This is a genomic window from Arthrobacter sp. 10T425, assembly GCF_056393985.1.
The window spans coordinates 170,069-227,739 of the sequence record NZ_JBFTGZ010000009.1; the positions used below are offsets into that span (position 1 = coordinate 170,069).

The following is a 57,671-nucleotide window of genomic DNA, read 5'->3' on the forward strand; positions in this document are numbered from 1 at the left end:
CCGCATTCACGTAGGTGTCGGCGGTCGGTGTCAGCGTGAGCGTGACCGGCTGCGGGAGCGGGACCACCGTTGCGGATGCTTCGTTGGACGGGCCGCTGATGTTGCCGGCCTCGTCGGCGGCGAGAACCTGATAGTAGGACGTTCCGGCCGGACGGCCCGCGTCAGTCCAGCTGAGCGTGCTCCCGTTCACCGTGGCGACGAGGCTGGCTGCTGACGGGGTGAACCCGCTGGTATCGGAACGGTGGACCTGGTATTCCGTAACCCCGACGTTGTCGGTGGTTGCGTTCCAGGAAACGGCCACATCACTGGCAGTTACCGCGGCCGCAACTCCTGTCACGGCCGCGGGAGCTTGTGTGTCGGGGACCGGCTGTCCGATTCCCTTGCCGATGTTGAAGTGATCGGTGACCTGAGCCGCCGAAAGCACCGTCGGGTACACGGCGAACTCGTCGATGGAGCCGGCGAAGTAGTTGCTCGAGGGCCGCAACGGCCAGCTGTTCAGCTGGTCTCCGCCAATCTTCCACGAACCCCAGTAGCCCTGCGCTGCAGTCTGGTTCGGCAGCGCGCCGATCTGGGTTCCATCCACGTAAAGCCGCATGCCGTCGCTGCCCTGCGTCGCCACGGCGTGGTGCCAGGCGTTGTCGTTGTAGGGCAGAACCGAGCTAACCGTCCTTGTGCCGTTGACGTAGACACCGTAGATCAGCGTGCCCGCGTTCGTCATGTAGAGGTTCCGGTCGTAACTGCTGCTGAGTCCGGGATTGGTACCGTGCCGGTTGGGCTGGCCACTGCCGAAGCCGAAGATCTTCCCGCCCCGGGTCGTGTTCGTCTTGAACCACACCTCCGCGCTGTAGACGGTGGGCGCATTGCCCCGATTCTGGCCGTAGGCGAATGCGCTCGTGCCGTTGAACGTCGTCGAGCGGCTGGTGTCATTGGCAATGGCTCCGGTGTCGCCGGCAAATGCCGGTCCGCCATAGCTCAGTTCCAGGTTGTTGCCCGCAGAGCTGTCGGCGCCGACCGTCGGACCGTTGCCGTCAAGCCGCCAGTACGTACTGGCACCTGCCCCAAGGACAGCGGCCGGGTAGGCTGCGGTGGTCCTCGCTGTTGTGACGGCCACCGAGGCTGAGAGCGGACCGGTGTTGGTGCCGTCAGTCGCCCGGACGCGGTAGCTGTACTGCGTTCCGGGTACGGCTGTCTTGTCCGTGAAGGACACCTGGCCTGTCGACCACCACAGCGAGCTGGCATTAACAGTTCCCAGCGGGGTCGAAGAGCCGTTCCGGTAGACGGTGTAGCTCAGCTGCGAGTCGTCGTTGTCGAGGCTGGCCCGCCACCGGATCTGGTTTTCGCCGGCCTTGAGGCTTTCCGCGCTGACGTTGCTGGGCGAGGAAGGTGCCACAGTTCCCGGGCCGGGGCCGAATCTGGTCAGGCCCTGCTGGGCGGTGCCGTTGGTGGTGGTGAATTCGCCGGCGACCCAGAGCATGTCGCCCGAACCCCGATTCGTGTGGACGATGGCCCTGGGGCCAATGCCTTCACCAATCCCGTCGTTGGTATCAGGGCTCCACCCCAATTGGGGTGCCGGGGCGTTGACGCTCTGTGCCGTCAGGTGCTGCCGGACGCCGTCTGCCATTTCATTCATGGTCGAGCAGTCGTGCTCGTGGCTGGCGGCGTAGAGGACACCGCCGTAGACATCCACCGCCTGGGTGGCTCCGAGGCAGGTGTCCCTCCACACCTGGTCGTAGGTGTCAAGGCTGAATCGTGCCCGTCCGTCGAAGACGCCGCCTCCGGTGCCCTCGTTGCCGATGTAGAAGTTCTGCCCGTCGTCAACGATGGATTTTGTAAATGACGTGCGCGAGATGAACGTTGCGCCGTATGCCCTCACGTTCGCGCCGGTGTTCGTATCGACGACGGCGATCGACTGGGATGCCGCGCCGTTCACAGTTGCGAAATCGCCACCGAGGACGGCCACGTTGCGGCCGGCGGGGATGTCCAGCGCGCGGGCTGACGCGTTGACGGCCGGCGCCCATGGAAGGAGCGCGCCGTTTGAGTCCATGGCCGCGTAACGGCTGCGGGCCTCGGTCCCGACCGTTTGGAAGTCGCCACCGAAATAGACGGCGGTGTCGGTTGCGGCGATTGTCCGGACTGTGGCCGAGACGATTGCCGGCCGGAAGGTCGTGTCTACCGTGCAGCCAGGAAGCTTGACGGCAGCGATGCGGGTGGTGTTGACGCCGTTGATGGCCCCAAACAGACCGCCCACATAGAGCCGGCTGCCGTCCGGAGTTACCGCCAGGGCACGAACGGTTGTACCTGTGCCGCCCGTCACGGACAAGGCGCAGGAAGTGGGGTTGCCGGTGAACGCGTCGAAGGCCGCGAAGTTCACCGCATTTCTTGACTGGGCGCTGCCGGCGGCGGTGCCAGGAGGCCGGATCTGGGTGAACGTTCCGCCGGCGTAGACAACTCCGTTTGACTGGGCCATGGTCCAGGCAACGCCGTTTGTCTGCCAAGTCGGGAGGGCGTTGGCGGAAAACGCAACTCCCGGAGATAGAGCGAGCGCGGAGCTGCTGGTGGCAATTAACGGCGCCACCGCTAGCGCTATGCCCGCTAGAACAGCTGGGATTTTTTGACGCATGGAGTCCCCCCCGGTTACGTAATCATGAACTTCAGGGCTGAAGCTACCAAGATCAAATCAGCAAAGACCAAGGGCGGGAACGGTTACTCCTACTAGCTTTTCCACCCCTCCTACTTGTCTTACTAGTCCCGCTACCTGCTTTAGCCGCCCGCCCACGCGTTTCTCCCCAAAGTGCTTTCCGTTAGGCAATAACACCCTCAGCATGGAATTGGGGGGACCAGCCCAGCGCCTCGACGGCCGGCCGGTGCCTATGACCTATTCGGCATTCGTGAAGAATCGAGTTCGTTGTGACTGTTCGTATCGGCTATGCATCCGGTGTCTACGATCTTTTCCATGTCGGGCACCTCAACCTGCTCAAACATGCACGGTTGCACTGCGACTATCTGGTCGCGGGAGTGGCTTCCACTGAAGCGACACTGCTCGTGAAGAACAGAGAGCCTGTCGTGCCTCTTCATGAACGGCTTGAGATCGTCCGGAATATCCGGCTTGTCGACGAGGTGGTGGTCGACAACTACCCGGACAAAGTAGACGCCTGGCATGCCGTTGGCTTCCACGTAATTTTCAAAGGCGATGATTGGCGCGGAACAGAAAAGGGAAACCGCCTCGAAGCCGGCATGCTGGCGCTCGGCGTCGAGGTGGTGTATTTTCCCTACACCGTTCACACCTCCAGCACCCTGCTGCGGCGCGCCCTGAACCTGCTTGATAACGGCCTTGAAGACAACGAGTCATTGAAGGCGTGAAATGCAGGCAAATCGAAGTGCGGGGAAATCAGGAACCGGCACTGGGAATATTCCGGACAATCGCAGAGCGCTCTCCCGGCGCCAGGCCATCTTCCTTGGAGCATCGGGATTATTTCTGGCCGGATGCACGCCCGCTCGTCCGCCTGTTCAAGCTCCATCAATTCACACAGTAGCCACGCTATTCGAAAATGATCGTTTTATTGTGGCTCACCGCGGCTCAGGAGATAACTGGCCGGAACACACTATGCACGCCTATGAGCAGTCGGTAAATTCCGGTGTTCCGGCGCTCGAAGTTTCGGTGAACGCCACCAAGGACGGCGTGCTGGTGTGCCATCACGACCAAAGTGCGCTCAGGGTGACCGGGCAAAACCGCAAGGTCGCGGAACTTACCTATGCCGAGCTCAGCGGCCTCCGGGTCGATGCCCGCGCTTGGCTTGGCCCGTCGACGGCCCTTGAGCCCATTCCGAAGCTACGGGACGTCCTTGACCGGTTCGCGGCTTCGCATGTCATTTTCATCGAAGACAAACAAGGCACGAACACGAGAACGCTTCTTGACCTGATGGACAGCTACCCGAATTCCACCGAGCATTTCATCTGGAAGCAACCGGCCCCCGCCCTCCAGGTTGCGGCAGCCGCCAAGCGCGGCTACAAAACGTGGGGGTACTTCATGCCGGATGCCATTCCTCGTTTGGACGAGCTCGCCGCCGGATTCGATTATCTTGGCGTTTACCACACCGCCGATGACGCGACGGTCCGCAAGGTCGTGGCCTACGGCAAGCCCGTCATTTGCTGGGAAATCCATACGCGTTCCGCTGCCAACCGCGTGACCAGCCTGGGCGTTCAAGGCCTGATGTGCTCAAACATCCCCTATGTGACATCGGCGACCGCGGAATCTCAAGACACGTTCTCGACCGGTTCCCGGGCCGCCGGCGACCTTCCTTGGACTGTTGACCAAGGCTGGGGAGCCCAACCGGTGATCGACGCGGCATCGGCATCAGTAGTACTGGATAAAAGCGAGAACTTCAGCTATCGGCTGGGTTCAATGGGTCCTGTCACGAAAGAGATCCACAGCATTACGTTCGAAATGTGCTGGCCCCAGGAACTTCCGTCGAACCTTCAGCACGCCGGAATCGCGTTCGGGCAACAGGATGACACCCCCTACCGGGTGTTGGTGCCAAGCAGCGTCGGGGGATATCACCTGATCATTCGGCCAGCCGGAGAGCTGGTCCTGTACCGGCGCGACCCAGGCAATCCCGCCGGCACACGGCTACAGACGATCGCGACGTCACCCGTGAAGCCCGGGGAATGGATGCACTTCAAGATCGACGTTACGCCGTCTTCCATCCGGTTCTCGAGGGTAGACGGCGCCGGCTGGTCAGGAGAGACGATGGACCGGGAGTATCGCGGGGGCTACATCAGTCTCTGCAAGGATTACCCTGCCCCGGTCCCCGTGCAGTTCAGGGGTGTCACGGTCATTTAGACCGGATGCCGGTCAGGGCCGGCCACCCGCCGTGTTTCTGCCGCGCTCACCGGGCGTCAGCAGCCCGCCGGAGCTCGACTTCCGCCGGATCGGGCCGATGCAACGACGATTCTGTCCGGGAACGGGAACGGGATCTCGACACAACGGTGGCGGTCCCCCCGACGACAACCGCGGCCGCGACTGCCAGCGCAAACGCCCAGGCGGCGCCAACGGTGCCGCCCGCATACGCCAGGGCAAGGGGCAGCACAAGCGTCAGAAGGGCCAGAACTGCCCGCATGAGCGTCGACAGCCTGTTCGCCTGGACGGACCTGTAGTAGGCCAGCAAGACGGTGTAGGGAACCATCGCGACGTATTGCACCAAGTAAGGAAGTCGCAGCCCGGACGCAGCCTCCCAGGATGCGCCGAGCACGAGGGCCCCTATGGAGCCCGGCAGCAGCATGACGGCCGCGCCCCACAGCCCGGCCATGGCTGCCACGACCACAGCCGTTTCGATCAGCCGCATTCGAAAGACCGCAGTGCCCTTGGAGCGCACGAGCTCGGGAATGACAGCCATCTTGATAGCGGAAAAGGCGGTGTTGAGGGGCGAGAACAGCAATTGCGCCGCCCGCAGCGCACCCACGCCAGCAGCACCCAGAGGCAGCGCCAAGAGATACAGCACGACGAAGTTGGACGCATTGAGCGCTGAAAACTCCCCGAGATAGCGAAGCCCGGGGTTACGGTTGACGCCCAGCCAGCGCCTGCCGTCGCGCAGCGAAGGCAGCACCCGCCCCAGCAGGAGTCCCAGGACCAATGCTGCCGCTGCGCCGCCGCCCCAGCACAGAACGACGGCCCACACGGCTCCGGTGGTGGCCGCGACAGCCACCATGGACGTGATCGACAAAACGGCCCACACAGCGTCGATGAGCAGCGCCCGCCATGGACGGTGCTCGCAGATAAACAAATACCGGAGCGTGTCTTGGAGGAGCACGAAGGGCAGGCTCGCGGCGATGACAAACCAGATGAGGCGGGCCGATTGGTCAGCCACGACGGCGCCGGCCAGCAGTAACGGAACGGTGGCGGCTGCGACCAGTACGCTGGCACCCAAAACGCCTCTTCTCACCGGGGCTTTCAGGGAGCCCGCGGCGGAGTATTTGACCAGCATTGTCTCTCCGATAAGCGCACGCTGGGCGCCCAGGAACAGGAGCAACCCCGCATAGCCCAAGGAGAACTGACCGAACTGGCCGGGGGTCGCGACATTGGCCGTAATGGCTACCGCGACGAAGTTCGAGATGCTGGATACGGCCTGATCGCCGAAGGCGACATACCTGCTCAGGCGGGCCATCTAGTCCATCCTTGCCAGGGCACGGGAAAACTTCGCCACATAGGCGGCGCAGAAGACGCAATGGAAGATCGCCAATGCCGCGTAGCTGGGCAGGAATATGTTGATCCACGGCACTGTCATCAGGGCCAGGCACGTCACGCCGTAGTCGACAGGCAACGTGAGGATTGATCGCTTTATCGACGTTGAGGCATCGTGGCCGGGAGGTGACGGGCGCTGCCCCGCCTGGCGGGTCAGCTGATCGAACAGTGCGCCAGCGAAGAAGATTGTGGAGTTGGCGAAAAGGAACACGCCGCACAGCGCGGCCAGCTGCAGCGCCGGAATGGAAGTTGTGCGCAGGAGGAAGCAGAAAACGGCTCCGTGCAGGACGACGATCCGCCCGCTGTCCAGCACGTGGTCGAGCCACTCACCCAATTTTGAGCTCCGTCCCTGGAGCCTTGCCAGCTGCCCGTCTGCGGAGTCGAGGACAAACCCGGCGGCGAGCACTACTCCCACCAGGGCGGAACCTGCCCCGGTTCCTGCCCAGAGGGCCAGCCACAGCAACGCCCCGTAGGTAAGGACCGCCCCCGCGAAAGTCACCTGGTTTGGCCCGAACCGGGTGTTCCTGAGCGCGGCTGCGACCACCCGGCCGGCCGGTCGGTTGACGTACAGGCAGTACAGGGGCACCCCTTTCTTGCCCTTCTGCGCCAGGCTGAGCTCCCTGAAGGACTGGGCAAAACCGGGTCCTGCGGCATGTGGACGCTCGAGCTTGTCCGTACTCATTTCGTGTCACCTGGCTTTCGTTTGGCGCTCACGCTCAGAACAGCAATGGCCAGGGCGAGGATCAGCAGCCTCCCCATCGACTGCAGCAAAGAGCCGCGGAGCAGGATAAACATGTACCCGGAGAAGATGGCGACGCCCAGATAGCCCACCGATCCGGCGGACAAGGCACCCGCGCCGAAACCGACGTCGAGCCTTCTGCTCAGCAGTCCCAGCAGGGCGAATGTGACCGCCACCCCGAGGACCCCGAAATTGATCCAGGCCTCTGCCCACAGCGGGGACGACAGGTTGACGTTGGCACTGCTCATCCACTGGCCGACCTCAACACCGCTGTCGAGCGGTTTCGTCGGCCAGACGACTCGCGGCACCCAAAACAGCACGGCGCCAAGGAACTGGTACCCCCAGGTCAGTCCCTCATCCCGGGTGAACCCAAGGGTATTCGCGAGCATGCTGAACTGGTCATAGTCCTTGGTCGAGATCATCCGCCACACCGAGTCCGTCTGGAGCATGACGTCGGTCCCCGCTGCCCGGCGGGTGATGTCGCTTAGCGGAAAAAGGAAGATCGCCGCCACCACCCCGCCGACGATCGCCAAGTTGAAGAGGGCTTTGCGTGACCCGATGAGCGGCATGACCAGGCCGAAAAGCACGGCCAGCGTCCAGTAACGAGAGTTGGAGATCGGGTTGTTCACGACGACATTGAGCACCACCAGGCCGACTATTAATACGGAGTCAAGCAGGTTGAGGGAACTTCGGAGGACCCGGAATATGTGGATGTAGAAAATGAGCGCCACCAGGCAGGTTACGGAGCCGAAGGCGGAGATGATCGCCCGGGCGGCTTGTCCGCTGTCGGGGCTCACCTGGTCAAGGGCCTGGCTCGCCTCCTGCCGGCTGGCAAAGAACACGCTGATTCCGCCGACCTGAGCCACGTATATCAGCCCGCCCAGGATCGCGGCTGTCGCAAAGATCCTCAGGGTTTCCATGCTCCGCAGCCTGCGCACGGGCGCCGGGCCGCCCAAGTTCTTGAAGAGTCTGAGGTGATAGGCCAGGTCGAAGCTGACGCAGCCAAGAAGAGTGATGGCGGTTGCCGCGTACAAGGTCGAGTCGTCGACCTGGACGGCAAGGATGGTTGACGCGCCGGTCGACAATTGGGCCAGTGGAACCACGCCCAGGCAGACATAGACGAACATCCAGAAGACACCGGCTACCGGTCGCACCTGGTCTTTCCAGAGAATGGCACTCATGCGGAAAGCCGCATAGAGGAGCACCGAATATCGGATGAGGAAGTCAGTATCGCTGTAGGTGGCTTCCGACGTCGACCGCAGGATGAGCGGTATGGCGACGGCAAAACACAAGAAAGTCAGGATCGCCAGCGCCGCGCCGATTCCTGACTTCCTCTCGCCCGGCAGGCTGACCGGGCTCCGGAGGTCACTGCCGGCCAGCATCTATCGCCTCCGCATACAATCCCAGGAGACTTTCCGCGAGGGATTCGGCAGACCAGAGACCCAGGTGCAGCTCACGGGCCTGCGCACTCAGCCGGAGCCGCAGATCCTGGCTGGCCGCCACTGTGGCCATGGCTGCGTGGAAGGCCCCGGCCGTGGGCGCGGCGACAACCGCCGCGCCCGCTTTCTGCAAGGGCGCGGCCAGTCCACATTCCGAGGTCAGGATGATGGGCGTACCCACAGCCGCCGCCTCGATGATCACCATCGGGTAAGGCTCGTGGCGGGCGGGCAAAACGACGGCGGTCGCATGGGACAGCGCCTCCAGCACCTGGGGTTCCGTCAACTCCCCCGGAAGATCGAACCGGTCGCGGAAGCCTGAAGCCTCGATCAAACGGTGCACGCTCTCCAGTTCGCCTTGGTCAGGTCCGGCAACCACGAACCGGGCTTCCGATCCCTCCCGCAGGAGGGCAATGGCTGCCTCGACGAACACCGTGGGCTGCTTCCGCGCCGCCAGCCGCGAAACAAACAGAAAGGTGGGGGTCTGCGGGTCTTCCCACACGGTGCCGGGGTCGGCTGTAGCGTTCACCACCCTGCGCATCTTCGTCCTCGGCACGCCGAGGGACTCAAGGTTCTTTTCTTCGGCCTCCGTCAGGGTCAGCCATATTTGCGGCGTCCGCATCGCCCGACGGAAGATCAGCGCATCGAACACCCGCAACCCGCGCGAACGCGGCGCTGCCAGCATGCCGTGGGCCTGCGCGATGACGGGAATGGCAGCACCGCGGAGCACCAGGGCGCTGAAGGTCGTGATGAAGTCGCGGCAGAGGTGCAGCTGGACGACGTCGACCTGGCGGCTCCGGTCCCAAACATGCCTGACGAGGCCAACCCCAATCAGGCCCCTGAGACGCGCGCCCCGGAAAGGGCGCCGGACGCGGAAAATTCTTTCATGCGGTTCCGGGCGAGTGGCCGGCCGGCCGCCGAGCCAGCCCCCGACGAGTTCAACAGCGGCACCGCGGCGCACCAGCGCTGCAGTCTGCATGCGCGCGACCGCCCAGACGCCGCCCGCGACGGCCCCCGGGCCGGCCAGGCCGCCGATCTGCAGCACGCTCAGGGGCGGCCTCGACGATGCGCGATTTTCAGACATGCTCAGCCAGCCGGCTGCCGTTTTGCTGTAGTTCGCGGGTCTTCAGGCCGATCTGCCAGTAGTACGTGGCCAGGGCGACGGCGTAGTCCATGCCGGCCCGTCCGTCCAGGAAGCCGCCCCGGACGATGTAGCTGTAGACCCAGAAGGCAACTGGTTTGAACGGGACGACATCAAAGCGCTGGCCTTGCATGCTTTTCGACGAGCGCACCGAGCGCCGCATGGCCGGGTCGGCATGGATGTACGCCTCCCAGTCGGAGTACTTGTTGTGCCTGTCGAACCAGGTGCGGACCGGATCCAGATCGTGGTGTGCCAGCAGGCCCGCTGTGCGTCCCACCTCACCTGTCGCCTCTGGCTGGTAGTGCACTTCCAGCTCTGTCATCACCGGGAGATTCACCAAACCAGTGTCCTCATAGCGGTTGAAGCCCCGCTTCAACAGCGAACGCTTGACCACCCGGTGGCCGTGTTTGAGGACCTTGCCAGCGAAGTGATAGGAGATGGGGATGTCGAAAGCCACACGGCGTTCCAGCGGATCCGAGACGATCACGGCGATTTCCTCGATCAGTTCCCGGCTCGGAAATTCGTCGGCGTCAAGGAACAGGATCCACGGGTGGCGCGTCGGCGCATGTTCAAGCTGCCACTGCTTCTTCTGCGGATAGGCCCCGTTCCAGGTGAAGTTGATAACGGTCGCACCGCCGGCGGCGGCAAGTTCCGCGGTCCGGTCGGCGCTGTTTGAATCGACCACGATGACCTCGTCAAAGTCGCTCAGTGCCGCCAGGCACCTCTCGATGCTCGCCTCTTCATTTTTCGTCTGAATCAGGACCGAAGCTGGTATCTTCTGCATTCACTTCCCCCTCGAGAGTGGATTGCCGATAGTCTTTGCGAATGGATTTTCTGAAGAGCACAAACAGGACCAGATCATCCTTCCGGTTCCGTCACGTGAAGGAACTTGGATTTGGCCTGCTGGCCGTCGTGGCGGTCATGATTGCTGTGCTGGCATTCACCGCGCGGGGCAACGGGGCCGCTCCCTCGCCGGCTCCAGCTGCCAGCACGCCGGAATCGAGCCGTGCCGCGGTCCCAAACGTTGACATCATCGGCGACTCCTACGTTGTTGGCTCCGACCAGGGTGGCTACGGAGCAGCAAACTGGGCAAAGATCGTCGGGTCCCGCTTTTACTCGGAATCCCATCCGGTCGACATGAACGTCATCGGCCATCCCGGCGCCGGGTACATCGTCAGGGGAACCGAGAAAGTCACGTTCGCCGAAGCCGCCACCACCAGCCTGCGCTCGACGGCAGATCTGGTTCTCGTCTTTGGGAGCAGGAACGACGGTAAGCAGGACCCTGCAACGATGGCTGCGGCTGCGACGGATCTCTACACAAAGATCCACGAGCGGGCGCCCCACGCGAAGCTGATCGTCGTCGGGCCGGCCTGGGTCAACGAGCGGGTGCCGGACTTCATCACCAGTGACAGCAAGGCGATCGCCGGGGCAGCGTCTGCCGGTGGCATTCAGTTCGTCGACCCGTTGAGCGAGCGCTGGTTCTTCGGCGCCGATTCCAAGCTCATCGGCGCCGACGGCGTCCACCCGACCGACGCCGGCCATCAGTACCTCGCCGACAAGATGTACGCGTTGATTTCCAAGACCCTGGCCACCATGGCTACCCCCTAGGATGCATTGTGCCATCACAGGACATCATTTCCCCGGAACCGTTCTCTGATCACTGAGGGGCCGGGCACCCGCCCGTAGACAGCATTCGGCGGAACCTCACCACGGACCACGGTGAGCGGCTCCACGACGGCTGACTGGCCAATGTGGGCTCCGCCGAGCACCATGCAACGCGAGGTGACCCATGCACCATCGTCAATGTAAACGGGGCTGGTTATCAGGCCCATGTCGCTGCGGGCCCGGTGGCTTCCCGTGGTGATGAAGCATTCCTGTGAAACCACAGCGTTGGCGCCGATGTAGACATCGTCCTGGTTGTGGAACCAGACGCCCTCACCAATCCAGCAGCCGGCCCCGATGTGCAGCTTCCACGGAAACTTGACGCGGGTGCGGGGCCGGAATGTGACGCCCGGACCGATCTCGGCGCCGAAAGCCCGCAGCACGGCGACCCGAAGCCGTGAACTTATCTGCCAGGGGTTGCTCACGAACAATAGCTCGCAGGCCCCCCACAGATAGACAATCGCCCGTGGCCGGTCCCAGGCCTCACCGGCGCCCGGCGCCTGAGCCAGATCAATGACAGGCGTCTGCCGCCCTGGTCCGGCGTCCGGCGATGATTGTGCTGGCATCAGGACACCGCCTCGGCAGTCTGCGCGGACCCTTGTGGTGCCAGACGGCGGTCCGCAACGGCTTTGGCCAGCACTTCTTCGAATCGGGTGGCGATCGGACCAATACCAAACCGCTCGACGGAAAGCTGGCGGCTTCGCTCTCCGGCGGAGACAAGCGCCCCTGGCGACTGGACCATCCCCTGGAGCCAATCGGAGGCACCCACCACACCCTGCGCGTCCGGAGTCCCGACATACCCGCCGGCCGCCCCGATGTCCACGGCCGCTGGATTGTCCCGCGGCATGAGTCCCAGGACGGGACGGCCAGCCGCCAAGGATGAGAGCACCTTGCTGGGTATCGAAAACTTTGACGCCCCGGGCTCCAGGAGGGCCAGGAGCACGTCAGCGGAGCCGAGCATTTCAGAGAGTTCGGAAGCAGGCTGGAACGGCAGCAGGGTGATCGGCAATTCCGGCTGCCGCTCCGCGATCTGGCGCACGGCTTCAATCCCTTCCCCCTCCGAGGCGACCACGAGACGCGCCGGGATGCCCTTGCCCAGGGCGGCGCGCAGGAGATCAATCAACAGCAGCGGATTGTGCTTCCGGCCGAGCGTTCCGGCATAGAGCAGACGGATCTCCCGGCCCTGCGGGAGATGGGCGCGCGCCCACCCGTTGTCCCTTGGCCCGGGCAGGATCTCACCGAGCGGCGCCCAGTTTGGAATGACAGAAACGTGGCGCACATCGAGGCCCCAGCGCCGGTACGCCCGGCGGAATTCCTCGCCGATTGCGACGACCTGGCTGGCACTGCGGACCAGGTTCTTCTCCGTGCGCGTGACCCATCGCTGCGCTGCCGGACCGACAGCCGCAGGCAGCCGTTTCCTGATCTCTTCTCCGATGGCTCTGCTGAAGAGGTCCTGATGCCACAACACCCAGGGCTGCCCCGACTTTGCCATCGTTGAGCTGAATCTGTTCAGGACGAACAACGGAACGTTGCATGCCACGACGCAATCGGGACGGGCCTGCTCGAGGTGGCTGACCCAAGCTTGGGCAAATGACTTCTCGAACCGCATCCGTCCCAACGGCGAATACTTCTCGAAGGTCCTCACGGCGGTGATTCCGCGGAAAGTCAGCGCGTCCGGGTCACCGTCCAGGCGCTCCAGCTTTCCCTTGCCACTGGGATACTGGGTCGCGTAGGCGTGTTCGACGTCGTGTCCCCGCGCGGCGAGTTCCCGGGAGAGCTCCGCCTGGAACGGGTGCCCGGCGAAGTCGTGAATATGGATGCGCACGGGGGTTCACCCCTGCGCCTTGAGCTGGTCGAAGATCCACTCGTAGGTCTTTTCCAGTCCGGTCCGGAGCGTGATGGACGGCTCCCAGCCGTACGTGGCATGGAAGAGAGTGTTGTCGCTGTTCCGCCCGCGAACTCCCTGCGGGGCGTCGAGCTTGTAGTGCCTGGTCACCACGGTGCCGGAGATCTGCTCGAGGAGATCCACCATCTGGTTGATCGAGACCAACTCAGAGGATCCCAGGTTGACGGGCTCGGTCAAATCGCCGTGCAGGACGTCTTTAGTGCCCTGGATGCAGTCGTCAATGTACATGAAGCTGCGGGTCTGTTCGCCGTCGCCCCAGATCTCAAGATTGGTGTCGCCTGTCAGTGCCGCCCGTGCGAACTTGCGCGAGAGTGCGGCCGGCGCCTTCTCCCGCCCACCGTCCCAAGTGCCGTGCGGGCCGTAGACGTTGTGATACCGGGCGATTCTGGTCTGCAGCCCGAAGTCCTCGCGGTAATGCCGGGCCATGCGCTCGGTAAAGAGCTTCTCCCATCCGTAGCCGTCCTCCGGCTGTGCGGGGTACGCGTCTTCTTCACGCAGTGCGATGACGTTAGAGGACGTTTGATGTCCGGCAGCATAAACGCAGGCTGAGCTGCTGTAGAAGAACCGCTCAACGCCTGCTTCCTGCGCTGCCATGAGCATGTGAGTGCTGGTGAGCACAGTCAGCATGCAGGCCGCCTTGTTGTTCTCAATGAAGCCCATGCCGCCCATGTCGGCGGCGAGGTTGTAGACGTACTGCACGCCCCGGTTGACCTCGCGGGCCGTCTCCAGCAGCGAGCAGTCGCCCTGGATGTTCTCCGCCTCCGGGTGCACCTGGTACCACTCTGCAAAAGGCTTGCGGTCTACTGCCCGGACTGATTGTCCGTCTTTGAGGAGTTGGGCCACCAAATGGCCTCCGATGAATCCACCAGCCCCCGAAACAAGTGTGGTCATTGCCTTGCCTTTCTCAATTTTTGTAGAACAGAAACCCTTGGTTTGTCAGTAGGCCCCGACCGGATTGATGAGCATCTTTGCTGTGCGCCAAAGGATGATCAGGTCTCCGGCCAGCGACCAGTTTTCGACGTAGTACAAATCCAGGCGGACGCTGTCGCGCCAGTTCAGCTCCGATCTCCCATTGATCTGCCACATGCCTGTCAGGCCCGGTTTGATGTAGAGCCGCCGGAGCACCTTGTGGTGGTAGTTGTCGACCTCGCGCTGCAGCGGGGGCCGTGGACCGACCAGGCTCATGTCGCCCTTAAGGACGTTCCAGAACTGCGGCAGTTCGTCGAGGGAGTGCTTGCGCATCCAGCGGCCGACCCCGGTGACCCGCGGATCGTTGTGCATCTTGAAGAGCACACCCGCGCCCTCGTTGTGTTCCAGGAGCCCGGCGAGATCGTCCTCCGCGGTTTCGACCATTGACCGAAATTTCAGCATGTTGAATTTCTCACCGCCGCGACCCACCCGTTCCTGCCTGAAGATCACGGGCCCGGGGCTGTCCCGCTTGATCATCACCCCGAGGACCAGAAACACCGGGATGAGCGCCACCAGGGCCGCGGCGGCCAACGTGATGTCGAATAGCCTCTTCAGAGCATGCTTGGCGCCGGCGTACTGCGGCAGTTCCACGTGCATGAGGGGCAGGCCCTCCACGGGACGGGAGTGGATCCGGGGACCGGCGACGTTGGTCAGTCCGGTGGTGAGGATCAGCTGGGTGGACGACTGTTCCAGCTTCCATCCGAGTCGTTGTATGTAACGGCTGCCGCCCTTCATGGGTCCGGCCACGATGACAGCATCGGCGTCCACGGAAGCCACTGCTTCCACGACGCTCCGCTCGTCTCCAATGACGTTGAGGACATGGCTGCCCTGGGTGAAGGTGCCGGCGCCGGCGGACCCGGAAAGTGCGACACCCACGACCTTGTACGCCGCACCGGACTTCTTTTCGATCTGGCTGACGACGTACCGGACGTCATTCGGCCGGCCCAACACGATCACACGCGAAAGGTAATGGCCGTGAACCCGCTGCCTGGACAGCCACTGACGCATGCTCCAGCGTGCCGCCAGCAGGCCGGTCAGCCCGGCGGGCAGGGCGAGCGCGAAGAATCCCCGGGCCACGTCGATATTCAGGACAAAGCAAACCAGAGCGATGAGGCCCAGAAGCATTGCGCTTGCGCTGACGACCCGTCTGTATTCGTCGATTCCGATTCCGACGATCCGCGTGTCCCTGCTCTTGTACAGCCCCAACGCAAGCATCCAGGCGGCCGCGATGACCACGGAAATGTAGAGGTAATCCACTCGGAACTCGCCCACTTGAACCGAACTCACTGTGCTCAACCCGAACCGGGTGATGTGGGCCGCCGCAGTCACTGCCGCAATCACCAGGGCGTCTGCGGCTATCAGCAGATGCCGATAACGGTTTGCCCAACGAATGCCCTCGCGACGGGAGCTGCTCGCAAGCCGGAGTTTCGCCGACCTGAAGTCGGGAAATGGGATGGACGGCGGGGCTAAAGCTGCCGCGCCGGCAGCAGACCTCGGTGAATCTTGCGTTCGTGGGGTGACCCGGACATGATCCGGGGATCGATACCCCGTATGGACCGGAACGCGCTGCTTGAGCTCACTCATGCTTGCCGCCAATAGCGCCGACAGGACCACTGAACCCGGCCGTCCGGCGGCCCTGATGCCATGCCAACTGCGTGGCCCGCGAGTGGCCTTGATCCGGCACGTTTGGGTGGGCAAACCCACCCGTTGGCAACAAAGGACGGGCCACCATCAACTTTTGGTCGTACATGTGAGACCTTCTAGCGACTCGGTTGGCTGTGGTCTCCTCCAGTAAATTCGATGGCTTTCTGCTGCACACGAGTGTGGCCTACCCCTCTTGAGTTGGTGGACCACTCGTCAAATTCGCCGCCACGGGCGGACTACTTGCGCCCATTACCCGGATTCGAGACAGCACTACCCATTTCGGGGTGCGGTTTCGGCTCGCTTTCTGTGCAGATGAACGAGGCGTTCCCACAGCGTTTCGGGGAAATGACGGGCGCGGGGATGCCGGGATCAGCGATCTTCAGAGCGAGGGACACCGCAGGCGCGCCATCCGGTCACAATCACGCCACCCCGGCGCGGTACCGGCCAGGCGAGCGCGGCGTGTACAACCTCGAACTCAGACTGAGGTAATGTAAACCTCGTTGATCGGGACTCACGGCTGGAATTCAGGCCGGTCCCACTGCGGCTGTAGCTCAATGGTAGAGCGCTAGCTTCCCAAGCTTGATACGCGGGTTCGATTCCCGTCAGCCGCTCCAAATGCCCCCACAGCATCCCGGGCTCCTATTAGGTTGCTACCTGTATCGTCGGAAGTCAGGAACCTCTTCGGTTCCGCTACAGGAGCAATCATGGCTGACAAATCCCCCCGTCAAGCAGCATCCAAGAAATCCGGCAAATCCATTAAGGAAAAGCGCGCTGACAAGAGGGCCGCTTCAGCGCCGGCCAGCTCCCTCGATAAAGTGACCGCCGCAAAGACGGCGAGCCCCAAAAAGAAGTGACCCGTTCACCGAATTACCTCACGCTCGGCATCCTCGCCGGCACACGCAAACCGGACGAGCGGCGCCTCCCGATCCACCCCCTGCACCTGGACCGCATCGCGCCGGAGATCCGGGACCGGTTGATCCTCGAGGAAGGCTACGGCGAGCGCTTCGGCCGGTCCGACGCCGAGCTCGCACCCCTCGTGGGGCGCATCGCGCCGCGACAGCAACTGCTGGCGGAAGCCGACGTCGTCCTCCTGCCCAAGCCGCAGCCCGAGGACCTGGCCGAACTCCGGGACGGGCAGGTCCTTTGGGGCTGGCCGCACTGCGTCCAGGACCGGGCCATCACCCAGCTGGCAATCGACAAGAAACTCACGCTGATCGCCTTCGAGGCCATGAACCACTGGGCCAGCGACGGCGGCTTCGGCCTGCATGTCTTCCACAAGAACAACGAGCTCGCCGGCTACTGTTCCGTGCTGCATGCCCTGGCGCTGACCGGTTCCACCGGAGACTACGGCCGCCGGCTGAGCGCCGTCGTGATCGGCTTCGGGGCCACCGCCCGCGGCGCCGTGACGGCGCTGAACGCCCACGGTGTCCATGACGTGCAGGTGCTGACCAACCGCGGTGTTGCCGCTGTTGGCTCTCCCATCCACTCGGTACGGATCGCGCAGTTCGACCATGACAGCGAGGCGCCGTTCCTGAGCGAGGTCATCACCGAGCGCGGGCGCGTGCCGCTGGCGCCGTTCCTGGCCGCGAGCGACATCGTGGTCAACTGCACGCTGCAGGACCCCAACGCGCCGCTGACCTACCTGCGCACCGGGGACCTGGCCGCTTTCCGGCCCGGCAGCCTGATCGTGGACGTCTCCTGCGACGAGGGCATGGGCTTCAGCTGGGCGAAAACCACCACCTTCGCCGAGCCGATGTTCAAAGTGGGCGACCACATCGACTACTACGCCGTGGACCACAGCCCGTCCTACCTCTGGAATTCCGCCAGCTGGGAAATCAGCGAGGCGCTGCTGCCGTTCCTCGAGACCGTGGTGTCCGGCCCCGAAGCCTGGGCGGGAAGCGAGACCATCCGCCGCGCGATCGAAATCCGCGACGGCGTGGTCCTGAACCCAGATGTGCTGCAGTTCCAGCAGCGGGAAGCCGAGTTCCCGCACCGCCCCTTGGAGCTCTAGGGGTTTCCGCGACGAATCAGGGCAGCCGCTGCGTGGATCCACGTAGCGGCTGTCCTTTTTCGGTGCGGAAATCGGTCGGGACGATCCGCAGCAGCCGGCGCCGGTCTTTCAGGTCCACTTTGAGCATGAGCTGCCCGCGCCGGGCGAGGACGACGGCGACGGTCGCGGCAGCCAGCACCGGGACGCCGCCGGAGACGAGGACGGCGGTGTGCGGGTCCGCGTGCTCGGCCAGCCAGCCCATCATCGGGCCGCCGATCGCCTGGCCGCCGATCAGCACCATGATGTACAGGCTCATGACCCGCCCGCGGATGGCCAGGTTGGCGCTGACCTGGACCAGCTGGTTCGCGGCGGTCAGGAACATCAGGCACCAGAATCCGGCCAGCACCATGGCCGCGCCGAACCAGGCCATGGACGGTGCCAGGGAAGCCAGGCACAGCATGAGCCCGTACATCCCGGCGCCCAGCACCACGGAGCGCAGCCGCAGGGCGCGCCGCCGGGCCGAGGTGATGGCGCCGGCCAGGGCGCCGAGGGCCACGAGTGTGTTGAGCAGCCCGTAGCCGCCGGCACCGGCGTCGTACACGTGGTCCGCGAAAGCGGCCAGCAGCACCGGCAGGCTCATCGCGAACACCGCGATGAACCCGGCCATCAGCCAGGGCCAGTAGATGGTGGGCTTGCTGAGCGCATAGTCCAGCCCTTCCCGCAGCATGCCCGGGCGCTTGGCGGCCGGGGTGCTGACATGCAGCTGGTCCTTGCGCAGGCTCAGGAGCATGGCCACCGTGAAGCAGCAGGCCACCGCATTGGCGGCAAAGGCCCAGCCGGCCCCCACGGCGGTCAGCAGGATCCCGGCGATCGCAGGACCGATCAGGCCGCCCAGCTGGAAGATCGTGGAATTCACGCTGATCGCGTTTCGCAGATAGCCGGGGCCCACGAGCTCGTTGACGAACACCTGGCGGGCCGGCTGGTCCAGCACGGTCACGAGGCCCAGAACCAGCGCGATCGCGTAGACGTGCCCCACCTCGATCCGCTGGCTGAGCGCCAGGACGGCAAGGACCGCGGCCAACGCGGCGGCCACCGACTGGCACAGCATGAGGATCTTCCGCTTCGCGAAGCGGTCCGCCATCATGCCGGCCCACGGGCCTAGGAACAGGGACGGCAGGAACTGCAGGGCCACGGTGATGCCGACGGCGGTGACGGAACCGGAGAGCTGGAGCACCAGCCAGTCCTGGGCGATCCGCTGCATCCAGAGCGCGATGACGGCGACGAAGTGCCCGATCGCGAAGATGCGGAAGTTGCGGACCTTGAGCGAAATGAAAGTGTGGCGCCAAGGCAGAGGCTGGCTGACGACGGCGAGTGGTTGGGTGATGGTGTCCGGCAGGGAAGCTGCGTTCGCCTCTAGCGGCGGAGGGGGTGCCACGGAAAAGTCCTCAAAAGAGCGGGTGAGTGGGATGGACTTAACGCTAGGCTGGCCCCAAGAGATTATGGAAGCCTATTCCACGCATAACTCGCATTACAAAACGCAATGCAGGGTATGCGGCACCCGATCCGGAGACCGCCATGTTCGAACCCGCCCAGCTCCGCTCATTCCTGGCCGTGGCCGAAACCTTGAGTTTCACCAAGGCCGCCGAGCGCCTCGGCCTGGCCCAACCCACCGTCAGCCAGCACGTCCGCAAGCTGGAGACCGCCGCCAAGCGGGTGTTGATTGCCCGGGATACCCGGGATGTACGCCTGACCGACAACGGCGATGCCATGGCCGGCTTCGCCCGCAGCATCCTCGCCGCGCACGACTCCGCCGCCCGCTATTTCTCCGGCTCCGCCATGCGCGGCCGCCTGCGCTTCGGCACGGCCGATGATCTCGCCATCACCGGGCTGCCACGCATCCTCCGGGAGTTCCGGCAGATCTATCCCCAGATCAACCTCGAGCTGACGGTCGGGCAAAGCGACCAGCTCTACAAGCGCCTGAACGCCGGGCAACTGGATCTGGTCTTTGTGAAATGGGTGGCCGGTGCCAAGGACGGAACCGTGGTCCAGCAGGACGCCTTCGCCTGGGTCGGGCTGGAGCAGACCGTGCTGGAACCGGCTGATCCTGTCCCGCTGATCGCCTACCCCTCCCCCAGCCTGAGCCGGAAGCTTGCGATCGACGCCCTGGAGGCCACCGGGCGCACCTGGCGGATCACCTGCACCACGCGCCAGATCAGCGGCGTACTGGCCGCCGTCCGGGCCGGCATCGGTGTGGCGGTAATGCCTTCCTCCCTGGTGCCGGAGGATCTGAAAATCATCACCCGCCGCTTCGATCTGCCGCCGGTGGGCGACGTCGATTTCACGCTCATCCGCAATCCGCTGGCCAATACCGAGGTGATCGATGCCCTGACGCAGGCGATCGTGGGCCGGACCCTGAAGCGACCGGCCTGACGCGCGGGCGGTCCCGCAGCCAACGCTGATCCTGCCACGGTACCTACGGGGCGGACTACCCGGACCCGAGCAGTACTTACTTGACCATTGAACGGTGCACGTACTTCATCTATCCTGACACTACTTAAGATCCACCGTTCGAGGTCAAGCAGTGGCCCACGACAACGATTCGAAAAACGAACGCTGTCCGTCGCTGGCGCCTGTGGCTGGCGTCGGAACGTTCGGGATAGGCCGCCATTGATGCCAGCCATTAATCACCCCCGATTGCCCGCCCCCGCCGCCCACGCGACAAAGTCCGCCCGTCAGGTAACCGCGCCGGCCCACCCCGCAGCGGCCATGCACCACTCGACCGCCGGAATGCAGCACTCAGCCGCGGCCCAGCACGCGGCCACCCCGGGCCAACGGGGAATCCGCCCGACTACCCTCGCAGAGTCCGATTATGTGGCCAGTCCGTACTGCGAACGCTGCGGCACGGACGAGTTCATTTACCTGGAGACCTTCGTCCCGGCCACGCACCGGAGGGACGGCTCGGTCAGCAAGCTCGGCGAGGTCACCTACTTCTGCTCGGGCTGCGACGATTTCTCCGCCCACGCGGTCCCCGCTTCCTGGGTCCCGCCGGGCTGGTACTTCGGCTAGCCCCGGCTCTGCTTAGCGCCTTCGCCGTTAAACGCCGCCGCCGTGCCGCACCTTATGGTGCCTGCACAGCGGCGGTGTTTTTTGGGTTTCAGGGTTCTAGCACGCCCGAGCCGGGGTTTTAGCAGCCCCGGGCTAGATCAGGGCGTCCGAGATGTGGTTGGGCGTGCCGAAACGGTGCGCCGTGATGCTGATGGCCTGCTCGTGCAGGAACGGCAGCAGTTCCACGCGTCCGGCTTCCGTGACGGGGTGGACATACACCGCCAGGTCCGGGCGTCCGCCCGTGGCCTCGGCCAGCGCCTTGGCGTCCCCGCCAATCAGCCGGATCCGGGCGCCGGAGAGCTTGCCCGCCGCGGCGAGGGTGCCGGCGGAAGCGAGCCATTCGGCGTCGTTCTCAACAGTCGCGGCGATGCCAAGCCCGGACAGGACGGCGCGCAGCTGGGCGGGCAGTTCGACGGCGGTGGAGACCGTCAGGACGGACCCGGCCAAAACGCCGGCGGCGACGGTCCGGACGAGGCCGGCAAGCGGCTCGCCATCCGCGAGGCGGACCGTGACGGGCAGAGCACGGTAGCGGAAGACGTTGCGTTCCGCACTCAGGCCGGAGACGTCCTTCGCGGTGCCGAACTCTTCGGCCCAGGCGCGGGCGTCGGAGGCGAGCGCGCGCTGCAGCGGCGCGAGTTCGTCGGCGGTCAGGAAGCCCTTGGCGGCGTCCTCGATCCTGCGGACGCCGGCGTGGGCGGGAGCAGCGCCCGGGGTGCCGGCGGCGGTGCTGGGCTTGCTGACCCATTCGCCGAGGCCGACGAGGTAGTTCGGGCCGCCGGCCTTGGTGCCGGCGCCGACGGCGGATTTCTTCCAGCCGCCGAAGGGCTGGCGCTGGACAATCGCGCCGGTGATGCCGCGGTTGACGTAGAGGTTGCCGGCCTGGATGGTGTCCAGCCAGATCCCCAGTTCCTCGCTGTTCAGCGAGTGCAGGCCCGCGGTGAGGCCGTATTCGATCTGGTTCTGGATCGCGATGGCCTCCTCGAGGGTCTCGGCGGTCATAACGCCCAGGACCGGGCCGAAGAACTCGGTGAGGTGGAAGTAGGATCCGCGGCGGACACCGGAGCGCACGCCGGGGCTCCAGAGTTTGCCCGAATCATCGAGCTTCCGCGGCTCGACGGCCCAGGTCTCGCCCTCGCCGAGGGTGGTGAGGGCGTTCAGGAGCTTGCCGTTGGCGGGCTCGATGATCGGGCCCATCTGGCTCGCCGGGTCCTGCGGGTATCCGACCTTCAGCGAGGTGACGGCGTCGATCAGCTGGTTGTGGAAGCGCTTCGACTTCGCCACGGAGCCGACGAGGATCACCAGCGAGGCGGCGGAGCACTTCTGGCCGGCGTGGCCGAACGCGGAGTACGCGACGTCCTTGGCCGCGAGGTCCAGGTCCGCGCTCGGGGTGACGATGATGGCGTTCTTGCCGCTGGTCTCGGCCAGCAGGGGCAGGTCCTTGCGGAACGAGCGGAACAGCTCGGCGGTCTCGTAGCCGCCGGTCAGGATGACGCGGTCCACGGCCGGGTGGGAAATGAGCTGCTGGCCCAGTTCCCGCTCGCCCAACTGGACCATGGTGAGCACGTCGCGCGGAACGCCGGCCTCCCAGAGGGCCTCGATCATGACGGCGCCGCTGCGGCGGGCCTGCTTGGCGGGCTTGACCACGACGGCGGAGCCGGCGGCGAGGGCCGCAAGGGTGGAGCCGGCCGGGATGGCGACCGGGAAGTTCCACGGCGGCGTCACAACGGTGAGCTTGGCCGGGACGAAGGTGGCGCCGTCGACGTCGTCGAGCTTGCGGGCGGACTCGGCATAGTAGTGCGCGAAGTCGACCGCCTCGCTGATCTCCGGATCGCCCTGGTCGATCGTCTTGCCGGTCTCGGAAGCCATGACCTCAAGAAGGTCCGCGCGGCGGGCCTCGAGGACCTCGCCGGCGCGGTGCAGGATTTCGGCGCGCTCGGCGCCGGAGAGCGCACCCCAGGCCTTGCCCTTCTCGACGGCGGTATCGATCACGGCGTTCAGGGTCGCGGCATCGTTGATCGTGGCGGCCTCGACGGAGGCGTTGCCCAGTGTCGACGTCGTCACGCGGCCCAGGATGGCGCGGCCCCAGTCGCGGTTCGCGGGCAGCGACGGATCTGTGTCGGCAGTGTTCTCGAACGAATCGTGCGGCAGCGGCGCGGCCGGAAGGGCGCGGTTCTGCAGCCGGTTCGGGCCCGGGACCTCGTCGTCGAGCTTGGCCAGCGAGGCGAGGAAGCGCTGCTTCTCGCGCTCAAACAACGTTTCGTTTTCACTGAGTTCGAACACAGCGGACATGAAGTTGTCCTGGCTGGCGCCCTCTTCGAGGCGGCGGATCAGGTAGGCGATCGCGACGTCGAACTCGGCAGGGTGGACCACGGGCGTGTAGAGCAGGAGGGAGCCGACGTCTTGTCTGACGGCTTCCGCCTGGCCCTGGGCCATGCCGAGCAGCATCTCGAATTCGATGCTCTGCTCTGCGCTATCCGCGATGCCGCGCTGCTTGGCCAGGAGCCAGGCGAAGGCGATGTCGAAGAGGTTGTGGCCGGCGACGCCGATCCGGATGTTGCGGATCCGGTCCGGGTGCAGCGAGTAGTTGATGACGCGCTTGTAGTTGGTGTCCGAGTCCTGCTTGGTGCCCCAGGTGGCGAGCGGCCAGTCATGCAGGGAGGCCTCGACCTGCTCCATCGGCAGGTTGGCGCCCTTGACGACGCGGACCTTGATGGCGGCGCCGCCATCGGCGCGGCGGGCGGCGGCCCAGTCCTGCAGGCGGATCATGGCGGACAGGGCATCCGGGAGGTAGGCCTGGAGCACGATGCCGGCCTCCAGGTTCTTGAACTCGGGCTTGTCCAGGATCCGGGTGAAGACCGCGATGGTCATGTCCAGGTCCTTGTATTCCTCCATGTCCAGGTTGATGAACTTGGCCTTCTGGCCAGTGGACGCATAGGAGGCGGCGCGGGCGAAGAGCGGAGTGAGCTTCTCTACGACATGCTCCACGGCCTCGTCGAAGGCCCAGGCGGAGTGCGGGGCCACCGTGGAGGAGACCTTGATCGAGACGTAGTCGACGTCGGGCCGGGACAGCAGGGTGTGCGTGCCCTCGAGCCGGCGGGAGGCCTCGTGTTCGCCGAGCACGGCCTCGCCGAGGAGGTTGACGTTGAGCTTGATGCCGTCTTTGCGGATCTTGGCGATGGCTGGGCCGAGCTTGGCGTCGGTGGCGTCGACAATGAGGTGGCCGACCATTTCACGCAGCACCCGGCGGGCAACCGGGATGACCACCTGGGGCAGGACCGGGGCCATGGTGCCGCCGAGGCGGACCGCGCTGCGCATGTACCAGGGCAGGAAGGCCGGGACCTTGGGGGCCAGGGCGGCGAGGTTGCGGGCGGCGACCTGCAGGTCTTCGGGACGGACGACGCCGTCGACGAACCCGACGGTGAAGTCCAGGCCGTTGGGGTCCTTCAGGACCCCGGCGAGCTGCTCGGCCGAGGCGTCGACGGGCACCTTTGCAGCCTCGGTGAGCCAGCGGCGCACCAGCGCGATGGTGTCCTCGGCGAGGGCTGCGGCCTCAAGGACCGTGGAGCCTTCCGAAACGGCGGCGTGCGTGGCGTCGTTGCCTGCGGCGTTTCCGGTGGTGGCGCCGGGCTCCGTGGAGATGTTGGTCATGGCTGAAACACGTTCTTTCTCAAAATGTGGACCTCTTACGAAACAGTATGCGACCGGATTTTCATAAGATAAAGCGAAGTTTTCTGAGCAATACCGGTTAGAAAAACCGACGCTTCCGGTTCCCGCCCGAACGTTCGGGAACCACCCCTGCCGCTTAAAAACCCGTTGCGCTATCACTTCCGGGCCTTAAACCCCGGGAAGAGCCGGGAATGGGAGCCAGAAGTGATAGCGCAACGGGGGGTGGGGTGGCTAGGTCAGGGGGCGGTGCATCTCCACGATCTCCTCGTGCCGCGGGCTGTCCGGGTTCATCAGCGAGTGCCTGCGGCCGTACGTGAAGTAGATGATCAGGCCGACGATGAGCCAGACGACGAACCGCAGCCAGGTCTCCCAGTGCAGCTGGAACATCAGGAAGAGCGAGGCAAACACGCCGAACGCCGGAACCACGGGCATCAGCGGCAGCCGGAACGTCCGCGGGGCGTCGGGCTTCTTGTAGCGGAACACGATCACCGACACACAGACGACGACGAACGCGGCCAGGATGCCGATGTTGGTCAGGTCTGCCACGGCCTTGATCGGGAGGATGCCGGCCAGGACTGCGGCCCCGACGCCGGCGATCCAGGTCACGCGCTGGGGCGTGCCGTTCCGGTCCGTCTTCGAGAACCAGCCGGGCAGCAGGCCGTCGCGGCTCATCGAGAACCAGACGCGGGTGACGCCGAGGAGGAAGGTCAGCATCACGGTGAGGATGGACAGGACGGCGAACACGGAGATGATCGTCGCGATCACCGGAAGGCCAACGCTGTTGAAGGCGGAGGCGAAGCCGGCCTTGGGGTCGATCTCCGTGAAGTTCTGCATTCCGGTGAGCACCAGGGTGGCGGCGGCATAGAGCAGCATGGCGATGACCAGCGAGAGGATGATCGCCTTGGGCATGTGCTTCTTGCCGTCGGTGGCCTCCTCCGCCGCGGTACTCATGGCGTCGTAGCCGAACACCGCGAAGAACACCGTAGCGGAGCCGGCCACCACGGGACCGAAACCGCTGGGGAAGAACGGGTTGTAGTTGTTGGTGTTCACGTAGAAAATGCCCAAGCCGATGATGAACAGGATCAGCAGCACCTTGATGCCGACGGCGATCAGTTCGAAGCGGCCGAAGGTCTTGGTGCCGCGGGAGAGGATCCAGGTCACGAGCAGGCAGACGAGGATCGCGGGAAGGTTAATGATGCCGCCGGTGCCTTCATCCGGCGTCGCGGTCATCCAGGCGGGCATATGGATGCCGATACCGGAGAGGAACGCGTCGAAATAGCCCGAAATACCGATGGCCACCACGGCGACGATGGCGATGTACTCCAGCAGCAGGTCCCACCCGATGAACCAGCCGATGATCTCGCCGAGGGCAACGTAGCCGTAGGTGTAGGCCGAGCCCGCCCGCGGGATCATTCCTGCGAACTCCGCGTAGGACAGCGCTGCGGCGGCGGATGCCAGACCGGCGATCAGGAAGGAGATGAGCACGGCCGGTCCGACTCCGGGCTCGGACTCGCTGCCGTGGGCCACAAGGCCCGCCAGGGAGAAGATGCCGACGCCGATAATGCCGCCGACGCCGATGGCCGTCAACTGCCAGAGCCCCAGGCTCCTGTGCAGACCGCTGTGTTTGTTTTCTTCCTCGATGTCGTCGATGGGCTTGCGCCGCATGATCGACTGTGACAAATCCCGTGTAGCCATGAGGGCCTCCTGCTTAGGTGCGGTGCCCATCACTCCACCCTGTGATGGGGCTTATCGAGTGAGAACAGTATGCAAGCCCGGTTGCATTAGATAAAGTGAATTCTCTTAATGAATAACCGTCAGGATTCACAAAGGAATAGAGATGCTCGACGTCCGGCGTTTGCGACTGTTGCGCGAACTGAAGATTCGGGGCACTTTGGCCGAAGTGGCCGAAGCGCTTCAGTACAGCCCGTCGTCAGTCTCGCAACAACTGGCCCTCCTTGAGAAGGAGGCAGGGGTGGAGCTCCTCCGCAAGACCGGGCGCCGGGTGCAGTTGACCCCGCAGGCCGAAGTCCTGGTGGCCCACACCTCCCAGCTCCTGGAGACCCTCGAGCAGGCGGAGGCGGACCTGGCCGCGTCGCTGACCACGGTCACCGGCACCGTGCGGATTGCGGTGTTCCAGTCTGCCGCGCTGGCGCTCATGCCGGACACCCTGACCAGGATGACCGCCAGCTACCCGGAAGTCCGCGTCGAAATGACCCAGCGGGAACCGGAGACGGCCCTGCACGAGACGTGGGCCCGCGACTTCGACCTCGTGATCGCCGAGCAGTACCCGGGCCACGCCGCCCCGCACTATGCCGAACTGGACCGCGTGGCCCTGACCCGCGACGCCATCCGACTCGCCGTTCCGCCCCCCTCGCCCGACCGCGACCCCATCAGGACGCTGGCCGATACCGCAGGGCTGGCCTGGGTGATGGAACCCCGCGGAGCGGCCTCCCGGCACTGGGCCGAGCAGGCCTGCCGGAGCGCCGGGTTTGAGCCCGACGTCCGCTTTGAAACCGCCGACCTGCAGGCCCAGATCCGGCTGATCGAATCCGGAAATGCGGTGGCCCTGATGCCCGACCTCGTGTGGACCGGCCGCGGCACCAGCGCGCAACTCCTGGACCTGCCCGGGGATCCGCACCGTACGGTGTTCACCTCGGTGCGGCGCTCGAGCGCCAGGCGGCCCGCACTGCTGGCGGCCCGGGAAATCCTGGCGGTGACGGCGGCATCCATCGTGCCGGCGGCGGCCGCGGGCGTCCTCGGTCCGGCCCCCGTGGACCGGCCCGCGTGACTTCCGGCATGTGGAACCGTGCGCGTAACGGCCCGCGGCATGTGCAGTGGGCCACAGCGCGGGCGGTGGCCCCGCGTTAGACTGATGTCGTTATGAATCGCACAATATTCAAATCCAAGATCCACCGCGCGACGGTCACGCACGCGGACCTGCACTATGTCGGATCCGTCACCGTGGACCTGGATCTGCTGGAGGCGGCCGACATCCTGCCCGGGGAGCTCGTGGCGATTGTCGATGTCACCAACGGCGCCCGGCTCGAGACATACACGATTGCCGGCGAGCGCGGTTCCGGCGTGATCGGCATCAACGGCGCCGCCGCCCACCTGATGCATGAGAACGACATCGTCATCCTCATCACCTACGCCCAGATGACCACGGAAGAGGCCAAGGCGTACAACCCCAAGGTGGTCCACGTTGACCAGGACAACAAGATTGTCCAGATCGGCAACGACCCCGCCGAGGGCATGACACCCGGGCTCATGCGTCCGCCGCACTCGCTGAACAACGCCGCGCTCAACTAGCGGCAGCGCGCCGTCGGGCGTAATAGGACAGCCCGCGGAATAAAGCTGATTACTCTGGACGGGTGACCATCACCCGCCGCCCACCCGCCCCGCTGCGGAGAACCGCGTGCTAGGGGTACTGGCAGGATTCTTTGTCGTCTGGGCCATCATCCTGGTCGGCATGTTCGTGGGCCGGCGCAATATCCTGGGCGAGAACGCCCGCCCCGTCCTGAGCGCCCTGACGTTTTTTGTGGCCAGCCCCGCCCTGCTGTTCGAGACCCTCAGCAAGGCGAAACTCCACGACGTCTTTGCCGCGCCGCTGCTCGTGACGGCAGTCGGGGCGGTAACCACGGCGGTCCTGTTCTTTGGCATTGTGCGCTTCGCGCTCAAACGGTCCCTGCCGGAAGCCCTCATCTCCTCCATGAGCTCGTCCCTGGCCAACTCGGCCAACCTCGGCATTCCCATAGCCGTCTTCGTGCTCGGTGATGCCAGTTATGTGGCACCCCTGCTGATCTTCCAGCTGGCTTTCTTCACCCCGTTGTTCCTCATGGCGTTGGACGCCACCACCAGCTCGCACCGCACTACGCCCCTGAGTTTCGTGCTCATGATCCTGCGCAACCCGATGATCGTGGGCACCGGACTCGGGCTCCTGGTGGCCGCCACCGGCTGGACGGTACCGCCGCTGATCCTGGAGCCCATCCACTTGATTGGCGGGGCCGCGATCCCGGCCATGCTGATCGCCTTCGGCATGAGCCTGAACGGTTCCAAGCCGCTGCAGGCGGCCGCCGGACGCCGGCTGGACGCCCTGCTGGCGAGCTTCTTCAAGCTCGTTGTCCACCCGCTGGTGGCCTACCTGTTTGCCCATTTTGTCCTCGGCATGCAGGAACAGGCGCTCTTTGCCGCCGTCGTCACGGCCGCCCTGCCCACCGCCCAAAACGTGTTTGTCGCGGCCAGCCGTTACCGCACCGGCGTAACGGTAGCCCGGGACACCGTGCTGATCACTACGGTGGTAGCTGTGCCCGCCATGATCGGCGTGGCCCTGCTGCTGGCCTGACCTCGCCGGGCAGCCGGGCCCGGCTGAACGGGATCGGCGGACCGGCACCAAACCCGGAGGAGGACCCTTGAAAACAACCCTGGACACTGTGGTCATCGGCGGCGGCGCGATGGGCTCGGCCGCCGCGTGGGCGCTGGCCGGCGCGGCCGGGAGGTGACCCTGCTGGAGCAGTTCGGTCCCGGCCACCGCAACGGTGCCTCCCACGGCACAACCCGGAACTTCAACCCCGGCTACGCGGATCCGGACTACGTCGCCATGCTGGCAGAGGCGGCCGGGCTGTGGCGGGAGCTCGAAGCGGACGCCGGCGAGCGGCTGCTGGCGCGCACCGGCGTCGTAAACCACGGCCCCGATCCGCGGTTGCCCGAGATCCGGAACGCGCTGCTTGCCGCCGGGCTCCGGGCGGAGTTCCTCTCCGCCGGGGAAGCCTCCGGGCGCTGGCGGGGCATCCGTTTCGATACGCGCGTGCTGCACATGGCGGATGGCGGCCAGTTGAACCCGGACGCCGCACTGCCGGCGCTGCAGCGGCTCGCCGCCGGGCTCGGCGCCGAGATCCGCCATCATGTGAAGGTCCTCGAGTTGAATGTCCTCGACGACGGCGTCCGGCTCACGCTCGAGGCCGGGGGCCGCAGCGAGGTGCTCACCGCAAGGCAGGCATTGGTCACCGCCGGCGGCTGGACCACGAAACTGCTCTCCGGGGTCGCGCCCCTGCCCCGGCTGACGGTCACGCAGGAACAACCCGCACACTTCGCCATCACCGATGAGGGCGCCCAGTGGCCGGGGTTCAACCACATGCCCGGCCACGGGGACGCGTACGCGTACTGGCGTTCGCCGGTCTACGGCATGCAAACACCGGGCGAGGGGATCAAGGCCGGATGGCACGGGGTGGGCCCGGTGGTGGACCCGGACCGGCGGAGCTTCGCGCCGGAGCCCGAGCAGCGGGCGGCCCTGCAGCGCTACGCCCGGGACTGGCTGCCCGGGGTCGACGCCGACTCCCTCACCGACATCAGCTGCACCTACACGACCACCGTTGATGAGAACTTTGTCCTGGACCGGATCGGGCCGGTTGTCATCGGCGCCGGCTTCTCCGGGCACGGCTTCAAGTTCACGCCGGTCGTGGGCAGGATCCTGGCCGACCTCGCGACCGGCGACGGCGGAGCGCCGGCTCTCTTCTCGGCCTCCCGCCCCGGGGTCCGCTGACTCCGTCGGAGAGCCAACGCGGGGTCACATAGCGCCCATGGTGGGGCCCGGCATGGGCGTGATGTGACCCCGCGTTGCTGTGTGGACCGGTAGGCTGGGGCCGGTCTTAAGCGCCCGCGGATACCCGGCGCGCCAGCATGAGGTGGGGGAAAATTGCTCAGCACGCGGTCAGGCAGCATCCAGTCCAGCGACATCCAGTCCAGCGGCGCCCAAGGAATGAGTGCCCGCAGCCCGAGGATCGGCGCGGTCGACTGGATCGTGCGCGGGGTGGCGGGCCTGCTGCTGGTGGCGACGTCAGCGTGCTCCGGCCCGGGTACTGTTCCCCCGGCCGCCGGAACCGGCGTCCTCCCCGTCGTCACGGCTACCCCCGCCACTGCGTCGGCCGGCACGGACAGCGCTCCGCTGGATCCGGACGCCACCCCCGGTGTCGAAGTTCCCAGTGCCGAAGTTCCCAGTGCCGAAGCTTCAGGCATCGAAGTTGCCGGCGCCGATGTTGCGGCCGCCGCGCCCCGGCAGCCGGCATTGGCGGGCAAGGCCCTCGCGGTACTGGCCACGCTGCCCGTCAAGGGCCGCGCCCCCAAGACGGGCTATTCCCGCGACCAGTTCGGCCCGGCCTGGTCCGACGTTGATCACAATGGCTGCGATACCCGCAACGACGTGCTCCGCCGCGACCTTACTTCTGTCGCGCTCCGGCCCGGGACGCGGGACTGCGTGGTGCTCTCCGGCGACCTGGCCGACCCCTACACGGCCGTCGCCATCCACTTCCTGCGCGGCAATGCCACCAGCACCGCCGTCCAGATCGACCACGTCGTGGCCCTCAGCGACGCCTGGCAGAAGGGCGCGCAGCAGCTCAGCCCGGCACGGCGGCTGGCCTTCGCCAACGATCCCCTAAACCTGCTGGCGGTGGACGGCCCGGCCAACCAGAGCAAGAGCGACGGCGACGCCGCCACCTGGCTGCCGCCGAACAAGTCCTACCGCTGCAACTACGTCGCCCGCCAGATTTCGGTGAAATCCAGCTATGGGCTCTGGGTGACCCAGGCCGAGCACGACGCCATGGCCCGGGTCCTGTCGAACTGCCCGAACGCCCTGGCCCCCGCCACCCAGCCGGCCGCCGCTCCGGCCCAAGCCGCGCCTGCGCCAGCACCCGCGCCAGCACCGGCACCGGCACCGGCGGCCGGCGTGGCGTACGCGAACTGTGCCGCGGTCCGTGCGGCCGGCGCGGCGCCCATCCGCGTCGGCCAGCCGGGGTACAGCCGCAGGCTGGACCGGGACGGGGACGGCGTCGGCTGCGAATAGCGGCGGCCGGCCCGTCCCCGGGCCGGGTGGTCAGTTCTTCTGGTGCTCGTGCAGGAGCCGGGCGCAGCGGATGAAGCCCAGGTGCGAATACGCCTGGGGATGGTTGCCCAGGTGGGTTTCCGTGCCGGGGTCGTATTCCTCGGGCAGCAGCCCCGTGGGACCGAACAGGTTCACCAGCTGGTCAAAGAGGTCCCAGGCGTCTTCGATCCGGCCCACGGCGATGTAGGCCTCGATCAGCCAGGTGGTGCAGATGTGGAAGCCGCCCTCCAGGCCCGGCAGTCCGTCGTCGTACCTGTAGCGGAAAACGGTGGGCCCCACCCGCAGTTCCCGCTCCACCGCCGTGACGGTGGCCAGGAACCGGGGGTCGTTGACGTCCAGCAAGCCGGAGAGACCGATGTGCAGCACGGCTGCGTCCAGGTCCGGGCTGTCGTACGCCACGGTGTAGGAGGACGCCGACTCGTCCCAGCCCTCGCGCAGGACTTCCTCCCGGATCTTCGCCGCCGTGGGCTCCCAGGCCGGCAGCGGTTCCCGGCCATGCCGGACGGCCGTGCGCAGCGCCCGGTCGAGCGCCACCCAGCACATCACCTTCGTGTAGATATGGTGCCGCGGCGCCCGCCTGGCCTCCCAGATGCCATGGTCGGCCTCGTGCCAGCGGGCCAGCACGGCTGCGGCCATCTGGACCAGCAGGTCCCAGTGCCCGTCGGAGAGCATGCCCTGGCGGGCGCTGAGGGCGTGGATCAGCTCGGCGATCGGGCCGAACACGTCCAGCTGCACCTGGTGGTCGGCAGCGTTCCCAATCCGCACCGGGCGGGATCCCGCGTAGCCGGGCAGGCTCTCGATGATGGCCTCGGTGGACAGCGGCGCCCCGGTCACGGAGTAGAGCGGATGGAGCCACTCCGGACCCGGGGCGTGGGCCAGAATCCGGCCCAGCCACGCCAGGAATCCCTCGGCCTCGGCCGTGGAGCCCAGGTCCACGAGCGCGTTGACGGTCATGGACCCGTCCCGCAGCCAGCAGTACCGGTAGTCCCAGTTGCGGGTGCCGCCGATTCCCTCCGGCAGTGAGGTGGTGGGCGCGGCCAGCACAGCGCCGGTGGGTTCATGGACCAGCGCCCGGAGCACCAGCGCGGACCGACGGACCAGCGACGGCTTCACGCCGGGCAGTTGCAGTTCGTTGACCCAGCGCCGGGAGTGATGGGCGACGGCGGCGCGGCGCCCGGTCTCATCACCCGGCATCGCGGGCTGAGGTTCCGTGTCGCCGCAGCGCAGGTTGAGGACCACCGGTCCGTCCCGCAGATCGACGTCGCCCGTGGCCGTGGCGTGCCGGCCGTCGGAGGTGATGGCAAAGGCCACGCCGGGAGCCCGGAGAATGATCGGATCCGCGGTTCCCACGACGTGCAGTTCAGTTCCGCGCGCCTCCATGCTGAACGGGGCATTCGCGTAGTCCGGCCGCGGGGCGAAGACGACCCGGGCCGTGCCGGTGCCGGACAGCACCCGGACCAGGCTGGTGATGCCGTCCGGGGCCGGCTCCAGGTAGTCCGTCACGGTGACGTCGGCCCAGCGGGTTTCGACGATCATGGTGCTGTCCACGTAGCGCTGGCCCAGGACCTGCGAGGCCTTCGCCGGTTCCACGGAGAAGTGCCCCGCCGCATCGCCGCCGAGCAGATGGGCAAACAGCGACCCGCTGTCCGGCAGCGGGTGGCTCATCCAGCAGATCTTCGCGTCCGGGGTGATCAGGGCGGTGGACGAGCCGTTGCCGATCATGGAGTGCCGCTCCAGCCCCACGGCATCCTCGCCGAACAGCCACGCCCGCCGCAGTTCGAACAGGATCGCCAGGACGCGGGCGAACGACTCCGGGTCCCGGAGCGTGTGGGCTGCCACGGTGGGCCCCTCCCCCACGCGCAGCGCCATGTCCGGCCCGCGCAGCGTCGCCATGGCCAGCTCATCGCTGGAGGCGTCGCCTGCGTAGAGGGCGGCACTCACGCCTAGCATGGAGCGCAGGTGCTCCAGCGCGGAGGCCTTGGACGGTTCCACCACGGAGAGATCCAGCACCGAGCCGTCCACGACGAAATGCAGCCCGTGCGCCCGGGCGATCTCCTCCGCCTTCGAGGTGGCCAGTGCGACGATGTCCGGGCCGGCCGGGCGGGTGTGCACCGATACGGCGACCGGCTTGCGCTCAATGCTGATGCCCCGGTAGGCGCCCACGGTTTCGGCGAGTGCCTGGCTGGCCTGCTGCAGCACTGATTCGGTGGCGAGGGACAGCCCGTGGGCGTAGCCCATGTCGAACTCCGCGCCGTGCGAGCCGACCAGGTGTACCTCCGCGGGGAGCCGTGAGACGGCGGCCAGATCCCGCAGCGACCGCCCGGAGATGACGGCCGCGTGCGTGTTCGGGAGGGCTGCCAGGGCCCTCAACGCGATCGCCGCGCTGCCCAGCGGCAGGGTCTCGGTGGAAATGCCTTCTGCCGCGCACAGCGTGCCGCCGTAGTTGCAGGCCACGAGCAGCCCAGGAGTGCGGGCCAGGATCTTGAGCTCAGCCAGCAGTTGCGGCGTGAGCCCGTCGTCGGCCGCGTTGGTCTGCACGAAAGCGCGGAGCAGGCCCAGCGGGAGGGATTTGGTGAGAAGCGCAGAGTCGGCCAGGGCCTGGTTGAGCGGTGTGGGCATCGGCGCGGTCCTTCGAGTAGTCCCCAATGCCTGCATGCGAATCGTCCCCGGGAGGACGCACTTCAAGTATGACCCCGGGACGATTTCGCATGGGTGTCCCGGCAGTTGCGACTGTGTAACATCCGCCGGGCCGCCCGGACACCCTGGCACCAGTGCTGGTTCCTTGCTGCGCCGCCATGCCGTTGCGTTTCAGCAGCCGGCTGGCCTGTATTCGTAGGTCCCCGCATCGGCCGCGCCGCCGCCCTGGCAGTCGCCCTTCTGGTTGGCCGGCCGCCCGTCCAGATCCAGGGGGAAGGGGCTGACCCCGGCCCGGTCAATGGCCGGGCTCGCGCCGGAGAGGTGGAGATCGGCGGGTGCGTTGACAAAGTCGGCCGGCTCGGTAGTGGAGGTGGCATTGGGAATGATGTTCGTGGGCCCGTTGAGGACGTTTTCCCGCTCGGTCCAGCCGGCGCCGTCCATCCACAGCGCGTTGCGGGCGGCCACCAGGATGTTTCCCCTGACGACGGTGGAGGCCGGGCACGACGCGTGGCAGACCAGAGCCTGGGAGTCCGCGCCGTCCAGCCACACGGTGTTGTATTCGAACGTGGTGCCGTTGGTCGGGCCGAAGGAGGACGTCCTGCCGCGCGCGATCAGCCCCATGGCCTGGGAGCAGTTGGGGCCGCAGGTGGACCGGACCAGGTTGTAGCTGTACGTGTTGCCGTCGGCAGTTCCGCCCTTGCCGCGCCCCAGTTCGGAGAAGACGTTGTTATCCACGGCCACGTTGTGGTGGATCCTGTTCCGGTTGCCGTTGAAAATTTCGAACGCGCTGCCGTCGTGGCCAAAGTCGTAGGACAATGCGGTGGAGCCGGTGACGGTATTGCCGGCGAACTCGTTGTCGCTGCCGTTGATCAGGAAGCCAAAGGCGCCCGAGTCGTCATCGCACTTCAGGGCCGTGGCGGTGCCGCACAGCTCCCCCGGCGTATTGACGTTCATGATGTTGTTGTCGGCAAGAGTGTTGTTGGTATAGGTGCCGAAGTCGGAGCCCTCGCTCACTTTGATGCCCGCGGCATTGTTCCTGGCGGCGGAGTTCCGCACGGTGCCGTGGTCGCCGTAGATACTGAAGCCCGCATAGCCGCACGACTCCGCCCGCAGGCCGTCAACGGCGATGTAGTCGCCGTCGAGCCTGACGCACGTTCCTGCCAGTCCGCCCGTAACAGCGGGCGGATCGCCGCTTCCATAGGCATTCAGCGTGACCTTGAGCCGGCTGGTGCCGCTCTGGCCGACAACAAGGCCGCCGGAGAAGATGTCTCCGCGGCGAAAGCTGACCGAGTCCCCGGGCCGAAGCGCAGTGGCATTGACCTTGTCGAGCGTCGCCCAGGCTGATTGCGGCGACGTCCCGTCGTTGGCGTCACTGCCGTCGGCGCTCACGTAATACGTGGCGCCCTCGGACGACGCCGGCGCGGACGCGGACGGGCCGCCGAGCAATCCTCCCAGGAACAGCAGGACGAGCAGCGTGGCGGCGGCTGTGGACTTGATCTTCATGGGTGCACCTGGGTTTTCGCCATGTATCCGCGGTTCCGGGCGCCACCGCCAACCGGCGGACCACATCGGCACCCTGAGGGGCTTAACGCTAAGAGCGGTCCCGCCCTAAGTCAACGGACGAGTCCGGCCATGCGCATCAAAATGTTCTTTTTTGCTACTTGACGTTCCTTATTGTGCGATTATGATAGCTAATGATGTGAGCTGCTTCACTCCACCCGCGTTATTTCAAAGGAGAAATTATGACCATGCATGAAGACGCACTGCTCCGGGCCTCCAGCCGAGGCGGGTGGGACCGGAGGACGCTGCTGAAGACCTTCGGCGCCGGAGCAGTCGCGATGGCCGGCATTCCCCTGCTCTCGGCCTGCACGGGCGGCAGCGCACCTGCCAGCGGCGGCGCCAAGACGGCCACGTTCGGTTCCGGGTCCTCCGACGAGGTCCCCAAGGCTGCCTACAAGGCGGTGACCGACGCTTTCCAGAAGAAGTCCGGCATCGCGGTCACCACCAACGTGGTGGCGCACAACGACTTCCAGAACAAGATCAACACCTACCTCCAGGGCAGCCCCGACGATTCTTTCACCTGGTTCGCCGGGTACCGCATGCAGTACTACGCCGGCAAGGGACTGCTCGCCCCGATCGATGACGTCTGGGAAAAGGTCGGCGGAAACTACTCCGATGCCCTGAAAAAGGCCTCGACCGGAGCCGACGGCAAGATGTACCTGATCCCGAACTACAACTACCCCTGGGGCTTCTTCTACCGCAAGAGCCTCTGGACGGAAAAGGGGTACACCGTCCCCACGACGTTCGATGAGCTGAAGACCCTCGCCACCAAGATGAAGGCCGACGGCCTGATCCCGATTGAATTCGCGGACAAGGACGGCTGGCCCGCCATGGGCACGTTCGACTACCTGAACATGCGCCTGAACGGCTACCAGTTCCACATGGACCTCACCGCGCACCGGGAAAGTTGGGACCAGAAGAAGGTCAGCGACGTCTTCGACACCTGGAAGGCCCTGCTCCCGTTCCAGAACCCGAACGCGCTGGGCATGACCTGGCAGGACTCGGCGAAGTCCCTCGCGGACAAGAAATCCGGCATGTACCTGCTCGGCTCCTTCCTCACCCAGCAGTTCACGGACAAGACAATCGCCGACGACATCGACTTCTTCCCGTTCCCCGAGGTCGCGGTGGAAGGCCAGGATGCCATCGAGGCACCCATCGACGGCCTGCTGCTCTCCAAGAAGGGCGGCCAGAACCAGGCCGCCCGGGACTTCCTGGCCTACGTCGGCACCCCGGAAGGACAGGATGTGTACGCCTCGGTCGACTCGTCCAACATCGCCACCGCCAAGGGCGCCGATACCTCCAAGTTCACTCCGCTGAACAAGAAGCTGGCCGAGGCCATCAGCGGCGCCAAGAACATCAGCCAGTTCTTCGACCGCGATGCCCTGCCCGCCATGGCCAACAACGTGATGATCCCGGCGCTCCAGTCGTTCATCAAGGACGGCAACGTCGATGTGAAGAACCTGGAAGCCCAGGCCAAGTCCCTGTACGCCGCCCAGTAGCGCCGTGCTGACCGCGCGGGTGACCGCGCGGTCAGCACCTGATCCAGCTCGTACTGGTCTGGATCCCCACCCTCATGTCGGTCGGACTGTCCTTCACCCGCTGGAACGGGCTGGAGCTGACCGACATCAAGCCCGCCGGCGTCGAGAACTACCAGTTCATCGCCCAGGATTACCCGCCGTTTTGGCCGGCCATGCAGCACAACGTGCTGTGGCTGGCGTTCCTGGCACTCGTCGCCACCCCGCTGGGGCTGCTCCTGGCCGTGCTCCTGGACCAGAACATCCGCGGCACGCGGATCTACCAGAGCATCTTCTTCGCCCCGGTGATGCTCTCCCTGGCCCTGATCGGGATCATCTGGCAGCTGTTCTACAACCGGGACAGCGGCCTCCTGAACTTCCTGCTTGGCACCGCCGGCACGCCCCAGGCCGTCGACTGGTTCGGGGATTCCAGCGTCAACATCTGGGCAGCCCTCTTCGCCGCCACCTGGCGGCACGCCGGCTACGTCATGATCCTGTACCTGGCCGGGCTCAAGGGCGTGGATCCGACCCTGCGCGAGGCGGCCCAGATCGACGGCGCCAACGCGGTCCAGACCTTCTTCCAGGTGGTCTTCCCGGCCATGCGCCCGGTGAACGTCATCATCATCGTCATCACCGTCATCGAATCCCTCCGGGCGTTCGACATCGTCTACGTGATCAACCGCGGCACCAACGGGCTGGAACTGATCAGCGCCCTGGTCATCCAGAACCTGGTGGGCGAAGGGCAGGTGATCGGCATCGGCTCGGCGCTGGCCGTCATCCTGCTCGTCATCTCGCTGATCCCCATCACGTTTTACCTCTCCCGCGCATTCGGAAAGGACAAAGAGGCATGAGCATCGCCCATCCAACCGATGCCGCCGCGGCCGGCAGCCCGGCAGACGCCCGGCAGCGCAGCTCCGGCCCAGGCAAGACCGGCCCCCGCCCCGGCAGGCCGGCCAACAACAAGCAGGGCAAGAAGCACTACGGCACCCACGTCTTCCTCATCGTCATGGCGGCGATCTGGCTCGTACCCCTGGCCTGGGCCATTTTCACTGCCCTGCGGCCCAAAGCCGACACCGACAAATACGGCTACTTCAGCACCGGCGGCGCCTTCAACTTCGACAACTTCGCCCAGGCCTGGACACAGGGCGGCTTTTCCCAGCTGTTCTGGAACTCCGTGCTCATCACGGTCCCCTCGGTGTTCCTGATCCTCTTCTTCGCCTCCATGATGGCGTTCGCCGTGAGCCGGGTGAGCTGGAAGTTCAACATCACCCTGCTGATCATGTTCACCGCCGGAAACCTGCTGCCGCCGCAGGTGCTCGCGGCGCCGCTCTTTGAAATGTTCAAGCACTTCGAGCTTCCCTACGCCGTCAGCGATTCCGGGAACCTGCTCAACACCTACATCAGCGTGATCGCCGTGGACACCGCCTTCCAGATCGGCTTCGTGACGTTCGTCCTCTCGAACTACATGAAGGCCCTGTCCCCCGAGCTGACCGAGGCGGCCCTGGTTGACGGTGCCGGCGTCTGGCGCCAGTACTGGGACATCATCCTGCCGCTGTGCCGCCCGGCCCTGGCCGCCATGGGCACGCTCGAGGTGATCTTCATTTACAACGACTTCTTCTGGCCCCTGCTCTTCATCCAAAGCGGAGACCGGCTTCCGGTCACCACCGCGATCAACAACCTCCAGGGCCAGTTCCTCTCCAACTACAACCTGATCGCCGCCGGCGCCATGATCACGGCCGTTCCGGCCCTGATCATCTACCTGCTCCTGCAGCGCCACTTCGTGGCGGGCCTGACCCTCGGCTCCAGCAAAGGATAAACGTGGACAACAGCTCCAACCACAACAACGCCATGGACTACATCACCGCCCGCCTCGGCTCCGAAGGCTCCCCGATGCTGGCATTCGGCGGAGACTACAACCCGGAACAGTGGCCCGAGGAGACCTGGGACGAGGACGTCCGGCTGATGCGCGAGGCCGGCGTCAACCTGGTCAGCGTGGGCATCTTCAGCTGGTCCCTGCTTGAGCCGTCCGAGGGCGTCTACGAGTTCGGCTGGCTGGACCGGGTCCTGGACCTGCTGCACGCCAACGGCATCCGGGTGGACCTGGCGAACGCCACGGCGTCGCCGCCGCCCTGGTTCAGCCACAAGTACCCCGACTCCCTGCCCGTGACCGCCGACGGCGTGCGGCACAGCTACGGTTCCCGGCAGGCCTTCGCGGCGTCGAGTGCCGAATACCGCCGGGCCGCCGCGGCCCTGACCGAGCAGATCGCCACCCGGTACAAGGACCACCCCGCCGTCGTGATGTGGCATGTCCACAACGAGTACGGCTGCCACAACCAGCCTGATTTCTCGGACGGTGCCGCCGCGGGTTTCCGGCGCTGGCTCGAACGCCGGTACGGCAGCCTGGAGGCCCTCAATGCCGCGTGGGGCACCGCCTTCTGGTCCCAGCGCTACTCGGCCTGGGACCAGATCCTGCCGCCGCGCACCTCCGGGACCTGGGTGAACCCGACCCAGCAGCTGGACTTCGCCCGCTACTCCTCCGATGAGCTGCTCGAATGCTACAAGGCCGAGGCCGCGATCATCCGCACGCACTCGGGACATCCCGTGACCACCAACTTCATGGGGTTCAACATGGGCCTGCACCAGCCCGTGGACTACTGGCGCTGGTCCGAGGAGATGGATGTGGTCTCCAACGACCACTACCTGATTGCCGAGGATCCGCGGAACTTCCAGGAACTGGCGGCAACCGCAGACCTCACCCGCGGCTGGGCCAAGGGCAAGCCGTGGCTGCTCATGGAGCATTCGACCTCTGCCGTGAACTGGCAGCCGCGCAACATCGCCAAAGCGCCCGGCGAGATGCTGCGCAACTCCCTGCAGCATGTTGCCCGCGGCGCCGACGGTGCGCTCTTCTTCCAGTGGCGGGCCTCGCGGGCCGGCGCCGAAAAGTTCCATTCCGGGCTGCTGCCGCACGCCGGCACGGACACGAAGGTTTGGCGCGAAGTGGTCCAGCTGGGCCAGGCGCTGCGGAGCCTGGCCGAAGTCAGCGGCTCGGTGGTTACGGGCGCGTCCGGCCGGGTGGACGTCGCGATCCTCCACGACACTGACGCCCGCTGGGCCTCGGAACTGGATTCGCACCCGAGCGTGGACGCCTCCAACATCGCCGAAACCCGGCGCTGGCACGATGCCTTCTACCGCGCCGGCATCCCCACCGACTTCCGCCAGGGCACCGATGACCTATCCGGCTACCGGCTCGTCGTCGCGCCGATGCAGTACCTCGTGAGCGATGCCGGGGCCGCGAATCTGGACGCGTACGTGCGCTCCGGCGGCCACCTCGTGGTGACCTATTTCTCCGGTATCGTGGACGAAAATGACCACATCAGGCTTGGCAGCTACCCCGGCGCGTTCAGCGGACTGCTGGGCGTGAAGATGGAAGAGTTTTTCCCGCTGCGCGGCGGCGAAAGCATCCGGCTCAGCAGCTTCGGGGCGGGTAGTTGCTGGAACGAATTGGGGCATGCCACCACCGCCGAGGTCCTCGCGGCCGTGGAAGAGGGACCGGCCGCCGGTTCTCCCGCCGTGACCCGTAACCGTGCCGGAAGCGGCCGCTCCTACTATGTCGCCACGTCACTCGCGCCGGAGGGCCTGGGCGAACTGCTCGCCGTCGTCTGCGCCGATGCCAGGGTGCAGCCGCTCGTCCCGGACCTGCCGGCCGACGTCGAAGTGGTCCGGCGCAGCAAGGACGGGACCGACTGGACGTTCTGCATCAACCACGGCGCCCACGACGTCCGGCTGCCGCTGGAAGGCGTGGACCTGCTCACCGGCGCCGAACTCGACGGCGGGCTCGGCCTCGCGGCCGGCGGTGCCGCCGTCGTCCGTTCGGCTGCCGCCCGATTGGTCGGCACCTCCGCCAGCCACTCAAACCAGTCAAGCCACTCAACCCTGTAAGGACTCCACATGCTAGCCGCAGCCCGCCATTCCGCCATCCTCGCGGAGGTCCAGCGTGAGCGGATCGTCCGTGTCGCGGACCTCGCCAAGATGCTCGGCGTCTCGCTGATGACCGTGCGGCGGGACATCGAGGCCCTCGACGCGGCGGGCGCCGTGGAGAAGATCCACGGCGGGGCCAAGTTGCCCGGCGGCGCCGGCACCCACGAGCCAGGCTTCGAGCTGAAGGTGACCCAGCTCAAGGACGAGAAGATGGCGATTGCGCAGGAGGCGGCCGCGCAGGTGCGCGAGGGCATGGCGGTGGGGCTCAGCGCCGGCACCACCACGTGGGCGCTGGCCCAGCTGCTGTCCGCCGGCCCGCGGATCACGGTGGTCACCAACTCGGTGCGGATCGCGGACGTCTTCCACCAGAGCGCCTCCCCGTCCACCGTGATCCTGACCGGCGGCGAGCGCACACCCTCGGACGCCCTTGTAGGCCCGCTGGCCACATCCTCGCTCAAACAGCTGCACCTGGACGTATTGTTCCTCGGCGTCCACGGTGTCGACGCCGACGCCGGGTTCACCACCCCCAACGTGCTCGAGGCCGAAACCGACCGGGCCTTCGTCACCGCGGCCCGGCGGGTGGTGGTGCTGGCGGACCACACCAAGTGGGGCACCCTCGGCATCAGCACGATCGCCGGCCTGGAGGACGCTGACGAACTCATCAGCGATGACCTTCTGGGCAGCGAGGCCCGGCGCATCCTCGGCGAGCGCGTCGGCCGCCTCCGTCTGGCCCATACCGGCGACGCCCGGAGCCTCAGCGCAGCCAGCCCCGCAGCAGCCACAGGCTGACCGCTCGGCCCCCGCCCACCCAAACCACTACGCCTGGAGCTGCCGTGAACAACCCGGACCTCACCCTTGCCGCCGAGACCCTCTCCCCCGTGGGCGTCCCTCCGGTGGAGCCGTTGTACCTGCGCCGCTCCGGAACATCCCTGCTGATCGACTTCAGCACGGGCGAGGCCGCCATGCTGCACTTCGGCGCCGACCTCGGCCCGGCCCTGCCGGATCTTTCGCTGTTGGGCCAGGCCGTGCCGCACTCGGCCCTCGACGTCCCGGTGACGCTGGGACTGATCCCGCAGGCGTCCTCCGGCTGGCGCGGGCGCCCCGGCCTCCGCGGCCACCGGAACGGCCAGGCGTTCTCGGCCCGTCTGCGTGTTGTCAGTGTTGAACGTTCCAGTGCTGAGCTGTCCAGCGGCGAGCGGTCCCGCGGGGCGGACTGCTCGGCCGTCATCACCCAGGCCGACCCCGAGGCCGGTGTCAGCGTCCGCACGGAGATCAGGATCAACGACGGCGGCCTGCTCCAGCTCCGGCACCGGCTCGACAACGACGGCGCCGGTCCGTACAGCCTCGACGAACTCGCCGCCGTGCTGCCCGTGGGCCGCGCCGCCACAGAAATCCTGGACCTGACCGGCCGCTGGTGCCGGGAGTCCCACCCCCAGCGCCTGCCGCTGCGCCAAGGCACATGGGTCCGCTCGGGCCGGCACGGCCGGACCGGCCACGACGCCTCGCTCCTGCTCGCGGCCGGAACCCCCGGATTCGGGAACCGCCACGGGCAGGTCTGGGCCGTGCATCTGGGCTGGAGCGGCAACCACGAGAGCTTCGTTGACGCCGCCGCGGACGGCCGGACCGTCCTGGGCGCCTCGGAACTGCTCGGCGCCGGCGAGATCAGCGTGGAAGCGAACGCCAGCTACGAGACCCCGTGGCTGTACGCTGCCTACTCCGCCGCGGGCCTGGACGGCATCAGCGATGCCTTCTACAGCTGGTTCCGCGGGCGCCCGCACCACCCCGGCGTGCGGTCCGGCAAAGCCCGTCCCGTGGTGCTCAACGTCTGGGAAGCGGTCTACTTCGATCACCGCCTCGAGCCGCTGCTCGAACTCGCCGAAGCGGCCGCCGGTCTCGGCGTGGAACGCTTCGTCCTCGACGACGGCTGGTTCCGCGGCCGCCGCGACGATCACGCCGGCCTCGGCGACTGGTACGTCGACGAGGACCTGTGGCCCGAAGGCCTGACTCCGCTGATCGACGCCGTTACCGGCCACGGCATGGAATTCGGGCTCTGGGTCGAACCCGAAATGGTCAACGAAGACTCGGACCTGGCCCGCGCCCACCCGGACTGGATCGCCGGCCCGGCCGGCCGGCTGACTGGCCGGCTGCCCGTGCAATGGCGGCACCAGCAGGTCCTTGACCTGGTCAATCCGGCGGCCTGGCAATACATCTTCGACAGGCTCGATGCCCTGTTGAGCGAATACCGGATCAGTTACCTCAAATGGGACCAGAACCGGGACCTGGCCGAGATGGGCCACGCCGGCCGGCCGTCCGTGCACGCCCAGACTCAGGCCGTCTACCGGCTCCTGGACGAGCTCCGCAAGGCCCACCCCGGCGTCGAGATTGAAAGCTGCTCCTCCGGCGGGGCCCGCGTGGATCTCGGCATCCTGGAGCGCACCGACCGGATCTGGGCCTCGGACTGCAACGATGCCCTGGAACGGCAGACCATCCAGCGCTGGACCGGCGTGGTGGTGCCGCCGGAGCTCGTCGGATCGCACATTGGCCCCACCACGAGCCACACCACGGCGCGAACGCACGATCTCTCGTTCCGGGCGATCACCGCGATGTTCGGCCACTTCGGCCTCGAATGGGATGTCCGGCGCCTCGACGATGCCGAACGGGCCGAGCTTGCCCGAGCCATCGCACTGTTCAAGCAGTACCGGCCGCTCCTGCACAGCGGGCGCATGGTGCGGGCCGACGAGCCCGATCCGGCCCTCCGGCTGCACGGGGTCGTGTCCCACGACGGCGGCGAGGCCCTCTACGCCCTGGTCTCGGTGGCGACGTCGTTCGCCGAAGTCCCGGGGAAGGTCTGCCTGCCCGGACTGCTCCCGGACACCGCGTACCGGGTGGAAGCGGTCTACCCGGCGGCCGGGGACCGGCGGGCGTTCCTGCAGGCGGCGCCACCGGCGTGGCTTGCGGGCGGCGTCGAGGCCTCGGGACGCTTCCTGGCCGAATCCGGGCTCCCAATGCCGGTCCTGAACCCGGAACACGGGCTGCTCCTGGCAGTCCGCCGCGCCACCGCCGCCGCTCCGGCCGCCTATCCAGCCGCAAACAGCGCACACCCCGTGAGGAACCCCTAGCATGGGCCAGATTACGAAACGCTCCCACAAGCTCTCCGACGGCCGGGACATCATCTACTTCGATGATGCCGATACCGCCCTGCCCCCGCACCGGGGCGAGGATCTCCGCGCGCCGGCGGTCCGGCCGCCCACGGCCACCATGCGCCAGGACGCCCTGACCGGGGAGTGGATCTCGATCGCGGCAGCCCGGCAGAACCGGGTGGTCCTGCCGCCCTCGCACCTGGACCCGCTGGCCCCGGCGTCGCCGGAGAATCCCTCGGAGATTCCGAGCCTCTACGACGTCGCCGTCTTCGAAAACAAGTCCCCCTCCTTCGGGCCGGACCTGGCGGGGGCCGCCGCGCCGGAAGGCCTGGATGACCTCGCCCGGGTGGGGCTGGGGCGCAGCCGGCAGTCCGTGGGCCGGTGCGAAGTGGTGTGCTTCTCCCCGGAACACACCGGCTCCCTGGCGGGCCTGCCCCTGTCCCGGATGCGCACGGTCGTGGAAGCCTGGGCGGACCGGACGGCCGCGCTGTCCGCGCTGCCCGGCGTCGAACAGGTCTTTCCGTTCGAGAACCGCGGCGAAGCGATCGGCGTGACGCTGCACCACCCGCACGGACAGATCTACGCCTACCCGTACATCACGCCGCGCACGGCCCAGCTGGTCCGCACGATCGAAAGTTACGGCGGCTCGCTGTTCGAGGACATCCTGAGCTTCGAGCAGAAATCCGAGCGGGTGCTGCTCCAGGGCGAGCACTGGACGGCGTTCGTCCCTTTTGCCGCGCGCTGGCCGCTGGAAGTGCATATCCTCCCGCACCGGCACGTCCCGGACCTCGCCGCCACGACCGACGAGGAACGCGATGAGTTCTCCCTGCTGTACCGCCAGCTCCTGCGTGGCGTCGATGCCCTCTACGACAGCCCCACGCCGTACATTTCGGCGTGGCACCAGGCTCCCGTCCACGCCCACCGGGACGACATCCGGCTCATGCTGCAGCTGACCTCGCCCCGCCGGGAGGAGGACAAGCTCAAGTACCTGGCAGGGTCGGAAGCCGCGATGGGGGCATTCATCGCGGACATCCCGCCGGAGACGGCCGCCGCCCGGCTCCGCGACGCCATGGAGGCAGCATCGCCGCCACCGCGTACACCAGGGCTCGAGCCATTCCGCACAGAACTCCCAGCAACAGAACAGGAAGCAGCCCAGCCATGAACGAGGTCCTTGAACGGGAAAGTGGGTACTTTTCCAGCGAGTTTGGGGGCGCGCCGGACGGCTTGTGGTCGGCGCCCGGGCGGGTCAACCTGATCGGTGAGCACACGGATTACAACGAGGGCTTCGCGTTTCCGATCGCGATCGACAAGCGCACCACGGTGGCGGCCCGCGTCCGCGCAGACCGTCTGCTCCGGGTCACCAGCAGCTCTTTCCCCGGCGTCATAGAGGTAAGCCTCGACCGCCTGGACCCGGATAGCCTCACCGGCTGGGCCGCGTACCCCCTCGGCGTGGCCTGGGCGATGTCCCGGGCGGCAGCAGCCGGCGCCGGTTCCGACGTCGCGTCCGGTTCAGCAGCCGGTTCCGGCGTCGCGTCCGGTTCAGCAGCCGGTCCCGACGTCGCGTCCGGTTCAGCAGCCGGCGTCCCGTCCCGGATGTCCGGCCTGGACCTGGCGCTGACCTCGGATGTCCCGGCCGGCGCCGGGCTGTCCTCCTCCGCTGCAATCGAATGCGCGGTGGCCCTGGCCCTGAACGATCTCTGGGACTTGGGGCTGGGCAGGCCTGAACTGGCACGGATCGGCCAGCTGGCCGAGAACCGGGTGGTCGGCGCGCCCACCGGCATCATGGACCAGTCGGCCTCGCTCCTTGGCGAGCCCGATCATGGCATCCTGCTCGATTGCCAGAACCTGTCGACCGAGCCGGTTGCCCTCGGCTTCGCCGGTGCCGGGGTGGGGCTGCTCGTGATCGACACCCGCACCAGCCATTCCCATGCCGACGGCGGCTACGCCAGCCGCCGCCGTTCCTGCGAGGACGGCGCCCGCCGCCTGGGCGTCGGCAGCCTGCGGGCGCTGGGCCCGGACGACCTTCCCCGCGCCGCGGCACAGCTCGACGGACAGACCTACCGCCGGGTCCGCCACATCATCACGGAAAACCAGCGGGTGCTCGACACCGTGACGGCACTGCGGACCTCCGGCCCCGCCGCGATCGGGCCGTTCCTCAACGAATCGCACGAGTCCATGCGCGACGACTTCGAGATCTCCACCCCTGAGCTCGACCTCGCCGTGGCCAGCGCGCAGGGATTGGGCGCCATCGGCGCGCGCATGACCGGCGGCGGTTTCGGTGGCGCAGCCATTGCTCTGGTCCGCAACGACGGCGCCGCAACGGTGGCCGCGGGAGTTACCCGCGACTTCGCCCGGGCCGGATACGCGGCCCCGCACATCTTCCCCGTCACCGCGTCCGAGGGCGCCCGCCGGGAACTGTAGCCCGGAAGGCCCCAGGTCGTTATGCCCGCACGAGGCGGGCGGCGTCGGCCAGAAGTTCCACGGAACGGAGCCGGGGTTCGGTCCCGGTGCTCTGGTGCGCCACGATCAGTTCGTCGGCGTCGGCGTGCGCCGTGAACTCCTCGAGGTACGCCAGGACGGCCTCGGGGGTGCCCACCGCGGAGTACTTCATCATCTGCGCCATCTGCTGGCCCTGGGGCGAGTCCAGGATCATGTCTGCCTCGTCGTCGCTGAACACACGGCCATTGCCGAAGAACAAGGAAACCCTGGCCCGCTTGGTGGCCTGGAACATCGCCTGCGCCTCAGCGGCGGAATCGGCGGCAATGACATTGACTCCGGCGATCACGTGCGGGGCCTCGAGCTGCGCGGAGGGCCGGAATTCGCGGCGGTAGACCGCCACCGCATCCTGCAGCGCGTTGGGCGCGAAGTGCGAGGCGAACGCATAGGGCAGGCCCAGCTGGGCGGCCAGCCTGGCGCCGAACAGGGAGGACCCCAGGATGTACAGCGGCACGTTGGTGCCCTTGCCCGGGGTGGCCTCCACGCCCTGGATGCGGGTGGGGCCGCTCAGGTAGCCCTGGAGCTCCAGGACGTCCTGCGGGAAGCTGTCTGCCGACATCGGATCGCGGCGCAGGGCGCGCATGGTGTTCTGGTCGCTGCCCGGCGCCCGGCCCAGGCCGAGGTCGATCCTGCCCGGGTGCAGGGTCTCAAGCGTGCCGAACTGTTCGGCGATGGTCAGCGGCGAGTGGTTGGGCAGCATCACGCCGCCGGCGCCGAGCCGGATGCTGGAGGTGTGGGCCGCGACGTGGGCGATCAGCACACTCGTGGCGGACGAGGCGATCGCGGACATGTTGTGGTGCTCGGCGTACCAGATCCGCCGGTAACCCCGGTCCTCGGCGAGCTGCGCCATGGCCACGCTGCCGGCGAAGCTTTCCGCCGCCGTCTGGCCCGGGCCGATGGTAGCGAGATCAAGAATGGAAAGCGGAACAGTCACGGAAAAGCCGGCCTTTCGTAGCGGAGCAGTGTGCGGGCCGGAGTTTGGACTGCGGTCCTGGGCGGCACCGGGTTTCCGGCGCGGGCACACTGGGGTCAACGACGGCGGCCCCCGGGATATTTCTGCAGGCGGCTCAGGGGCACGAGTAGTTGTAGTCAAGGCCCCCGGAGATGTACTGCGTCATCGAGACGCGGCTGTTCGGGGTGAGTCCGGGGCGGGCGCAGTTCGCCTTGGCCCCGGCCGCCGATCCCGCTCCAGCGAGCCAGCTCGGCAGACCTGCCAGCGGGCTGGCGAACTTCACGGTTCCGGCGATCTCCCCCCACTGGTAGGCGGTGGAGTAGAGGCCCACGCGGGCGCCGATCTTCTTGAAGTAGGCGGCCATGCCTTCCAGGACGGCGACGTTGGCGGCTTTGTCAGCCTGCCAGGTGTTTTCCGTTTCCACATCCAGCCACCAGAGGTAGGACTGCGGGTTGCCGACCCCGCGGCGCTTGGCGTCGTCGGACGCCTTGGCCCACCCATACATATAGGAGCAGGCTTTGAGCGACCCCAAGGCGCAGTTGCCGTAGGGGTTCGTGACCTTCACCCCGTTGTAGGTGTTCAACGTGGGCCACCAGGACCCCTGCCGGGCGGGGTTGGCCGTGTTGACGTACAGCGCCACCCTCGGCTGCGCCGTCGCTGCCGGGGACTTTGCGGTCTTGGCCCAGGCCAGCTGGCTTGCCAGGCACGGGTTCGTGTTGTTGGCCAGGCCATGGTTGACGCCGACGATCGCGAAGGCCGGCTGCTTTGGGAGGGTCTTCCCGCATTGCGGCCAGGACACATCGATTCCGGGTCCCGAGGTACTGGCCGTAGCGGCCGAAGCGGGGCTTCCGCCCAGCAGGACAAGGCCGAGGGTCACGGCAAAGGCCAGCACGATGCGCGGGAACGAGTTGGGCATGCCACAGTCTAAGGCAAAATCGCAGAAACGCTAATCGGTGGCGTAATTCCGTCACGGCGCAGGTTTTGCCGTCGGAATGCCCGGAACGCACGCCTGCGGGCGCCCCCGCATCGACGGGCGGGGACGCCCCGTTAGGGAGCCTTGGAATAGTCAGCAGACTGAGGATGTTCACTTTCCTATGAGCCACGACAATTCACAGCATCCGGAAAAATCCGCCACGATCGCCCTCAAGGATCTGGGAACCGTCCACCGGCTGGGCTTTGGCGCCATGCGGATCGTCGGCGACGGCGTCTGGGGCGAGCCGGCAGACCGCGCCGCCGCGGTCGCCGTCGTGCGCCGCGCCGTGGAGCTCGGCGTCGACTTCATTGACACCGCAGACTCTTACGGCCCCAACATCAGCGAGGAAATCCTCGCCGAGGCGCTGCATCCCTACCGGGACGGCCTCAAGATCGCCACCAAGGTGGGGTTCACCCGCACCGGCCCCAACGTCTGGGTTCCGGTCGGCCGGCCCGAATACCTGCGCCAGCAGACGGAACTGAGCCTGCGCAAACTCAAGGTCGACTCCCTCGACCTCCTGCAGCTGCACCGGATCGACCCCAAGGTGGACCGCGACGAGCAATTCACCGTGCTTCGCGATCTGCAAAAGGAAGGCAAGGTCAAGGCACTCGGCCTCTCCCAGGTCAGCGTCGAGGACCTGGAGGAAGCCGGGAAGTACTTCACCGTCTCCACGGTGCAGAACCGCTACAACCTCACCGACCGCAGCTCCGAGGACGTCCTCGAGTACGCCGAGGAGAACGGCATCGGCTTCATTCCGTGGGCGCCGATCTCCGCTGGCGAGCTGGCCCGGCCGGGCGGACCGCTCGACGAGGCGGCGAAGCGGCTGGGCGCCACGACTTCCCAGGTGGCGCTGGCCTGGCTTCTGCGCCGGTCCCCCGTCATGATGCCGATCCCCGGCACCGGCTCCGTCAAGCATCTTGAAGAGAACCTGGCCGCCGCCGGCGTCGTCCTCGACGACGCCACCTATGCGGAACTCGAAGCGACCCGCTGAACCGCGCCGCTTCCCATATTTCACCTTATCCACCGTCCGCCGGCCCTGCCGGCAGAACAGGAGCAGCACCATGGCTAAAAATATTCTGATGGTTGTCTCGGCAGCAGATTCCCTGACGATGCGCGACGGCAGCGAACACCCCACCGGGTACTGGGCCGAGGAGCTCGTCGTCTCCCACCGGACCCTTCTCGACGCGGGCCACACCGTGCACATCGCCACTCCGGGCGGCAAGAAGCCGACGGTGGATGAGGTGAGCCTCGCGGCCGAGTCCGCCGGTGGGCAGGACCGTGCGGATAGCTTCCGCCGCTACATCGATTCCCTCGACGCCGAACTGTCCAACCCGCTGGTGCTGGCCGACGTCGACGCCTCCGCCTACGACGCCGTCGTGATGCCGGGCGGCCACGGGCCGATGGCCGACCTGTACCAGGATGCCGACCTTGGCCGCCTGCTGACGGCCGTCAACACGGCCGGCAAGATCATCGCGCCGTTCTGCCACGGCCCGGCCGGGCTGTTGAGCGCCACGGACGACGACGGCGCGTTCACCTTCGCCGGACGCCGCCTCACCGTCTTCACCAATGAGGAGGAGCTGAGTGGCGGCACGGGACCCAATACACCGTGGTTCGTGGAGGATGTCCTGAAGGAGAAGGGCGCGGTAGTGGAGAACGGCGCGGCCTGGACGTCTCACGTTGTGCGGGACGGAAACCTCATCACCGGGCAGAACCCGCAGTCCAGCGAGGACGTGGCCAAGGAGGTCCTCAAGGCCCTCGCCGAATAAGCCACTCCTAGCCGGGTCCGGGAGCCCCGGACCCGGCTAAGCTAACCGCATGGCCATCAAATCCACTGCAGACAAAGTCGCCACGATCGTCCAGGGCTACACTTTGGACGGCCCGACGATCGAGCTCGGCGCGGCGATCGTCGACGGCGAACTCCACAAGGAAGCCTCCGTCCGGCTGCCGCTCGCGATGATGAACCGGCACGGCCTCGTGGCCGGGGCGACAGGCACGGGCAAGACCGTCACGCTGCACATGATGGCCGAACAGCTTTCCACCGCCGGCGTGCCCGTGTTCCTGGCCGACATCAAGGGCGACCTCTCGGGCCTGGCCACCGCCGCCACGGGCACCGAAAAACTCTTGGCCCGCACGGAGAGCATCGGCCAGGCCTGGTCGGGCAAGACTTTTCCGGTGGAGTTCCTGGCCCTCGGCGGCGACGGCAAGGGCATACCGGTCCGCGCCACCATCACCTCCTTCGGCCCCATCCTGCTCTCCCGCATCATGGACCTGAACGAGACCCAGGAATCCAGCCTGCAGCTCGTCTTCCATTTCGCGGACAAGAAAGACCTGGAGCTGATCGACCTCAAGGACCTGCGGGCCGTGATCCAATTCCTGACCTCGGCCGAGGGCAAGGACGAACTTGAGGAACTCGGCGGCCTCTCCAAGGCAACCGCCGGCGTGATCCTGCGCGAACTGATCACGCTCGAGGCGCAGGGTATGGAGAAGTTCTTCGGCGAACCCGAGTTCGACACCGCCGAACTGCTGCGTACCGCGCCGGACGGCCGCGGTGTGGTGAGCTGCCTGGAGCTTCCGACGCTGCAGACCAAGCCCATGCTCTTCTCAACGTTCCTCATGTGGCTGCTGGCCGACCTCTTCGAGGACCTGCCCGAGGCCGGTGACCTCGACAAGCCCAAGCTCGTCTTCTTCCTCGATGAGGCCCACTTGCTGTTCAACGGCGCCTCGAAAGCCTTCCTGGATGCGATCACCACCACCGTCCGGCTCATCAGGTCCAAAGGTGTCGGAATTTTCTTCGTGACGCAGACCCCCAAGGACGTCCCCGCCGACGTCCTCGGCCAGCTGGCAAACCGCGTGCAGCACGCCCTCCGCGCCTATACCCCGGAGGACGCCAAGGCCCTCAGGGCCACCGTCTCGACCTTCCCGACCAGCGACTACGACCTCGAGGAGACCCTCACTACCGCCGGCATCGGCGAGGCCGTCATCACAGTCCTGAATGAGAAGGGCGCGCCGACCCCGGTGGCGCTGACCCGGCTCCGCGCCCCGGAGTCCGTGATGGGTCCCAGCACCGACGAGCTGATCTCCAGCACCGTCGCCGCTTCCGCCCTGCTGCCCAAGTACGGCACCGCCGTCGACAACATCTCGGCGTACGAGAAGATCGCCGCCGAAGGCGGTGACCGCACAGGCGCTGCCACCGGGCCGGCGGCCGGGACCGCACACCACGGCGGCGCACGGGACGGCGGCAGCCAGGAATCCGCCCAGAGCGGCGGTTTGGACCCCCGCGCCATCGACGCCGAAGCCCGACGGATCGAGGAGGAAATCCTTGGCCGCCCCAGCAGCCGCCCCGCGCCGGCGCCCAGGATGCCCGACGATGACAACGTGGCCGAGCGGCGTGCCCCCCGGCCGGCGCAGCCGCCGGCCGGCGGTGGCGGGGGCATTGGCGGCGAACTCGCGGGGGCCCTGGGCGGTGGCCTTCAGAGCATGGCCCGCTCGCTGGGGACCCAGCTTGGCAGGGAACTGCTCCGCGGCGTCTTCGGCACTTCCTCCAAACGCCGCCGCCGCTAGGGATCACCGCGGCGGCATCCAACCGAACGTTCCCGGCCCGCGGGCCCGGCGGCCTTCAGCCATGCTCCGCGTCACAGATGCGGACTGTGACACCGGGATTCCTGTGGGGTACAGGTAACGTAAGAATGGTGCAGATGAGTCAGGCGTTGGTCAAAATCGCAGCAGTGTGGCTGCTGGGACTGATGCTTGCCGTCGCCGGGGCCATCGTGTCGATCAACCTGGTGAACGACTCCATTGCCGGGCCCCAGCAGCCAGTCCGCGAATATTTGAGTGCCCTGCAAAAGGGCGATGGCGAAAAGGCGCTGGGCCTGTTGCGCGCCTCCGTGCCACAAAGCAACCCGGCGATGCTCGACGGCACGGCCCTGCAAACCGCGGCGGCACGCATCTCCGACGTCAAGCTTGGCGCCGCGGAAGAGCGCGGTGCCAATCAGGTCATGGTGCCCATGGAGTACACCGTCGACGGCAACAAGTTGCGAACCGAGTTCCTGTTGGAGCGCTCCGGCACCGAGTGGCTGTTCTTCCACAAATGGTCTTTCGTCCCCTCTGAGCTGCCCGTCCTGGACGTCACCGTGGTCAACTCCAGCGAGGCCACCCTCAACGGCGTGCCGGTGAACATGCCCAACGGCCGCAACTCCTTCGCAGTCTTCTACCCGGGCGAGTACGAGGCGACCCTGAACGGCCAGTACTTCTCCGCCCCGGCCACCCGCGCCACCGTGTCGGCCGCGGACGCGCCTCCGGCGCCGCTGAACCTGCTGACCGAGGCCACGGGCGCCCTGAAGGAGGCCGTGAGCGGCAAGGTCAAGGAGTTCCTGGACTCCTGCGCGGACGAGGCCGACAAGCAGCAGAAGCTGCAGCCCAACTGCCCGTTCTACCACGCCACCAACAACCGCGTGATGGACGGAACCATCGACTGGAGCATCACGGACTACCCGAGCGTCAGCATCGAGCCGTTCGGCGGCCGCTGGGTGGTGGCGCCCCTCGACGGCAAAGCCCGGATCAAGGCCCGCCAACAGGATCTGTTCTCGGGCGCCGTGTCCGACATCGACTCCGTCCACGATTTCAGCTTCACGACCCGTCTGGACATCGACGGCGACACCGTCAAGCTCACGCCGCAGCTGGACTACTAGTACCCGCCGGGGCTCCGCGGCCGGAGGCCCGAAGAAAGCCAAAAGGCTGCTGTCCGTGATTCAGGGTCACGGACAGCAGCCTTCGGCTCAGCCTTGGCGCAGCGGCTCAGTCCATTCCGCGCAGGTCCAGGACCAGCTCGGTGTCTCCGTCGGCCTGCAGGAGCACGGGGATTCCCCAGTCCTGCTGGTAGAGGTGGCAGGCCGCATGGTCCGGGATCTCGCCGTCGGCGTCTTCGGGCCCGTCACACGCGGCCGCGCGGGCGGTGATGTGCAGGACGCCCTCGGGGACGTCGGAGGAAAGCTCCAGGGTGCGCAGGAGCCCCACGGACGTCCCGCCGCCGGAGACCAGCAGTTCGGGGGGTGTGGACGAGATCTTCAACTGGGTGGGATCGCCCCAGCGGTCGTCCAGCTTCTGACCGGTGGGCGCCGTGAAGCGGACCGCCAGTTCGAGCGGCCCAGGCGCCACGGGGCTCTTGGGCCGGTGGGTCTGCGCCGCACCCTCGTCCACCTGCTGGGCTTCCTTCGGGATGGGCACGTACACGAGCTGGTGCTTGTTGGCCTCGACCACCACCAGCAACGGCTCGGATCCGGCGACCTGGGTGTGGTCCACAATCACGTCCGAGGGCTCGGACAGTCCGCGGGCCAGCGTGGAGACCGTGCCCGTTGCGGGGTCGTAGCGGCGGACTGCGCCGTTGTACGTGTCCGCGATGGCCACCGAACCGTCAGGGAGCACCGTGACGCCGAGCGGGTGCTGCAGCCGCGCCTCCCCGGCGGGTCCGTCGCGGAAGCCGAAGTCGAACAGGCCCTTGCCCACCGCCGACTCGACGGTGATGCTGCCCGCGTCATCAATCACGAGTTTGCGCAGGGCGGAGGTCTCGGAGTCAGCCACCCAGATGTTGCCGTCCGCGTCTTCGGCGAGGCCGGAGGACTGGGCGAACCAGGCTTCAGCGGCCGGGCCGTCCAGGAGCCCTTCGAGGCCGTTGCCGGCGATGATCTTTACGGCCCCGGAGGTCGGGTCGAAGCTGAAGATCTGGTGCACTCCCGCCATCGCGACCACCACGGCGTTGAGCTTGGTGGACCAGACGACGTCCCACGGCGAGCTCAGGGACACCGCGAGCGGGTCCGCCTCGAGCCGGGTACCGTAGGCGGCGCCTTCCTCGTCCACGCGGGCCGGACCGGTTTCCAGCAGCCGCTGTACGCCGTTGCCGGCCAGCGTCCGGACGGTGCCGTCCGTGAGGGACAGCCCGCGGAGCCGGTGATTCACTGAGTCGGCAATGACGACGTCGTAACCGGCGTCCGCGGCGACATCCTCAGGCAGCAGCACCAGGCCCTGCGGTTCGTTGAACCGGGCGGTGGCGGCGTTGCCGTCGGCGTGGCCCTTTTCGCCCGAGCCGTACGTGGCCAGCACGGTCTGAAAGTCGGTAGAGAGTTCCACGAGCCGGTGATGGCCGGTGTCGGTCACCAGCCACGAGCCGTCGCCGGCGCCTCCGACGCCGCGGCCGGCGGGCAGGAACAGGGCCTTGCCCGGGAAGCGCAGTGTTCCCGACGTCGGTTCCGGCGCCACATAGGGGCCGTCGCCCCGGTGCAGGGTGCCCCTGGCTTCGTGTTCGGCGATCAGCTCGGGGATCAGCACGGCGAGGCCGTCCGCGTGGCCCTCGCCGGAGAGGTGCGCCACGATGTAGCCCTCGGGATCGATGACCACCAGGGTCGGCCAGGCCCGGGCCGTATAGGCCTTCCAGGTGTCCAGCTCGGGGTCGTCGAGGACAGGGTGGCGGATCTCGTAGCGTTCGACGGCGGCCGCCAGCGCCACGGGATCGGCCTCGTGCTCGAACTTGGGCGAATGCACGCCGACCGTCACGAGGACATCCGAGTACTGCTGCTCGAGCGGGCGGAGTTCGTCCAGGACGTGCAGGCAGTTGATGCAGCAGAACGTCCAGAAGTCCAGCAGCACGATCTTGCCGCGCAGGGATTCAAGGTCCAGGGACTTGCCACCGGTGTTAAGCCAGTTGCGGCCCACCAGTTCGGAGGCCCGGACCCGGAGGTGGGTGCGTACGGTTTCGGTCATGAGCGTCCTTCCAGCTTTGAATTGCGTTCGGCAAGCCTGGCGTCGCGCTCGGCCAGCTTGGCAAACATATCGTTGTAAGCGGTGAGATCGGCGTCGTTATTCCTGTCCGCCGCCCGGTCGGTGCGTTTGGACTCGCGCGCGTCGGAGCGGGACCACATCACGGCGACTCCGATCGCTACCAGCAGGGTTGGCACTTCGCCGATCCCCCACGCCACGGCACCGCCCATCTGTTGGTCCAGCAGGGCCGCGGGGCCCCAGGTCCGCCCCAGGTTGCCGAAGTAGTCGGCGGCCAGCAGTCCGGTGCCGCCCATGATGGCGACGCCGAAGAACGCGTGGAAGCCCATGGTGGCCAACAGGAGCAGCAGCCGCATGGGGTACGGTGCGCGGCGCGGCAACGGATCGGTGCCGATCATGGTGAGCACGAAGATGTAGCCGGTGAGGGCGAAGTGCAGGTTCATGAGTTCGTGGCCCACGTGGTCCCGCATCGCATAGCCGAACGCATCCGAGTAGTAGAAAAGCACGATCGAGCCGGCGAAGTTGGCGGCCGCGAACAGCGGGTGGGTCACCAGTTGCGAGAACTTGGAGTGGATGAAGATCATGAGCCACTCGCGCGGGCCGCGGGAGCTGTCGCGCCGGGGGGTCAGCGCCCGCAGTGCCAGCGTCACGGGGGCGCCGAGGACCAGGAAGATGGGGGCCACCATGGTCAGGGCCATGTGGTCCACCATGTGCGCCGAAAACAGCACCCTGCCATAGACCGACGGCGGCCCCGAGGTCACATAGGTGAGGACCATGAGTCCGATCACCCAGTTGACCGTCCGGAACCAGGGCCACGAGTCGCCCCGCTTCAGCACCCTTCGTACGCCGAGGAGGTAGGACACCAGGCCAAATACGACGACGGCGATCCAGAGCCAGTCGAGCCGCCACTCCGTGAGCCATCGGTCCGGGGTCAGTTCCGGCGGCAGCTCGTAGCCCGAGAGGATGAAGGCCGGCGAAGCGTCGGGGGCGAAAGTGGTGGGCTGCGGCGGGGCGGAACGCCCCAGCGCGACGGCGATCCCGGACGTCGCTCCCATGATGATCAGCTCCACGATCACCAACTGCCACAGCACCCGCCGCGCGGACCTGCCCATGGCGCGGTTGCCCAGCTGCGGGATGACCCAGCGGCGGTGCATGAGCCCGATGCCGCCCAACACCAGGACCGCTGCCGTCTTGGCCAGGATCAGTTGCCCGTAGGCGGAGCCGAAGAGGTCTGCCCATGTGGTGAGGCGGATGCTGGCGTTGATCACGCCTGAGGCGAAGACCAGCGCGAAGGCAAAGCCGGCCAGGGATGAGAACCGGCGCAGGGTTGGCTCGGTGATGTCTGCAGTCCCCGAAGCTGCCCCCGAGGTGCGGCCGCCGGCGCCCGTGCCCTCCAGGACCCCGGAGAGGACCGCGAGCATGATGATGCCGCCCACCCAGGCCGATACGCCGACCAGGTGCAGGCCGAGCGAATTGATGGCGCCCTCGTGGTCGCTGGAGCTGGAGGAGTGTCCGATCAGGGCAGCGGGAACCAGACCGATCAGCGAAAGGACCAGCGTCAGTGCCAGGCCGCCGCGGGAGCGCACTCCGAACAGGGCGGTGGTAACGACGGCGGCGATGATTACGACAGCCAGCCACGCGCGTCCGGTTTCGATGTCCGTCATGAAGTAAACGAGGGAGCGGGTGAATTCCGGATCCCCGGAGATGCCCTGCCCCGCAATGTCCGCGTAGCCCAGGACCAGCACGGTGATCGCGGACAGCGTCCAGACGGCGCCGGCGGCCGCTGCCACGGCCAGCGCCCGGGTGAAGGCGGGATGTTCCGGGGCGTCCTGCTCCTTGGACCGGGAGCCGTTCCTGTTTCGCGGCAGGATGCCGACGGCGAAGATCAGGCCGCCGATCACGGTGGCGACAGCGACGTTGTGGATCGCTTTGCTCACCGGAAGCCCCCAGCGCACCAGTGCCCCGGGATCTGAGACCTCGCGGGCGGCTGCTGCGCCGGAGAAGATAAGTGCCGCTACCAGGCCAATAAACAACGCGCCAAGGCCTGCGATCAGCCAAGGCCGGGCAATCCCGGCGGGACCGGAGCCAGGGCCGCGTGCGTCCCCGGGGGGAACGGGCGCTGCGGTTGTGGGCGTGGGATTTACTGCGGAAGGCACACCTCCATTGTCCGCTACGCCGCCTAGCTCAGCGAATCGGCCCCGGCGGCTGGGCCTCTGGGGATCCGCCAAGCCGGCCCGGCCTTCAAAGGACTGCGGATTCGTCGGGAAGGCCGCCCGGCCGGGC

The 57,671-nt window shown here is 66.7% G+C and carries 42 protein-coding genes, 1 tRNA gene and 1 pseudogene (1 of these 44 cut by a window edge); 25 read left to right on the top strand and 19 right to left on the bottom strand.

Going from position 1 to position 57,671, the window contains the following annotated elements; genetic code table 11:
• Positions 1 to 2,467, bottom strand: the 5' portion of a protein-coding gene (locus AC1DDH_RS12630) for a DNRLRE domain-containing protein (protein WP_476955552.1). It extends 458 nt beyond the left edge of the window; the window shows 2,467 of its 2,925 coding nt (coding positions 1-2,467); the start codon lies at positions 2,465 to 2,467; its stop codon lies beyond the left edge, outside the window.
• Positions 2,468 to 2,907: 440 nt separating this feature from the next.
• Here AC1DDH_RS12630 and AC1DDH_RS12635 point away from each other — a divergent pair, with 440 nt between their 5' ends.
• Both AC1DDH_RS12635 and AC1DDH_RS12640 read left to right on the top strand, forming a co-directional pair.
• On the top strand, positions 2,908 to 3,360 hold the full coding sequence (locus AC1DDH_RS12635) for an FAD synthase family protein (protein ID WP_476857313.1): 453 nt from the start codon (positions 2,908 to 2,910) through the stop codon (positions 3,358 to 3,360).
• Position 3,361: 1 nt separating this feature from the next.
• A complete protein-coding gene (locus AC1DDH_RS12640) occupies positions 3,362 to 4,840 on the top strand; it encodes a glycerophosphodiester phosphodiesterase (RefSeq protein ID WP_476955553.1) in 1,479 nt (492 codons plus the stop codon).
• Between the two features lie 46 nt (positions 4,841 to 4,886).
• Here the strand turns inward: AC1DDH_RS12640 and AC1DDH_RS12645 are convergent, their stop codons facing one another.
• Genes AC1DDH_RS12645 through AC1DDH_RS12665 form a run of 5 tightly spaced genes read right to left on the bottom strand, consistent with a single transcriptional unit; the run spans position 4,887 to position 10,338 of the window.
• On the bottom strand, positions 4,887 to 6,161 hold the full coding sequence (locus tag AC1DDH_RS12645) for an MATE family efflux transporter (protein WP_476887083.1): 1,275 nt from the start codon (positions 6,159 to 6,161) through the stop codon (positions 4,887 to 4,889).
• The gene (locus tag AC1DDH_RS12650; RefSeq protein ID WP_476955554.1) at positions 6,162 to 6,920 is read right to left on the bottom strand and encodes a CDP-alcohol phosphatidyltransferase family protein; all 759 of its coding nucleotides are present in this window, start codon (positions 6,918 to 6,920) and stop codon (positions 6,162 to 6,164) included.
• Entirely contained in the window at positions 6,917 to 8,359 is a 1,443-nt protein-coding gene (locus tag AC1DDH_RS12655; RefSeq protein WP_476955555.1) for a hypothetical protein, read from the bottom strand. Before AC1DDH_RS12655 ends, AC1DDH_RS12650 begins: the two co-directional genes overlap by 4 nt.
• Positions 8,343 to 9,497, bottom strand: a complete 1,155-nt coding sequence (locus tag AC1DDH_RS12660) for a glycosyltransferase (RefSeq protein WP_476955556.1) — start codon at positions 9,495 to 9,497, stop codon at positions 8,343 to 8,345. The genes AC1DDH_RS12655 and AC1DDH_RS12660 overlap by 17 nt, the downstream gene beginning before the upstream one ends.
• A complete protein-coding gene (locus AC1DDH_RS12665) occupies positions 9,490 to 10,338 on the bottom strand; it encodes a glycosyltransferase family 2 protein (RefSeq protein ID WP_476857307.1) in 849 nt (282 codons plus the stop codon). Before AC1DDH_RS12665 ends, AC1DDH_RS12660 begins: the two co-directional genes overlap by 8 nt.
• 41 nt (positions 10,339 to 10,379) lie before the next feature.
• Here AC1DDH_RS12665 and AC1DDH_RS12670 point away from each other — a divergent pair, with 41 nt between their 5' ends.
• Positions 10,380 to 11,162, top strand: coding sequence for an SGNH/GDSL hydrolase family protein (locus AC1DDH_RS12670; RefSeq protein WP_476955557.1), 783 nt, complete (start codon positions 10,380 to 10,382; stop codon positions 11,160 to 11,162).
• A gap of 14 nt (positions 11,163 to 11,176) precedes the next feature.
• Here AC1DDH_RS12670 and AC1DDH_RS12675 read toward each other — a convergent pair whose 3' ends face one another.
• Genes AC1DDH_RS12675 through AC1DDH_RS12690 form a run of 4 tightly spaced genes read right to left on the bottom strand, consistent with a single transcriptional unit; the run spans position 11,177 to position 15,675 of the window.
• Positions 11,177 to 11,782: an LbetaH domain-containing protein gene (locus AC1DDH_RS12675; protein WP_476955558.1), complete on the bottom strand. Its 606-nt coding sequence runs from the start codon at positions 11,780 to 11,782 to the stop codon at positions 11,177 to 11,179.
• Entirely contained in the window at positions 11,782 to 13,041 is a 1,260-nt protein-coding gene (locus AC1DDH_RS12680; RefSeq protein ID WP_476857304.1) for a glycosyltransferase family 4 protein, read from the bottom strand. The genes AC1DDH_RS12675 and AC1DDH_RS12680 overlap by 1 nt, the downstream gene beginning before the upstream one ends.
• Before the next feature lie 6 nt (positions 13,042 to 13,047).
• Positions 13,048 to 14,013: an NAD-dependent epimerase/dehydratase family protein gene (locus AC1DDH_RS12685; RefSeq protein ID WP_223915147.1), complete on the bottom strand. Its 966-nt coding sequence runs from the start codon at positions 14,011 to 14,013 to the stop codon at positions 13,048 to 13,050.
• A 45-nt stretch (positions 14,014 to 14,058) separates the two neighbouring features.
• Positions 14,059 to 15,675, bottom strand: coding sequence for a sugar transferase (locus AC1DDH_RS12690; protein WP_223915145.1), 1,617 nt, complete (start codon positions 15,673 to 15,675; stop codon positions 14,059 to 14,061).
• Between the two features lie 600 nt (positions 15,676 to 16,275).
• Between AC1DDH_RS12690 and AC1DDH_RS12695 the strand changes: the two genes are divergently transcribed.
• The 3 genes from AC1DDH_RS12695 to AC1DDH_RS12705 all read left to right on the top strand — a co-directional run bounded on the left by AC1DDH_RS12695 (position 16,276) and on the right by AC1DDH_RS12705 (position 17,746).
• Positions 16,276 to 16,349, top strand: a tRNA-Gly gene (locus AC1DDH_RS12695).
• Between the two features lie 90 nt (positions 16,350 to 16,439).
• A complete protein-coding gene (locus AC1DDH_RS12700; protein WP_018774018.1) occupies positions 16,440 to 16,589 on the top strand; it encodes a hypothetical protein in 150 nt (49 codons plus the stop codon).
• The gene (locus AC1DDH_RS12705; protein ID WP_476955559.1) at positions 16,586 to 17,746 is read left to right on the top strand and encodes a N(5)-(carboxyethyl)ornithine synthase; all 1,161 of its coding nucleotides are present in this window, start codon (positions 16,586 to 16,588) and stop codon (positions 17,744 to 17,746) included. Before AC1DDH_RS12700 ends, AC1DDH_RS12705 begins: the two co-directional genes overlap by 4 nt.
• Positions 17,747 to 17,762: 16 nt before the next feature.
• Here AC1DDH_RS12705 and AC1DDH_RS12710 read toward each other — a convergent pair whose 3' ends face one another.
• Positions 17,763 to 19,160 (bottom strand): MFS transporter, encoded by a 1,398-nt coding sequence (locus AC1DDH_RS12710; RefSeq protein WP_476955560.1) that lies wholly within the window; start codon positions 19,158 to 19,160, stop codon positions 17,763 to 17,765.
• Positions 19,161 to 19,300: 140 nt separating this feature from the next.
• On the opposite strand from AC1DDH_RS12710, the gene AC1DDH_RS12715 reads away from it, so the two are divergent.
• Together AC1DDH_RS12715 and AC1DDH_RS12720 are read left to right on the top strand one after the other, a co-directional pair.
• Positions 19,301 to 20,155 (top strand): LysR substrate-binding domain-containing protein, encoded by an 855-nt coding sequence (locus tag AC1DDH_RS12715; RefSeq protein ID WP_079550633.1) that lies wholly within the window; start codon positions 19,301 to 19,303, stop codon positions 20,153 to 20,155.
• A gap of 357 nt (positions 20,156 to 20,512) precedes the next feature.
• A complete protein-coding gene (locus AC1DDH_RS12720; RefSeq protein ID WP_476955561.1) occupies positions 20,513 to 20,791 on the top strand; it encodes a hypothetical protein in 279 nt (92 codons plus the stop codon).
• Positions 20,792 to 20,923: 132 nt separating this feature from the next.
• Here the strand turns inward: AC1DDH_RS12720 and AC1DDH_RS12725 are convergent, their stop codons facing one another.
• Both AC1DDH_RS12725 and AC1DDH_RS12730 read right to left on the bottom strand, forming a co-directional pair.
• Positions 20,924 to 24,478 (bottom strand): proline dehydrogenase family protein, encoded by a 3,555-nt coding sequence (locus AC1DDH_RS12725; protein ID WP_476955562.1) that lies wholly within the window; start codon positions 24,476 to 24,478, stop codon positions 20,924 to 20,926.
• A 249-nt stretch (positions 24,479 to 24,727) separates the two neighbouring features.
• On the bottom strand, positions 24,728 to 26,191 hold the full coding sequence (locus tag AC1DDH_RS12730; protein ID WP_476887075.1) for an amino acid permease: 1,464 nt from the start codon (positions 26,189 to 26,191) through the stop codon (positions 24,728 to 24,730).
• 142 nt (positions 26,192 to 26,333) lie between these two features.
• Between AC1DDH_RS12730 and AC1DDH_RS12735 the strand changes: the two genes are divergently transcribed.
• The 5 genes and pseudogenes from AC1DDH_RS12735 (at position 26,334) to AC1DDH_RS12755 (ending at position 31,331) form a co-directional block, all read left to right on the top strand.
• Positions 26,334 to 27,284, top strand: a complete 951-nt coding sequence (locus AC1DDH_RS12735) for a LysR family transcriptional regulator (RefSeq protein ID WP_476873816.1) — start codon at positions 26,334 to 26,336, stop codon at positions 27,282 to 27,284.
• A 92-nt stretch (positions 27,285 to 27,376) separates the two neighbouring features.
• Complete coding sequence (panD, locus tag AC1DDH_RS12740) at positions 27,377 to 27,805, top strand: aspartate 1-decarboxylase (protein ID WP_028275366.1); 429 nt, start codon at positions 27,377 to 27,379, stop codon at positions 27,803 to 27,805.
• Between the two features lie 106 nt (positions 27,806 to 27,911).
• Positions 27,912 to 28,838 (top strand): AEC family transporter, encoded by a 927-nt coding sequence (locus AC1DDH_RS12745; protein ID WP_018774009.1) that lies wholly within the window; start codon positions 27,912 to 27,914, stop codon positions 28,836 to 28,838.
• A 67-nt stretch (positions 28,839 to 28,905) separates the two neighbouring features.
• A pseudogene (locus AC1DDH_RS12750) lies at positions 28,906 to 30,035 on the top strand (FAD-dependent oxidoreductase).
• 153 nt (positions 30,036 to 30,188) lie between these two features.
• On the top strand, positions 30,189 to 31,331 hold the full coding sequence (locus AC1DDH_RS12755) for a GmrSD restriction endonuclease domain-containing protein (RefSeq protein ID WP_476955563.1): 1,143 nt from the start codon (positions 30,189 to 30,191) through the stop codon (positions 31,329 to 31,331).
• A 30-nt stretch (positions 31,332 to 31,361) separates the two neighbouring features.
• Here the strand turns inward: AC1DDH_RS12755 and AC1DDH_RS12760 are convergent, their stop codons facing one another.
• Positions 31,362 to 33,989, bottom strand: a complete 2,628-nt coding sequence (locus AC1DDH_RS12760) for a trehalase-like domain-containing protein (protein WP_476955564.1) — start codon at positions 33,987 to 33,989, stop codon at positions 31,362 to 31,364.
• A gap of 189 nt (positions 33,990 to 34,178) precedes the next feature.
• Positions 34,179 to 35,510, bottom strand: coding sequence for a hypothetical protein (locus AC1DDH_RS12765; RefSeq protein WP_476955565.1), 1,332 nt, complete (start codon positions 35,508 to 35,510; stop codon positions 34,179 to 34,181).
• A gap of 239 nt (positions 35,511 to 35,749) precedes the next feature.
• Between AC1DDH_RS12765 and AC1DDH_RS12770 the strand changes: the two genes are divergently transcribed.
• From AC1DDH_RS12770 to galK, 8 genes are all read left to right on the top strand, one after another.
• Positions 35,750 to 37,066 carry an ABC transporter substrate-binding protein gene (locus AC1DDH_RS12770; protein WP_476860371.1) on the top strand — a complete coding sequence of 439 codons (1,317 nt, stop codon included), beginning with the start codon at positions 35,750 to 35,752 and terminating at the stop codon, positions 37,064 to 37,066.
• Between the two features lie 74 nt (positions 37,067 to 37,140).
• The gene (locus tag AC1DDH_RS12775; protein ID WP_476955566.1) at positions 37,141 to 37,932 is read left to right on the top strand and encodes a carbohydrate ABC transporter permease; all 792 of its coding nucleotides are present in this window, start codon (positions 37,141 to 37,143) and stop codon (positions 37,930 to 37,932) included.
• Entirely contained in the window at positions 37,929 to 38,897 is a 969-nt protein-coding gene (locus tag AC1DDH_RS12780) for a carbohydrate ABC transporter permease (RefSeq protein WP_476871775.1), read from the top strand. The genes AC1DDH_RS12775 and AC1DDH_RS12780 overlap by 4 nt, the downstream gene beginning before the upstream one ends.
• Before the next feature lie 2 nt (positions 38,898 to 38,899).
• A complete protein-coding gene (locus tag AC1DDH_RS12785; protein WP_476955567.1) occupies positions 38,900 to 41,020 on the top strand; it encodes a beta-galactosidase in 2,121 nt (706 codons plus the stop codon).
• Between the two features lie 9 nt (positions 41,021 to 41,029).
• Complete coding sequence (locus AC1DDH_RS12790; RefSeq protein ID WP_476887070.1) at positions 41,030 to 41,848, top strand: DeoR/GlpR family DNA-binding transcription regulator; 819 nt, start codon at positions 41,030 to 41,032, stop codon at positions 41,846 to 41,848.
• Between the two features lie 104 nt (positions 41,849 to 41,952).
• Positions 41,953 to 44,178, top strand: a complete 2,226-nt coding sequence (locus AC1DDH_RS12795) for an alpha-galactosidase (protein ID WP_476955574.1) — start codon at positions 41,953 to 41,955, stop codon at positions 44,176 to 44,178.
• A gap of 1 nt (position 44,179) precedes the next feature.
• A complete protein-coding gene (gene galT, locus AC1DDH_RS12800) occupies positions 44,180 to 45,361 on the top strand; it encodes a galactose-1-phosphate uridylyltransferase (RefSeq protein ID WP_476955568.1) in 1,182 nt (393 codons plus the stop codon).
• The gene (galK, locus tag AC1DDH_RS12805) at positions 45,358 to 46,620 is read left to right on the top strand and encodes a galactokinase (protein ID WP_476955569.1); all 1,263 of its coding nucleotides are present in this window, start codon (positions 45,358 to 45,360) and stop codon (positions 46,618 to 46,620) included. The genes galT and galK overlap by 4 nt, the downstream gene beginning before the upstream one ends.
• A 19-nt stretch (positions 46,621 to 46,639) precedes the next feature.
• Here galK and AC1DDH_RS12810 read toward each other — a convergent pair whose 3' ends face one another.
• Positions 46,640 to 47,629, bottom strand: coding sequence for an LLM class flavin-dependent oxidoreductase (locus AC1DDH_RS12810; RefSeq protein WP_028278201.1), 990 nt, complete (start codon positions 47,627 to 47,629; stop codon positions 46,640 to 46,642).
• A gap of 133 nt (positions 47,630 to 47,762) precedes the next feature.
• Positions 47,763 to 48,563 carry a glycoside hydrolase family 25 domain-containing protein gene (locus AC1DDH_RS12815; RefSeq protein WP_476850790.1) on the bottom strand — a complete coding sequence of 267 codons (801 nt, stop codon included), beginning with the start codon at positions 48,561 to 48,563 and terminating at the stop codon, positions 47,763 to 47,765.
• A 178-nt stretch (positions 48,564 to 48,741) separates the two neighbouring features.
• Here AC1DDH_RS12815 and AC1DDH_RS12820 point away from each other — a divergent pair, with 178 nt between their 5' ends.
• From AC1DDH_RS12820 to AC1DDH_RS12835, 4 genes are all read left to right on the top strand, one after another.
• A complete protein-coding gene (locus tag AC1DDH_RS12820) occupies positions 48,742 to 49,611 on the top strand; it encodes an aldo/keto reductase (protein ID WP_476955570.1) in 870 nt (289 codons plus the stop codon).
• Between the two features lie 70 nt (positions 49,612 to 49,681).
• Positions 49,682 to 50,386, top strand: a complete 705-nt coding sequence (locus AC1DDH_RS12825; protein ID WP_476955571.1) for a type 1 glutamine amidotransferase domain-containing protein — start codon at positions 49,682 to 49,684, stop codon at positions 50,384 to 50,386.
• A 49-nt stretch (positions 50,387 to 50,435) separates the two neighbouring features.
• Positions 50,436 to 52,181, top strand: a complete 1,746-nt coding sequence (locus tag AC1DDH_RS12830; RefSeq protein WP_476860378.1) for a helicase HerA-like domain-containing protein — start codon at positions 50,436 to 50,438, stop codon at positions 52,179 to 52,181.
• A gap of 134 nt (positions 52,182 to 52,315) precedes the next feature.
• Entirely contained in the window at positions 52,316 to 53,308 is a 993-nt protein-coding gene (locus AC1DDH_RS12835) for a hypothetical protein (RefSeq protein WP_476860379.1), read from the top strand.
• 106 nt (positions 53,309 to 53,414) lie between these two features.
• Here the strand turns inward: AC1DDH_RS12835 and AC1DDH_RS12840 are convergent, their stop codons facing one another.
• Together AC1DDH_RS12840 and AC1DDH_RS12845 are read right to left on the bottom strand one after the other, a co-directional pair.
• Positions 53,415 to 55,373 (bottom strand): NHL domain-containing thioredoxin family protein, encoded by a 1,959-nt coding sequence (locus AC1DDH_RS12840; protein ID WP_476860380.1) that lies wholly within the window; start codon positions 55,371 to 55,373, stop codon positions 53,415 to 53,417.
• A complete protein-coding gene (locus tag AC1DDH_RS12845) occupies positions 55,370 to 57,544 on the bottom strand; it encodes a bifunctional copper resistance protein CopD/cytochrome c oxidase assembly protein (RefSeq protein WP_476860381.1) in 2,175 nt (724 codons plus the stop codon). The genes AC1DDH_RS12840 and AC1DDH_RS12845 overlap by 4 nt, the downstream gene beginning before the upstream one ends.
• Positions 57,545 to 57,671: the final 127 nt, after the last annotated feature.

Bases quoted from the DNA above. Each gene is read 5' to 3' on its own strand.
- AC1DDH_RS12665 (WP_476857307.1), bottom strand. From the start codon at position 10,338: ATGCAGAAGATACCAGCTTCGGTCCTGATTCAGACGAAAAATGAAGAG.
- AC1DDH_RS12765 (WP_476955565.1), bottom strand. From the start codon at position 35,510: ATGAAGATCAAGTCCACAGCCGCCGCCACGCTGCTCGTCCTGCTGTTC.
- AC1DDH_RS12840 (WP_476860380.1), bottom strand. From the start codon at position 55,373: ATGACCGAAACCGTACGCACCCACCTCCGGGTCCGGGCCTCCGAACTG.
- AC1DDH_RS12760 (WP_476955564.1), bottom strand. From the start codon at position 33,989: ATGCCCACACCGCTCAACCAGGCCCTGGCCGACTCTGCGCTTCTCACC.
- AC1DDH_RS12790 (WP_476887070.1), top strand. From the start codon at position 41,030: ATGCTAGCCGCAGCCCGCCATTCCGCCATCCTCGCGGAGGTCCAGCGT.
- AC1DDH_RS12770 (WP_476860371.1), top strand. From the start codon at position 35,750: ATGACCATGCATGAAGACGCACTGCTCCGGGCCTCCAGCCGAGGCGGG.
- AC1DDH_RS12660 (WP_476955556.1), bottom strand. From the start codon at position 9,497: ATGTCTGAAAATCGCGCATCGTCGAGGCCGCCCCTGAGCGTGCTGCAG.
- AC1DDH_RS12685 (WP_223915147.1), bottom strand. From the start codon at position 14,013: ATGACCACACTTGTTTCGGGGGCTGGTGGATTCATCGGAGGCCATTTG.
- AC1DDH_RS12815 (WP_476850790.1), bottom strand. From the start codon at position 48,563: ATGCCCAACTCGTTCCCGCGCATCGTGCTGGCCTTTGCCGTGACCCTC.
- galK (WP_476955569.1), top strand. From the start codon at position 45,358: ATGAACGAGGTCCTTGAACGGGAAAGTGGGTACTTTTCCAGCGAGTTT.
- panD (WP_028275366.1), top strand. From the start codon at position 27,377: ATGAATCGCACAATATTCAAATCCAAGATCCACCGCGCGACGGTCACG.
- AC1DDH_RS12835 (WP_476860379.1), top strand. From the start codon at position 52,316: ATGAGTCAGGCGTTGGTCAAAATCGCAGCAGTGTGGCTGCTGGGACTG.
- AC1DDH_RS12820 (WP_476955570.1), top strand. From the start codon at position 48,742: ATGAGCCACGACAATTCACAGCATCCGGAAAAATCCGCCACGATCGCC.
- AC1DDH_RS12700 (WP_018774018.1), top strand. From the start codon at position 16,440: ATGGCTGACAAATCCCCCCGTCAAGCAGCATCCAAGAAATCCGGCAAA.
- AC1DDH_RS12780 (WP_476871775.1), top strand. From the start codon at position 37,929: ATGAGCATCGCCCATCCAACCGATGCCGCCGCGGCCGGCAGCCCGGCA.
- galT (WP_476955568.1), top strand. From the start codon at position 44,180: ATGGGCCAGATTACGAAACGCTCCCACAAGCTCTCCGACGGCCGGGAC.
- AC1DDH_RS12655 (WP_476955555.1), bottom strand. From the start codon at position 8,359: ATGCTGGCCGGCAGTGACCTCCGGAGCCCGGTCAGCCTGCCGGGCGAG.
- AC1DDH_RS12650 (WP_476955554.1), bottom strand. From the start codon at position 6,920: ATGAGTACGGACAAGCTCGAGCGTCCACATGCCGCAGGACCCGGTTTT.
- AC1DDH_RS12735 (WP_476873816.1), top strand. From the start codon at position 26,334: ATGCTCGACGTCCGGCGTTTGCGACTGTTGCGCGAACTGAAGATTCGG.
- AC1DDH_RS12645 (WP_476887083.1), bottom strand. From the start codon at position 6,161: ATGGCCCGCCTGAGCAGGTATGTCGCCTTCGGCGATCAGGCCGTATCC.
- AC1DDH_RS12670 (WP_476955557.1), top strand. From the start codon at position 10,380: ATGGATTTTCTGAAGAGCACAAACAGGACCAGATCATCCTTCCGGTTC.
- AC1DDH_RS12725 (WP_476955562.1), bottom strand. From the start codon at position 24,478: ATGACCAACATCTCCACGGAGCCCGGCGCCACCACCGGAAACGCCGCA.
- AC1DDH_RS12720 (WP_476955561.1), top strand. From the start codon at position 20,513: ATGCAGCACTCAGCCGCGGCCCAGCACGCGGCCACCCCGGGCCAACGG.
- AC1DDH_RS12675 (WP_476955558.1), bottom strand. From the start codon at position 11,782: ATGCCAGCACAATCATCGCCGGACGCCGGACCAGGGCGGCAGACGCCT.
- AC1DDH_RS12640 (WP_476955553.1), top strand. From the start codon at position 3,362: ATGCAGGCAAATCGAAGTGCGGGGAAATCAGGAACCGGCACTGGGAAT.
- AC1DDH_RS12715 (WP_079550633.1), top strand. From the start codon at position 19,301: ATGTTCGAACCCGCCCAGCTCCGCTCATTCCTGGCCGTGGCCGAAACC.
- AC1DDH_RS12830 (WP_476860378.1), top strand. From the start codon at position 50,436: ATGGCCATCAAATCCACTGCAGACAAAGTCGCCACGATCGTCCAGGGC.
- AC1DDH_RS12825 (WP_476955571.1), top strand. From the start codon at position 49,682: ATGGCTAAAAATATTCTGATGGTTGTCTCGGCAGCAGATTCCCTGACG.
- AC1DDH_RS12690 (WP_223915145.1), bottom strand. From the start codon at position 15,675: ATGAGTGAGCTCAAGCAGCGCGTTCCGGTCCATACGGGGTATCGATCC.
- AC1DDH_RS12730 (WP_476887075.1), bottom strand. From the start codon at position 26,191: ATGGCTACACGGGATTTGTCACAGTCGATCATGCGGCGCAAGCCCATC.
- AC1DDH_RS12775 (WP_476955566.1), top strand. From the start codon at position 37,141: ATGTCGGTCGGACTGTCCTTCACCCGCTGGAACGGGCTGGAGCTGACC.